Genomic DNA, 55,356 nt, shown 5'->3' with positions numbered 1-55,356 from the left:
GCGCGGTCCTCACCGTCCCGTGGATCCGATCCCGAATGGGCGTAGTCCTCACGGCGCTCGCCTTGATGTCCATTGCCGGGTCGATGCTCATCGAAGGGCCGGTCCACGTCTCGACAAGCTTCTACCACTACGCCGGCCGCCTCGGCAGCTACTTCCTCGTTGGCGCCGCGATGTACGCTGCGGCCCGCCGAATCCCGGTGCGGATGAGCCTCATCGCGGCGGCCGCCGCAAGCTATGTCGCGCTCTGGTACCTCGGCGCGGACGGAAGCCTTGGTCAGGTCCCGCTCGCGTACCTATTGCTGGCCGTCGGCTCTCGCGCGACGACTGATGTCACAACGCGCAATGACCTCTCCTACGGGCTCTACATCTACGCGTTCCCTGTGCAGCAGTTGCTTGTCGACATGGGGACCGCGCCCTGGGGAGTCCTGCCAAACGCCGTGGCCACACTGGCCATCGCGCTCGGGCTCGCCTGGCTGTCCTGGCGGTTGATCGAGAAACCCGCCTTATCGCTCAAGAACCTCCGACCCGGCGCCGGGATAGGCCTGGCTTGGACGCGCTCGGCGAGGACGGACAGGGGGCGTCTTACATGAGGATCGTCGTCACCGGGGGCGCGGGCTACCTCGGCACCCATACGTCCCTCTCGCTCATCGCGGCGGGCCACGAGGTGACCGTGGTCGACAACTTCTCGAACGCCTCGCGTGATGCTGTACGCCGCACTTCAGATCTTGCGGGCTCCGACATCCCCGTCGTCGAAGGCGACCTGCTGGACCGCCACCTGCTCGAGGAGATTTTCGCCGAGACCCGGCCCGACGCCGTCGTCCATTTTGCCGGACTCAAGTCTGTGGGCGAGTCGAACGCCAAACCGCTGCGGTACATGACCAACAACGTCAGCGGGACGCTCCAACTGCTTGATGCCATGGACGCGGCGGGCGTTCGCCGGATCATCTTCTCCTCGTCTGCCACCGTGTACGGGGTTACCGAGACGGTTCCCACAGCGGAGGACCACCCCCTGTCCGTGACGAACCCCTATGGCCGAACCAAGCTCATGACCGAAGACATCCTTCGGGATCTCGCGGCGTCGGATCCGCGCTGGAGCATCGGGATCCTGCGCTACTTCAACCCGGTCGGCGCACATCCGTCGGCGCAGATCGGGGAGGACCCGCGCGGCGTGCCAAACAACCTTGTGCCGTTCGTCGGCCAGGTCGCCGTGGGACGGTACGAGGCCGTCAGCGTGTTCGGAGGCGATTACCCGACCCCTGACGGCACAGGCGTGCGCGACTACCTGCACGTCATGGACCTAGCTGAGGGCCACGTGGCCGCACTCGACCGGATCGCGTCACGGACCGGGGTAGACGTCTGGAACCTGGGCACGGGTCGCGGATACTCGGTGTTGGAGGTAATCCGAATGTATGCAGAAGTTTCCGGTCGCCCTATTCCGTACCGGATCGTAGAGCGACGGCCCGGCGACGTCGCCGTGAGCTATGCGGACGCGTCCAAGGCTGCGCGGGATCTGGGGTGGAGGGCCGTACGGAGCCTGCGCGAGATGATCGAGGACCACTGGCACTGGCAGGACGCCAATCCGAACGGCTACGACGCGTGACGCCCTTCCCGCCTGCCAAGGGCACTCCTATGCTGATCGTCTCTCCCCACCTCGACGACGCCGCACTCTCCTGCGGGTCCATCCTCGACAGACCCGGTGTGGAGGTTCTGACGGTCTTCGCCGGCAGACCCGCCCCGGCAGTCGCCGTGACGCACGATGTGCTCGCCGGTTTCCCCAATTCGGATGCCGCGATGGACGCCCGACTCGCCGAGGACTACGAGGCCCTCGATCGTTTTGGAGTCGAGACCCACCGCCTGGACCTCCTCGACCTCGCCTACGCGTCGCTCCCCCGCCCTGCGGACGACGCCGATCGGCTGGCCGCCGCCGTGCGCGAGTGGATCGCCGGACACGGGGATCAGGAGCAGTACGTCCTGATCCCTGCGGGGACGGGCCACATGGCCGGACTTCCGGTGGCAGGCGAAGGTGAACCCGGTGCGGCCTCCTCTGCCCAAAGGACCCGCTCATTCGCCGGCGCACTCAAGAGCGCGCTCGGAGCGCTCGGTGGCCGGTGGGTGGCGCATCAGGTCTTCCTATGGAAGAAGAGCCGTGGACTCGTCCACCGCTCGTTTGCCCACCCGGACCACCTCTTCGTCCGAGACGCCCTGCTCGCCCCCCTCCTCAGCGGCCCAGCGACTCACGGCTCCGCCCGCGTGGTGCTGTACGAAGAGCTCCCGTACCTGTGGTCGCGGGCCGGGGACCATGGGGTCGCCGAAGCGCAGGCACGCTTCGGATTCTCAGCGTCCGAAGTCGCGCTCGCCGTCGACCGCCCCGCCAAAGCAGGCCGGATCGGCCTCTATGTGAGTCAGCTGCCACAGCTGGACCCGCGGAAGCGGCGTCTGGAGAAGGCCAGCACCCTGCCCAGCCACGAGCGATTCTGGTCCCTCACACCCCGAGCGGCGAAGCCATGACGACCACCACAGCCGCGTCCATGAGAGAACCCCGCATTCTCGGGCTCTTCGATCACCACGGCATCGTTGACCGCGCTGCCCGGGAGGCGGGGCGTCCCCACGTTCCGGGCCCGTACCGGGTGGACCTCCTCGACGAGCTCGGCTTCGAATTGAAGACCCTCACCCCTGCGCGGGGTCGCTTGCACCGGAAGGTGCGTGACGTCGTCGAGCACCGTTCGGGCGTCGACGTGGACATGCCGCTGCGTGCCGTGACCGAGGCGTGGCGCGCCGACGCGGTCTTCGCAATGTTCGAGCGGCGAGCCCAGTTCGTCTCGCGCCTGCGCCGGCGGGGTCTCCGGCCTTATGCCGACCGCCCCTTCTGGGCCGTCACATGCTGGTGGGCCGAAGAGCTGCTCCATGCAAGCGAGCGCACGCGCGAGAGCATCCGGAGGGACATCGAGGGTATCGACGGCTTGATCGTCTTCAGCGAGAACCAGCGTTCGGTCTTCGCGTCGATCGGCGTGCCCGAGTCCAAGGTATTCCCCGTCGACTTCGGGGTCGATCCCGACTTCTACTACCCCGTTCCGGAGACGAAGCGCCGCTTCCAGGTCTTCTCCGCCGGGGTGGACAGGGGGAGGGACTTCGAGTCGCTCGTTGCGGCAGCCAGGCTGGTCCCCGAAGCGCGTTTCGATATCTTCACTCAGCCAGGGCGCATCGCCGAACCGCTTCCCGGCAACGTCACCCTCCACGCGCCAGTGGACATCATGGCCCACCGCGAGAATCTGCGTTCCGCGGACCTCGTGGTCGTTCCGACACATGATCTGGCATACCCGACCGGCCAATCGGTGCTCCTCGAAGCTTCGGCCTGTGGCGCCTGCGTAGCCGTCACCTCAACCGAGGCGATGGACCAATACATTGACGACGGCGTGACTGCCCTGGCAATGCCATTGCACGACCCATCGGGCATGGCCGAGGTCATCCGTCAGGCTCACCACGATCCGGGACTCCGGGCGCGCATCGGTGCGGCCGCCCGTCAGACGGTGGTCGATAGGTACTCGTTCCGGCGCATGTGGGCCGAGATCGGGGCGCTGATCACCGGCTCAGGGGCCTCGCGGGACTCGTAGCCGTCAGCGCCCGGTGCGGCAGTCGAAGAGCACGATCCTGCCATACCCTCGCGGATACTCCTGGGCCACACACGACTTCACCAATTCGCGATAGGCAACGCCGTCCAGTCCCTGGTGGTCCCCCACGAAGATGACGCGCTCCCTGCCCACCCTGCCGAGGATGGCGACCTCGGCCGAACGGCCGAAGAGGGTGTTCGAATCCGCCGGGCCCTCGACGAGCAGTACGTCGCTGCTCCCGACGAATGGCTCAGGATATGCGGCACCGATAGCGCGTGCCTGATCGTTCTTGAAGACAATCCGGTCTGACCAGAACGCCCGGGCCTCACCGACGGCGGCCGCGACCTTCTTGAAGTCAGCCCCGCGAGGTGTGAAGTCCTTCATGTAGAGCTGCGGCACGAGGAGTGTCGCACCGACGAGCACCAGGGCTGAGGCGTGGACCACGGCTCTCGAGTACAGCTGCCGCGCGCCCAAAGCCGCCAAGAGTCCAATCGAAGGCGCTGTGAAGGTGAGGTACCGAGGGACGTAGAGCGGAGTCGCGACGATCGAGATGCCAACGAGCAAGACGGTGGGAACGCAGGCCCACAGAACGGCGACGACCACGAGCCGCATCTCGTTGACGTACCGCCGGGCGCCGAAGAAGGCCACCGCGCCGAGCGCGGCGACGAAGGCGAGCAGCACGATTGCAGCAGGCTCGGCCCAGGGGGGCGGATACCATCCCAAGGGTTTGTCCTGGCCCTCGAACCATTGGGTGACCAACACGTCCTTGAGCAGTTGCGCCTTGGATGGCTCACGGATCCACGAGACCTGGCCGGTCTGCGGCGCGGCAACGAGGACGAGAGCGATGACCGGTGCGGCTCCGAGTCCCAACGACAGGGTGGTGGTCCAAGGGGAGCGGCGGAGCACGAACGACGCGATGATGAGCGCGGGCAGAAGAAGCACCGAGAAGAGGAAGACGTAGCCGGAGACGGCGACCACAATGCCGACCGCTGCCCACGAACGCCAGTCCCGGCGATCCCACGCGCTCCATACCGCCCACACGAGAAGCACGGCGAGCAGGGCGCTCAAGCCGAACTGCCGGGCCTCGCTTCCGGCCCAAACCACCCGTGGGAGAAGAACGGTCATAAGGCCAGCGGTGGCCCCGAACCGCTGATCGACAACGGTGGTCCCGAAGCGAACGACGGCAAAGCCGACCAGGCCCACTGCAAGCGCCGACGGCATCCGAACGCTCAGGGGTCCCGCCCCGAACACGTCGATCCAGAAGTGCATGAAGATGTAATAGGCCGCGTGTACGGCATCCACCGAGCGGGTGAGCTCGAAGATCTTGCCCAGGGGCCGTGCCGATGCGGCGATCGTGGCGGATTCGTCGAACCACAGCGCGACGCCTGCGGTTCCCACGATGGAGGCGACGACGCCGACGACGAAGACACCCACCCCGGTCGCGAGCCCTTGGATGCCACGAATCTTCTGGAGCTTCGAGCGGGTCGTGCCGCCCTCACCCGCGGGGCGGTGACCGCCCCGATCTGTCACTGTCACCATGAGCTCCCCCTTTAGCAAATGCTATTACCACGGCGCGGATGGCACCCCGGACATCAGCCTCGCGGTCCACGGCGATCCGGTGCATGATCAGCCCCTCGCACACGGCCACGAGTGCGGTCGCGGCCAGCAGCCCGAGGAACCCCTCCACAGTCGTGGGCAGCGCATCCGGCGCGTCTGCACCGCCCCTCTCCTGCTCCACGATGTGCTCGACAACGCCCCCAAGCAGTGCAGCGCGCGTGCGGAAGTAGTTCGACGCCGACCCCCGCGGCACCCCGCCGCCGCATCCACCCGTCCATGTGTGAGTGTCCGCTACGGGGCAAGCAGGGAAACCCTTCGTTTCTTCGCGGAGTACCCCTGACGGGGCGATGATGGGCTCATGACCGAGCCCGACCTGCCCAAGGTCTTCCAGATCGACCTGCCCGAGGAGAACGTCGAGGGGCGCTTCGCCGACTTCGCAAACCTGTGGCACACGCCGAATGTGTTCGTCCTCGACTTCGTCGCGCTCACCCAGCCCGCCCAGCCCGGTGAGGGTCCCGACGGCGAGGCGGCGGAGCTCATCCCCGGACGGGTCGTGAGCCGCATCCGCATTCCCCCGGAACAGGTGTTCGAGCTCGCCGCCGCCCTCACCCGCCAGCTCGGCATCTGGGAGCAGGAGACGGGGCGCAAGCCGCCGGCCAGGCCGCTCTTCGACTCCGAGGGCCGGCAGGTCCGGATCGACGACGAGGGCGTCGACGGGCCCGAATGAAGCCCCTCCTCGCCCTCGCGGTGCTCGCGGCCCTCGCCTCGTGCTCGACGTCCGGGACGCACGACGCCGAGCCGTCCCCTTCCGCGGCCGGCTCTCCGTCGCAGTCGGCATCACTGCACGCCTCAGCACACTCATCGGGGCTGACTCTCGTGAGCGTTCTGGGCGACTCGCATTCGAGCTGGCCGGGTTCCTGGTTCGAGCGGTCGGTCGCGGATGGATCTGTGCCGGGAGCGGCCCTCGGGGTGTTCTCCTCCCACCCGGGCCGGACGTCGATCGCCCTGCAGGCGTGGGTCCCGGAGGCCACGTCACAGGGCGGGGTGGTGCTCGTACAGGCCGGGACCAACGACCTCCTGCTCGACGGTGCGCCGCCCGCCAGGGCCGCACAGGGGGTCGAGCAACTCGTAGGGGCCGTCTCCGCACGTGGGGCGGAGTCGGTGCTAGTCTCGGTGCCTCCATCCGCGACGCTGGGCACTGCCACCAACGAGCTGAATGCGCTCCTCAAGGCCTGGGCCGCTGCTCACGGGGTCCCGTGGCTCGATGTGACGAGCGCCGTCACCGCGGCGGACGGAACCTGGCGTCCCGGGCTCAGCGACGACGGGATCCACGCCAATGCTTCCGGGGGTGCACTCATGGCCGAGGCCGCGCGAGGACAGCTGCCCCGACTGCTAGCCGCAATGTGACGCACGACACGCGCGCTACATGACGTAGAACATTTGCCCCCTTTCAGAACAGCCGATAGGTTAACCTCAGCGCTTGACTTCAACGTCGACTGCGTGCGGGCACCCTGCCCGCGACAGCCGCCGCTAGGGGCGAGGTGTGGGGGATTATCTCGTTTTGTCCTTTCCAGACCCCGGAGCGGTTCCTTCTGGAGAGGACAGACTCGTGACCGAGACTCGCACCAACAATATGCCGTCACGCCGCGCGGTTACTAAGGCCGCCGCGTGGTCCGCCCCCGTCATCGCCGCCGCTGTTGCCGCGCCGATGGCCGCCGCTTCGGGCCAGAACGGCCAGCAGGGCCACATTCGCTGGAACCCCACCAACCCGTACGACACCAGCGATCAGCCGTTCAAGCCGAATGCGGACAATATCCTGCAGGTCATGGCTGACAACCAGTCGAAGGGCTGGGATCCGGGCAACCAGATCATCCTCTCCTGCACGATGGATGTCACATTCGTTGGCCCTTTCCCTCGGACCATCACAGGTGGCGGACCGTCGGGCACCTACTCGCTGACGTTTAGCTCCCCGACGTCGGCGACGATCACCGTCACCGGCGGTTTCTCATACAAGTCGTACATGAACGTCATCTTCCCCAACGGTTCCATCCAGTGGGTTTCGCCTTTCGGCGGCGGGATCACGGCTACGCCGAACCCGACGTTCCTCTCGAACACGGCCACACTCGGCCACTGAGTGTCTCAGCGCGAAGCCGGCCCCCGATTTTGGGGGCCGGCTTCGTCACTTAATCCTTTGGTAGCCCGCCAGACAACTTGCGCCAGCGCCTCACGGACCGCATCAGCCAGCTGACCCGCACCGTACGGGCCGCGTTCGGCGGCGATTCTTCCGGCGGTCTGATGGATGTACGCAGCCAAGGCCGCTAGCTCGACCGGCCGCGCGGCGTCGTGAGCGCCCGAGCCCGAAGCGGTGGCGAGAAGTGCCCCCAGGATGCCCGTGAGGGTGTCGCCACTGCCCGCCGTCGCGAGATACGGGTCTCCTTCGGCCTGGATGAACGCGGTCCCGTCCGGCGCCGCGCATACCGTCGCCGGTCCCTTGAGTAGCACGGTGACGCCGAGTCGCTCAGCCGCCTCGCGGGCCCAGCGCAGCGGCTCCGACTCGATCGCCGCTCGGTCAGGCGAATCTGACACGAAGTTGGCCAATATCCTCGAGAGCTCCCCCGCATGAGGCGTGAGCACAAGACGCTCCCCCGCAACACTCCCGTCCTCAGCGAGCCGGTCGAGGATCTCCGCGAGGCGCGGTTCGGTGGCCCGCCTACCCGATCCATGATCCGCAGCTAGGAGCTCCCCCAGCGCCTCGAGGCCGGAGGCATCCACCACGGTGGGGAGCCCCGACCCGAGTGCGGTCGCGAGCGCGCGGCGCTGCGCGTCGTCGTCCGCGATACCGGGGCCAACGGCCCACGCCTGAACCCGCCCGCGCGGCTCCGCCGACCCAACGATCTCCGGGTGCGCCGCCAGGACGAGGGCCCGCACCGCATCAGGGGCTACGAGTCGCACCATCCCGACGCCCGTCGCGAGCGCGCCGGCTGTGGCGAGCACGGCTGCGCCGGGGTAGTCCTCGGAGCCGGCCACGAGGCCGAGCACCCCGCGCGAGTACTTGTGCCAGTCGTCGCGGGGCACGGGCAGAAGCGCAGCGGCATCGGCGGCGTCGAGGCTCCGCACGTCCGGCTCCCGTAGGTATGGTCGCAGGCCGATGTCCACGATCTCCACGCGCCCGGCAAGCGCACGGCCGCGACCCACGAGCAGCCCTGTCTTGAGGGCGCCGAACGTCACCGTGACGTCTGCCCGCCACACACCGGGGCTGGCCAGACCCGTATCCCCGTCCACTCCAGACGGCAGGTCACACGCGATCACCGTGGCATGGGGACGCGGGAGAGGCGACACGAATTCGCCAGTGAAGCCGGTGCCAAGCACCGCGTCGATCACCACATCAGCGGGCTCGAGCCCGTCGGTGATCCGGCCACCTGCCGCCGTGAAGGCCGCGAGCCCCTCGGCGTGGGCCGTGGTTCCGGTGAGCACCGCCGTCGCACGCACCCCGCGGCGGGCGAGCTCTGCGAGCGCGAAAAGAGCATCGCCCCCGTTGTTGCCCTTGCCCACGACGGCGGCGACGCGCCCGCCGTAGACGCCTCCCCTGCGCTTGAGCTCGCCAACAACCGCGAGTGCGAGCCCGTGGGCTGCCCTCGCCATGAGTGCGGGGCCCCCGCCACCCTGGAGCAGTGGCCTCTCGGCTGCGCGGATCTGGGTGCCGGTGTACGCGGAAACCATGGTGCGAGTCTACTGAGGAGTCATTGCCCGTACAGAAGTTGTGAATTGCGTTGATGGCCTTCCGCGCCGGAGTGGGGCCGATAAACTGACGGGGCTGCTCTCGGCTGTTTCTGATGACGCACCGCGGCGGCATTGGGGACCTGGCCAGTTCGGGCAGGACATGAGCGCTTTGGGGGCGTAGTGAAGTCTCGTTGGATGCCGGCCGCTTTGGCCACAGCAGCATTCGTGGTCGTGGCGCTGATCGCGTCCGAGGCCCGGATTGACATCTCGGTGCTGATTTGGTGCGCGCTGGGGATCTTCGGGCTGGTGTTCGGGCTCACGACTGTTGGGGGCGCCCGGCACATCGATGCCCACCCGCAGGTGCAGGCCGTCACTGCGCCAGTCGCACTGGTCGAGCGGGGGCCAGAGTCCTCGTCTGAGTCCTTGTCAGTGGGTGGGGACGAGCTCATCGTCGAGGCCGTCCGGACGCGCACACCCAAGCACGCCGCGGAACTCGCCCTCTAGCTCAGGCTCTCGCCGGACCGGCCCTCCGCAGGGTCAGCCTCCACGGAGCCAGCTTCCTCCGGGTCAGCCCTCCGCGACGACCATCGCGGTGGCGATGCCGCCATCGTGGCTCATGCTCAGATGCCACCGCTTGACGCCGCACTCCTGAGCGACAGCCAGCACGGTTCCCGTGACCTGGACCTCGGGGCCCTTAGGGCCAAGGCCGATCCAGCAGTCCTGCCAGTTCATCCCGGCCGGCGCGCCGAGAACCTTGGCGACGGCCTCTTTGGCGGCGAAGCGTGCGGCGAGCGAGCGCGGATGCAGGTCACGTTCGGCAGGGACGAACAGGCGATCCCTGAGCCCGGGGGTCCGCTCGAGCTGACGCTCGAAACGGGCAATGTCCACAACGTCCACGCCGATGCCAATGATAGCCATGCCGATACTCTATCGGGGCGCGTGAGGCACGTCCGCTCATGCTCGGGGTAGAGCAGCGTCCGCACTGTGGGTCGGCGAGTCGCATCCGACACGCGATATCGCGAGGCCCTTTTGCGAGCAGTGCGGGTTCCATTGGCGCGTCTCTAGGGAAACCCCGTGTTCCACAGTGATTTCTGGCCCACAATGAGCATGAGCCGCCCCAGCCGAAGGCACCCCTCCCCCCTCGCGGGCGCCCCGGAATAGGGTGGGGCCATGGGTACAGACCGGAAATGGGCTACGGAGATCCTGGCAGACGGCTTCGAGCGCGTCCGGGAGGGCGTCGAGCACGTCCTCCTGGGACTCTCCCCAGAACACCTCCTGCAGCGGCCAGGCCCGCACGCGAACCACATCGCGTGGCTGGTGTGGCACCTCACCCGAGTCGAGGACGACCACATCGCTGCGCTGGCCCACGTCCTTGAGGGCAACGACCCGCCAGCCTCCCGCACCCGCGAGGTCCCGCCCGGGCAGGTGTGGGCCGAGTGGCGGGACCAGTTCGCGCTGCCCTTCGGCGAATGGGCCACGGGCTACGGGCAGTCGGACGCCGAGCTGGACGCCTTCCCTCCCACTGCGGCGGAGACCCTGCGGGGCTACCATGAGGCCACGCACGCCCGCACGCTGGCGGTGCTCGACAGCCTTGGAGACGACGATCTCGGACGCGTCGTTGACCTCCGGTGGAACCCGCCGGTCACCGCAGCGGTCCGCCTCATGAGCATCCTCAACGACACGACTCAGCATCTCGGCCAGGCGTCCTACGTGCGGGGCCTCATCCTCGGCTGAGCGGACCAAAGGCCCTCGCGCGCCCCAGCCTCCCGCGCCTACGCTCGTGAGCAGGAGGGCTCATCGTGGCGGCATTGGCGCGGCGGCAGATCGCAATCATCGTCGGGGCAGTGCTCGCTCTCGCCCTCGTGGCCGGCGCGTTCGCGCTCGCCGTGATGCGCTTCGCTCCGAGCCCGACGGCGGGTCCCTCAGCAAGCGCCTCTGTGTCACCGTCGGTGTCACAATCCGCAACGCCAACCTCAACGGCAACACCCTCAGCGCCCGGTAGCCCACCCACCGGAACCGTGCCGGGTCCCCAGCCCAGCGAACCCGCTGCTCCCGCCCCGCCGCAGCCCGAGCCGGAGCAGCCGGCCCCACCCGCCCCCGAACCCCAGCCCCAGGCACCAGTGCTGCCAGAGGCGCTGCGCGGCCTCGACGTGGAGCGGATCGCCACTTCACAGAAGCTCGTGGCCCTCACCTTCGATGCGGGCGCCAACGACGCCGGCCTCGCCTCGATCCTCTCCACGCTCGCCGCCAACCAGGTCCCCGCGACGTTCTTCCTGACCGGCAGGTGGGCGCAGGCCAACCCGGCCAAGGTCGCGCAGATCGCCGCCGCGGGGCATCGGATCGGCAACCACTCGATGACGCACACCGACATGACCACCCAGACCGATGCGCAGATTGCCGCCGAACTCGCCAACGCCCAGGCCGCGATCCAGGCCGGAGGCTCCGACCCGAGACCGCTCTTTAGGTTCCCCTCCGGCGCGCGCAATGCACGCACCATCGCGGCCGTGAACGCCAACGGCTACGCGGCGATCCGCTGGACCGTCGACTCCCTCGGCTGGCAGGGAACCCTTGGCGGGGCCCGCGGACCGGGGTTCGTCACGCAGCGGGTCCTCGCGGCCCTCCAGCCCGGCGAGATCGTGCTCATGCACGTCGGCTCCAACCCCGACGACGGGTCGACCCTGGACGCAGCGGCCCTGCCCGACATCATCGCGCAGATGCGCGCGGCAGGCTACGGCTTCACCACCCTGGACATCCTCCTCTGACCCATCGCCCGCCCCACGGTCTCCGGTACGGATCTCGCGCCCCTCTTCGGGCCTCGGGAACAACGGCGGTCGGCGAGATCTGGCGCATTCCGGCCATTCCGCGGGACAATGGACAGTACAGAACCTCAGAGGTGATCGCGATGCGATGGCTCAAAGTCTTCACGTCCTCCCGAACAACACACCTGCGCCAGCAAGGCGGCCCTGCATCCCACGGCGTGGGCCGGAACCCGGGAATGCCGCATCTCGCCGCGGCCCAGATCCCCGGGCCCGACGCGGGCCGGCTGCTCGCAGGTGAGAACGGCACGATCCCAGACGACGCCGCAGATCCAGTCGAGAAGCAGGGCCACCTCGAGAAGCAGGGCTGGCCGCGCCGGCGCAGCGCGAGCCAGCGCAAGTCCTGACCTGACCACAGTTTCGGGTACAGATCTCGCGTCGATTTCGTCAATCCGGGTACGCCAGCGGCCGGCCACGTTCCTTGTGGAACGGGACCGGCCGCCGTCGTGCGCGTACCCGAAACGGGGGAAACAACCCGAGATCCGTACCCGAAACGAGGAAAAAGGCGCGAGATCCGTTCCCGAAACGGGAGGGGAGGGGAGGGGAAGGCGGGGCCTACTCGACCGTGACCGACTTGGCGAGGTTCCGCGGCTGGTCGACGTCGTAGCCCTTCGCGGAGGCGAGCTCGGCGGCGAAGATCTGCAGCGGCACGGTGGTGAGCAGCGGCATGAGCAGCGTGGGCGTCTCCGGCACGTAGAAGACGTGCTCGGCGTACGCGCGCACGGCCTCGTCGCCCTCCTCCGCGATCACGAGCGTGCGGGCGCCGCGGGCGCGGACCTCCTGGATGTTGGAGACCACCTTGGCGTGCAGCGAGTCGCGCCCGCGCGGGGACGGGACTACCACGAAGACGGGCTGGCCCTCGTCGATCAGCGCGATCGGGCCGTGCTTGAGCTCGCCGGCGGCGAAGCCCTCGGCGTGGATGTACGCAATCTCCTTGAGCTTGAGTGCCCCCTCGAGCGCCACCGGGTAGCCCACGTGGCGGCCCAGGAACAGCACGGACCGCTCGTCCTTCATGCTTCGCGCAAGCTCGCGCAGCGGCCCGGCATTGTCGAGGACCGTCTGGATCTTCTCGGGGATCTTGTTCAGGTCGGCGAGGACGTCCTTGATCTGGCCCGAGAAGATGTTCCCGTGCAGCTGCGCGAGGTACAGGCCCAGGAGGTACGCGGCGGTGATCTGCGCCAAGAACGCCTTCGTGGACGCAACGGCGATCTCGGGGCCAGCGTGGGTGTAGAGCACGGCGTCGGACTCGCGCGGGATCGTGGAGCCGTTCGTGTTGCAGATCGAGACGGTCTTGGCGCCCTGCTCGCGGGCGTAGCGGACGGCCATGAGCGTGTCCATGGTCTCGCCGGACTGGCTGATCGACACCACGAGCGTGTTGGAGTCCACGATCGGGTCGCGGTACCGGAACTCGTGCGCGAGCTCGACCTCGGTCGGGATGCGGCACCAGTTCTCGATGGCGTACTTCGCGACCATGCCCGCGTACGCCGCGGTCCCGCACGCGAGCACGATGATCTTGTTGACCTTCTTCAGCTCGGCCGCGTCGATGCGCAGCTCGTCGAGGATGAGGCGGCCGGACGGGTCGGAGCGGCCCAGCAGCGTATCCGCCACGGCGGCGGGCTGATCGTGGATTTCCTTCTCCATGAAGGAGTTGAACCCGTCCTTCTCGGCGGACGCGGCGTCCCACGAGACCTCGAACTCCTTGCCCTGGGCGGGCGCACCGAAGAAGTCGGTCACCTCGAAGGTGTCCGGCGTGATCGTCACGATCTGGTCCTGGCCCAGCTCCACGGCACGGCGCGTGTAGTCGATGAAGCCGGAGACGTCGGAACCGAGGAAGTTCTCCCCCTCGCCGAGTCCGACGACGAGCGGCGAGTTCCGCCGCGCCGCCACCACCACGCCGGGCTGCTCCGCGTGCACGGCGAGCAGCGTGAACGCTCCCTCGAGCCGCTGGGCGGCGAGCTGCATCGCGCGGGTAATGTCGCCGTCGGCCGCGCCGCGGTACAGGTCGCCGATGAGCGCGGCCGCGACCTCGGTGTCCGTCTCCGAGAGGAACGTCACGCCCTTGGCCACGAGCTCCGACTTGAGCGTCGCGTAGTTCTCGATGATGCCGTTGTGGATGACGGCGAGCTTGCCGCCGTCGGCCAGGTGCGGGTGCGCGTTGGCGTCCGTCGGGCCGCCGTGAGTGGCCCAGCGCGTGTGGCCGATACCGGTGAAGCTCTCAGGCAGCGGGCGCTCGGCGAGCTCGCTCTCGAGGTTCTTGAGCTTGCCAGCCTTCTTGCGGGACTCGATGGCCCCGTCCGCCACGACGGCGACGCCTGCCGAGTCGTAGCCACGGTACTCGAGCCGGCGAAGGCCCTCAATCACCACATCAAGCGCACTGTAGTTGTTGCTGCCGTCCGCGGCGAGGGCACCGAGCCCTTCGCTGCGCTTGCTGCTGCCGACATAGCCCACGATTCCACACATGGCCTCCATCCTACCGGCGTGGCGATGTCGTCCACATTTCGTGATGCCCGCCTCACTTGACAGAATGCACGGGTGAGTCTGGAGAGAACCGAGTTCAGCGGCGACGGCGCCACGCCCTTCGTGGAACTCGACCGTGCCACGTGGGCGCGCCTCGCGGACCGCATGGAGCAGCCCCTCAACCAGAGCGACATCGACCGCGTACGAGGCCTCGGAGATCCGCTCGACCTCCTCGAGATCCGCGACGTCTACCTCCCGCTCTCCCGGCTCCTCTCCCTCTATGTGGAGGCCTCGGGCGAGCTGCACAACGCGACCCAGACGTTCCTCGGCGAGAAGACCCAGCGCACCCCGTTCGTCGTCGGCGTGGCCGGCTCGGTGGCGGTGGGCAAGTCCACGATCGCCCGCGTGCTGCGGGAGATGCTCCAGCGCTGGCCGTCCACTCCGAACGTCCAGCTCATCACGACGGACGGCTTCCTCTACCCGCTCACGGAACTGACCCGCCGGGGCATCCTGGACCGCAAGGGCTTCCCCGAGTCCTACGACCGGCGCGCGCTCCTGCGCTTCGTCGCCGAGATCAAGTCGGGGGCCGAGGAGGTCCGGGCACCCTGGTACTCCCACCTCACGTACGACATCGTGCCCGGACGCGAGGTGGTGGTCCGCAGGCCGGACGTGCTCATCGTCGAGGGCCTCAACGTCCTCCAGCCCGCCCGCGCCCGCGCCGACGGCACCGCCGGTCTGGCCCTGAGCGACTTCTTCGACTTCTCCGTCTATGTGGACGCGAAGACGAGCTACATCGAGCATTGGTACGTGGAGCGGTTCCTCAAGCTCCGCTCGGGGGCGTTCGCCCAGCCGGAGAGCTACTTCCACCGGTACGCATCCCTCTCCGACGAGGAGGCGGCGACGACGGCGCGCAGCATCTGGAAGCGGATCAACGAGCCCAACCTGGTCCAGAACGTGCTGCCCACGCGCGGCCGTGCCCAGCTCGTGCTCACCAAGGACAAGGACCACTCGATCCGCCGCATGCTCCTGCGGAAGGTGTAGCCCAATGGTCGAGCGAAGCGAAGCGGAGTCGAAACCCCACACCCTCACGCGCCGCAGCCTCACCCTCGCCGCCCTCGCCGCCGGCCTCACCGCCTGCGCCCCGGAGTCCCGCGCGGTTCCGCCCGTGATCGATTCCTTCACGAGCCCCCCGCCAATCGTCTCGGTGGGGCCGTCTGCGACCCCCACCGAGGCGAGCACCACGGCGGCACCCGCCCCCGCGCCGTCGTCCGCTTCTCCCGCCTCGCCCACCAGCGAGCGGTTCGGCGCGTCCACGGATCCGGGCAACCCGCTCGTCGTCGTGAACAAGAGGCTTCCGCTCAACCCGATCGACTTCGTGCCGCAGCTGACCACGCCGCGGGTGCAGCTCGCGACCAGCGGCGAGAGCACGCAGGTGAATCCGACGACGGCGCGGGCGGCCGAGGCGATGTTCGCCGCCGCCGCGGTGGCCGGGTCGCCGATGACGCTTCTGAGCGGCTACCGGTCGTACGCGACGCAGGCGTCCACCTACAACGGCTGGGTGGCGAGGGAGGGGAAGGCGATGGCCGACGTCGCGTCGGCGCGCCCCGGATTCTCGGAGCACCAGACCGGCTGGGCGTTCGACATCGGCGCGCCGGGCGGGACATGCTCCGTGCAGCCGTGCTTCAAGGACACGCCCGCGGCGCAATGGGCGGCGGCGCACGGCCACGAGTTCGGGTTCATCGTGCGCTACCCGTGGTGGTTCCATGAGACCACCGGCTACTACTACGAGCCCTGGCACCTGCGCTACATCGGCGTTGAGGCGGCCACGGCCATGCACGTCCGCGGAGCCAACACGCTCGAGGAGTTCCTGGGCCTCCCGGCCGCGCCCGCCTATTGACCTGCTGGTTGAGCGAAGCGACTCCACCGCCCCGCCACGCGGGGGGAAGATATAACCTCGCGTTCACGTAGACGCCGGTTTCCTGGCAGTAGCATTAGCCCCATGCTGAGTGGATTCAGAGATTTCATCATGAAGGGCAACGTCGTTGACCTTGCCGTGGCCGTCGTCATGGGTGCCGCCTTCGGCGCCGTCGTTACCTCGTTCGTCGGTAACATCCTCATGCCTATCGTTTCCCTGCTGGTGGGCCAGCCGAACTTCGACGAGTTCCTGGTCTTCGGGCCGGTGAAGATCGGGTTCTTCCTCACCGCCCTCATCAACTTCCTCCTCATTGCGGCTGCGATCTACTTCGCTGTCGTCATGCCGATGAACCACATGATCGAGCGCCGCAACCGCAAGCTCGCCATCAAGGACGAGGAGCAGGGCGAGGCCATCGACCCGCAGATCGCGCTCCTCACCGAGATCCGCGACTCGCTCCAGGCCCCGCGCCCGTAACTCCAGCCCCCGATTTCCCCAGCGACAACGAAGCGCGACGCCGGCCCCTCACCTCGCGAAGGTGGGGGCCGGCGTCGTGCTCGGCACGGTCAGCGTTGGGCGACGGCCGCGTCGGCGAGCTTCTCGGCGCCGTCCCGCAGTGCCGCCTGCAGGCGGCCTTCGCCGAGCCGCGACGCGGTGGAGGCGAGGATGATGGCGCTCGCGGCGCGGGCCTCCTGGAGGCGCCACGGGTCGGGCTGGGCACCGTGTTCCGGGCCTGAGCCGGGCCACGGGACCGGCCACTTGTGGGGCCAGCTGCCGCAGTAGTCGTCGACGAACTCCGTAAGCCAGCCAGCGGAATCCTCACCCCGGATGTCCGCCTCGATGGCGAGGTGGATGAGGCGCTGGGTCATACGGGCGGCGGCGGTGGCGAGGTCGTCCGGAGGCCCCGGAGGGAGCGGCTGCGGATTGAGCGCCACAGCGGCGAGCCGGTTCGACCGGAAGGCCGAGCGGGGGATGATCGCGTCCCATGCCTCGGGACGCAGCCGGGCGATCACGGACAGGAGCTCGTAGTTGGCCATTCGGTCCTCCATGGTGGAACAGGCAGGTTGACCCCAGCTCGGGCGTGGCCCGTGCAGCCAGTATCGCGGGTCGCGGGCGCGGTAGGAAGAGTCGGTGCAACGCGCTGATGCCCCTACTGGGCGATCAGCTCCACGATTCCGTAGACGCCCGAATCGATGACCCTGCCGGCCCGGAAGCCGGCCGCCGCGCCGAGGGCCTGGAGCTCGGCGGCCGAGCGCTGCCGCCCCTCGGTCTGGGCCAGCATCATGACGTCCGAGATCGAGACCGGGAACGAGGCAACGTTGGGCTCCTGCAGCCACTCGAGGACCAGCACCCGGGCGCCAGTTGCGGCCGCAGCCCGGACCGTGCGGAGCACCTGACTGCATTGCTCGTCATCCCAGTCGTGCAGAACGTCCTTGAGCAGGTACACGTCGGCGCGGGCCTCGAAGCCGGTGAAGATGTCGCCCTCGACCGCGCGAACGCGCTCTGCAACTCCCCGACCTGCCAGGTACTCACCCGAGGCGGCGAGCGGACCGGCCTGGTCAACCAGCACGCCGTCGAGGGCGGGGCACGCCTGGAGCACCGCGGCGAGCATCGCGCCGACTCCCCCGCCCACATCGCACACGGTTCCGTGCTCGGGCCACGGGTAGGCGGCGACGATGAGAGGCGCCGCGAGGAGGGTGAGCTCGTGCATGGTGCGGGCGAAGCCGGCCTCTTCGTCCGGGTGTGCCGCGAGGTGTGCCCACAGCGTGGTTCCCGTGGCCGCGTTGAAGGCAGGCTCGCCGTCCGCGAGGGACTCAGGAAGGCGCAGCCAGCCTGCGAGCACCGCGTCCGACGTCGCGTACCGCACCCACCCTGCCATCGAATGCGGTGAGTCCTCGAGCAGCAGCCGGCCCGTGCGGGTGAGGGTGAAGCCACCGCGGCGGTCGAGCCTGACGAGGCCGAACACTGCGAGGCCGCGCAGCACGCGGTGCACGGTGTCGGCGTGCAGGCCCAGCTCCGCGGCAACCTCCGGCGCCGTCCGCCGGCCGCCTGCGAGCGGCTCGGCGAGGCGAGTGTTCACGGCCGCGCGCATGAGCGCGATGGCCGCGACTCCCCCGCTGACCTCGAGGAAGCGCGCCTGCGGCGGCTTGAGCGCCGCGGCAGTCCGTTCAAGGGCCCCGCTGAGGCTTTGGACGGCTCGGACGACGGCGGGCGGCGGCGTGCGCATGAGCCGAGCGTACCGTCCCGCCCAAGGTGCTTGGACTCAGGCCGTCTCGAGCGCGAGTTGGCTTTGCACCACGCGCGCGAGTCGCTCGGCGATGGCCTGGGCGGTGCCCTCGTCGGCGGCCTCCACCATCACGCGGACCACGGGCTCGGTGCCGGAGGGGCGCAGGAGCACCCGCCCGGTCTCCCCCAGCTCTGCCTCGGCGGAAGCTACAGCCGCCGCCACGCCGTCGTCCGCGGAGACGCGCGCCTTGTCCACGCCCTTGACGTTGATGAGCACCTGCGGGAGACGGGTCATGACTGAGGCGAGGTCCCTGAGCGGCTTGCCCGTGCGGGCCACCTGGGCGGCGAGCTGGAGGCCGGTGAGGACTCCGTCGCCGGTAGTCGCGTAGTCGGAGAAGATGACGTGGCCGGACTGCTCACCGCCGAGGGAGTAGTCCCCGGCGCGCATCTCCTCGAGCACGTAGCGGTCGCCCACGGCGGTCTCGCGGACGGCGATGCCAGCGTCGCGGAGCATGAGCTTGAGGCCCAGATTGCTCATCACGGTGGCCACGAGCACGTTGTCGCGCAGCTTGCCGGCCTCCTTGAGGGCCAGGCCCAGGACGGCCATGATCTGGTCGCCGTCCACGATGGTGCCCTCGTGGTCCACGGCGAGGCAGCGGTCGGCGTCGCCGTCGTGCGCGATGCCCAGGTCCGCGCCGTGCTCCAGCACTGCCGCCTGCAGCGGGCCGAGGTGGGTGGAGCCCACGCCGTCGTTGATATTGAGCCCGTCCGGCTCGGCGCCGATCACGATCACGTTCGCGCCAGCATCCTTGAACACCTGCGGCGAGCAGCCCGAGGCGGCGCCGTTGGCGCAGTCGAGGACCACGGTGAGCCCGTCGAGTCGGTGCGGAAGGGTGGTGAGGAGGTGGACGATGTAGCGGTCCTCGGCATCGGCGAACCGCTGGATGCGGCCCACGCCGGCGCCCGTGGGGCGGTGCGGCTCCTCGATCAGGAGCGCCTCGATCTGGTCCTCGACCTCGTCGGGGAGCTTGTGCCCCCCGCGCGCGAAGAACTTGATCCCGTTGTCCGGCGCCGGGTTGTGCGAGGCAGAGATCATGACGCCAAAATCAGCGCCGAGGTCCGCCACGAGGTAGGCGGCGGCAGGGGTCGGAAGGACGCCGGCGTCGTACACGTCCACGCCCGCGCTCGCGAGGCCGGCCTCAACGGCGGCGCTGATGAACTCGCCCGAGGCCCGGGGGTCGCGGGCCACGACGGCGCGCGGCCGCGCGCCGTCTGCAACCTGCCGGTGGCCGAGGACGACAGCCGCCGCCTGGGAGATCTTGAGGGCGAGCTGGGCGTCGAGGAGGCCATTGGCCAGCCCACGCACGCCGTCGGTACCGAAGAGCCTAGTCACCGGGTCAGTCTACTGGCCCGATGGAGGGGCCTCCTTGTCGCAGGAAGGCTATGCCCCCGCCCGCAGCACGGGGAACTGTGCGGTGTACGTCTCGCCTTCCTCGAGGACCTCGGCGGCGGTGCCGACGATCAGCGAATCCGGGGCGTGCGCCACCTTGGTGTCCTTGCGGTCGTACGGGGTGACGTTGAGGATGTACCGCATGGCCTCGAGGCGGGCGCGCTTCTTGTCGTTGCTCTTGATGACGGTCCACGGGGAGTCCCCGGTGTCCGTGTAGAAGAACATGGCCTCTTTGGCGGCGGTGTAGGCGTCCCACTTGTCCAGGCTCGCCATGTCCGTGGGTGAGAGCTTCCACTGTTTCACAGGGTCCGTCTCGCGGGAGGCGAAGCGGTTGAGCTGCTCCTCGCGGCCCACCGAGAACCACAGCTTGTGCAGGTGGATCCCGGAGTTGACGAGCATGCGCTCGAACTCCGGCGCCTCGCGCATGAACTCGTGGTACTCGGCTGCGGTGCAGTACCCCATCACCCGCTCGACGCCGGCCCGGTTGTACCAGGAGCGGTCCATCATCACGATCTCCCCGCCGCTGGGCAGATGGGACACGTAGCGCTGGAAGTACCACTGGGTGCGTTCGGCGTCGGTGGGCTTCTCGAGGGCCACAATCCGAGCGCCGCGGGGGTTCAGGTGCTCGTTGAACCGCTTGATGGCGCCGCCCTTTCCAGCAGCGTCGCGACCCTCGAAGAGGATGAGGACCTTCTGGCCGGTGTCCTTGACCCACAGCTGGAGCTTGAGGAGTTCGATCTGGAGGGCACGCTTCTGGCGCTCGTAGGCGGGCCGGGTGAGCTTCTGCTCGTAGGGATAGCCGTGCCGCCACGCGTCGGGGTCGGCGCTGGGCCTGACCCTGTGGTCGACCTTGCCGATCTCGCGCAGCTCGTCGAGTTCGGCCGCGTAGTCTTCGGTCACGGAAAGGCGTGGATCCTCGGGAACCATGGATTCAGGGTAACGCCGCGGACGCACGACGGCGCCCGCCCGCCCGGGTGCCGTGGGGCACCCCGGGCGACGGGTCGCCGTCGTGAGCCTGAGGACGGAGCTACGCTCCCGACACGAGGCAGCCGCCGTTGGCGATTGTCCCGTCGATCGCACTGATCTGGGCCTGGACGGAGGCGAGCTGGGCCTGGAGGCCCGCCACCACGTCCTTCTGCGTGGCAATCTCCCTCTGCTTATTGCCCTTCTGAGCCTGGATGTCCCGCAGGGTTGCCGCGGCTGCGGTGACCTGCGTATCCAGACTGATGGACTGCTGCTGAAGGGTGGCGAGCTGCTTCTCGGTGTTGGAGATCTGCTGGTTTAGCCCGTCCAGCTTCGAGATGAGCGGGGCGACCTGATTCTGCAGGCCGAGGATACTCTGCTCCGCGGCGGCGATCTGCCCGTTCAGGTCCTTGAGGTGCGTCACGAGGGCATCACTGGCCACGTTCAACGCGGCCAGGTCGTTCTGCATCGAGGTCACTGCAGCCGTGGCCTGGTCCACTGCGGACTGGAGGCCCGGCAGCTGGTCCTGGAGGCCCTTGATCTCAGCCTGCTTGTCAGTGACGGCCTGCTGGGCGGTGCTCAGCGCGTCCTTGGCTGAGGTCAGCGCGTCCTGAAGCTGGGCCAGCTTCTCCTGCTGTGCTTGCAGGTCTGCGATCGCCTGGTCGCGGTTTGCGGATAGGGCCGGTAGGGCGTCGTTCAGGTTCGCGACAATCGCTGCTTGTGCGTCCACAGCGGCCTGGGCATTCGCGGCCGCGGTCTGGAGCGTGCCCAGATCGGTCTGGAGGCCCGCGAGCTCGGCCTGCTTCGAACCCACGGCGGTGTTGGCCGCGTCCACTGTGGCCTGGAGCCCGGGCAGTTGCCCCTGAAGAGCAGAGAGGTCGGCCTGCTTGGTCGTCACGGCGTCATTGGCGCTCGCGAGGGCCGCTTGGAGGGGTGCAGCCTGCTGCTGCAGCGCGCTGCTACTCTGCTGCGCGGCGAGCAGCTGGGCGTTGAGCGAGGTCACGTTGGCCTGGAGGGCCGTGAGGTCGCCCTGGAGCGCGGCGATCTGGCCGTTCGTGGTGGTGATCTGGTTGTTCACCTGAGTCAGCTGCGTCTGGTCAGTAGCGAGCTGGGTCTGCGCAGCCAGCTTCTTCTTGGCCTGTGAGCTCGTCGGGTAGGAGTCAATAATCGCCTGCTGGGCGGCGATGTCGTTCTGCAGCTGGGTCTTCTGCTGATGCAGGGAGGCTAGCGTGTTCTGCGTGGTCACGAGATCGGCCTGCTTAGCGGTGACCGCTTGCTGGGCGGCGGTGAGCTGCGCCTGCAGAGCGTCGACCTGCGCCTGCGCCGCGGCGATGGCCTTGGTGTTGGCGGCGACGGCATCGGCGGCCTTCTGCGCGGCGCTCTGCAGCGCAGCCAAATCGGTCTGGGTCTGGGCGATCTGGGTCTTCTTGGCAGCGAGCGCGTCCGCAGTCTGCTGGGCGGCGGCCTGGAGCGCGGCGAGGTCAGTCTGGGCGTGGGCGATCTGGGCCTTCTTGGCATCGACTGCCGCGGAAGTGTCGGCTGCAGCCTTCTGCTTCGCGGCCAGGTCCGCCTTGGCGTCTGCCACCGCCTGGACCTGCGCGTCGAGCGTGGCCTGGGCCGTTGTGGCGACGCCTTGGAGGCGGTCCAGCTCGGCCTGTGCGGCGTCCGCAGCCGTCTGTGCGGCCGTGACGTTGCCAGCCGCGGTCTGCTCGGCCGCCTGCAGGGTCGTGAGCTCACCTGCGGCCGTGGCGATCTCCGCCTGCTTGGTGGCGAGGGTCGATTGGGCGTCGTCGGCCGTCTTCTGAAGAGTGGCAAGCTCGGCGTTCGCGGTGGCGATCTCGGCGTTCTTGGCGTCAAGCGCGGACTCGGTGCTACTTGCCTGGCCACGAAGGTCGGCGCTGGCCGCCTGCGCCGCGGCGAGCTGCTCCTGCAGGGGTGCGAGCTTGGCGGTCAGGTCGGCCTGCTGGGCCTGCAATGCGGCGAGGGCCGAGTTGGCGGCGTCGATCTGCCCCTGGGTGGCGGTCTGCTGCGAGGTCAGCGAGTCGAGGTTGGCGTACGCGGTCGCGAGCTGGCTGCCGAGCGTTGCGAGCTCGTCGTCGGCCTGCTTGATCGCTGCATTCAGCCCGGCGATCTCCGAGTTCAGCGCATCCGCTTGGGTTTGGAGCGTCACCTTCTGCGCGGCGAGGGCAGCGATGGCGTCAGCATTGCGCTTCGTGGCCGCCCTAAGAAGGTTCTCCTGGATGGTGCCGCGATGGGCCAGCTGGTTCGCGACACCGTTGCAGATGCCTTGCGTGCTGGCGGGAGGCGCTGCCTGGGCGGTCGTGATGCCTCCAGCCATGAGGGTCGAGGCGATGCCCGGCACGAGCACGGCAGCGGCAAGGGCCCGGAACCGGAAGGTGGGCGCGGGTGAAGCAGGAGTGGCGAGATGACGCACGATGTCCCCCATCGTTAGTGAAGTGCGCGAGTGATGTCTCCTGAGACCAGGCGATCCCGTGACGCTAACGCACAATTGGGAGCGTCGCACCACTTATTCGGCGTCCCGAGTACTCGTTTCTTGCAGCAACGAACATTCAGCACACGAGCACTCGCCGCACCGGGTCCATATCCAACGAGAGTCGCCGAGGCACTACTTGGCCGCGCCATCGTGTACTCGATTCTCCGCACCAACTGGTCCGCACCCGTACCCGCCCAGTAGCTTTGAACGCATGACTGAGGTCCATGGGGGGCCGGCCATCGACATTGTCGTGCCGGTGCACAACGAAGAGGATGCGCTGGCTGGCTCTGTCACGTCGCTCGTCGCCTACCTCGAAGAGGCGTTCCAGATTCCGTGGGTCGTCACCATCGCGGACAACGCGAGCACTGACGGCACCCGCGCCATCGGCGAATCGCTCGCCGCCCAGCTCGAAGGGGTCCGTTACCTGCGCCTCGAGACGAAGGGCCGTGGCTTCGCGCTCAGGCAGGCGTGGATGGAGTCCACGGCGAAGGTCGTCGCCTATCTGGACGTCGATCTCTCCACCGACCTCGCAGCGCTCCCGCCGCTCATCGCCCCACTGCTGTCCGGGCATTCGGATATGTCAATCGGCACCCGGCTGGGCCGCACCGCACGTGTGGTGCGCGGGCCCAAGCGGGAGATCATCTCGCGGACGTACAACGTCATGCTCAAGGGCACCCTCGGTGTGAGGTTCTCGGACGCCCAGTGCGGGTTCAAGGCACTTCGAGCGGACGTGGCGCGCACCCTGCTCCCGCACGTCGAGGACAACGCGTGGTTCTTCGACACCGAGCTGCTGGTCCTGGCCGAGCGGGCAGGTCTTCGCATCCACGAGATCCCGGTCGACTGGACCGACGACCCCACGAGCACGGTGGACATTGCCCAGACAGCCATGGACGACATGCGCGGGATCGTCCGTGTTGCGAAATCCCTCGCCCTGGGCCGGATCCCCCTCGCCGCCATCTACGCCGAGCTGGGCCGTCGCCCCTTGCTCCCCGTACGGCCGCCGTCATTCTTCGGCCAAGTCCTGCGCTTCGGCGCGGTGGGGGTCGCCTCTACGATCGCCTACGCCGTCCTCTACCTCATGCTTCAGCCGCTCATGGGAGCCCAGCCGGCCAACTTCTCGGCGCTGCTTATTACCGCCGTGCTGAACACTGCCGCGAACCGGCGCTTTACCTTCGGCATCAGCGGCCCTGCGCACTATGGCGTCCAGCAGTTCCAGGGCCTCATCGTCTTCGGGCTCGCGTGGGGCCTTACGTCCTCGTCTCTCGTGGTGCTTCACGCCCTGAATACGGATCCCGGCGCGACTGCCGAACTGGTGACCCTCACGGCCGCCAACGTCGTGGCCACCGTCATGCGCTTCGCGCTGCTCAAGGCGTGGGTCTTCCGAAGGCGCACGACGGCGGGTGGCCGGGTCCGCGCCGACACCGCCTCCGCGCGGGCGATGGATGCAGCCTGAATGGCGGCTCTCGCTGAATCCGCGGTGCATTCGGACCGCCGGTTCGGATCGCTCGAGCGGGCCGGGCTCGCGATCATCCTGGCCGCAAGCGCGTTCCTGAACATCTGGAATCTCCCGGCGAATGGCTGGGCAAACGCCTACTACTCGGCCGCAGTGCAGGCCGGGCTGCATGACCCCGTTTCGTTCTTCTTCGGTTCCAGTGACTGGGGCAATGCCATCTCGGTCGACAAACCGCCGTTGAGCCTGTGGCTCATCGGGCTCTCGGTCCGCGTGTTCGGGCTGAACAGCTGGGGCCTCCTGCTCCCGCAGGCTCTCTTGGGAGTGGCCACGACGGCGCTCGTCTTCGTCATGGGTCGCCGATACCTCTCCCCCGTAGCCGGGCTGGTCGGGGCAGCAGTCTTCGCGACCACGCCGATCGTCGTCCTCATGTCCAGGTACAACAACCCTGACCCGCTCATGATGTTCCTGCTGCTTCTCGCGCTGGCTGGCGCCCTGAGGGCGGTCGATACGGGGCGGGCGAGGTGGGCGGTGGCCGTAGGCGTAGCCCTCGGCCTGGCCATCCTGACCAAGCAGCTCCAGGCCCTGCTGGTGGCTCCAGCTCTTGCAACCGTTCTGATTGCGGGCGCGTGGGGTCGGGCGCGCGAGATGCTGCTGCTGGCCACATCTGCCGCGCTGCCATTCGTGGTGACGGCGGCGAGCTGGTTCGCAATCGTTGAGCTGACTCCCAAAGATCAGCGCCCGTACATGGGCGGGTCGACGACGAACAGCGCCATTGAGCTCACCTTCGGCTACAACGGGATGCAGCGGATCGTGAGCCAAGACGACCCGGTCACCTCTCTGATTCCAGCCCAGTACCGCAGTGCCGGTCCAGACACCGGGCTCTTCCGACTACTCAGTGCCAACTACGCCCAGGAGGCTAGCTGGCTCCTGCCTGCGGCCTGTGCAGCCGTCGTGCTCGTCGCGCTGGGCCTGACCCGAATTCGTCGCCGAATCTCTAGGCTCCTTGCGATGGCGGGTGCTGTCTGGTTCATTACGGCCTACATCACGTTGAGCTTCATGGGCGACCAGATCCATACCTACTACACCGCAAGCATCGGCGTACCCATGGCACTCGTCCTCGGTTCTGGTGTCCACATACTCGCGGCCCAGGATGCACGGCGGCCTATTCGAATCGCGGCTGCGCTGGGCGTTATCGCCGCCACTCTGACGTGCTCGGCAATCCTGCTGTCTGTGGCCATGTGGCCCCAGTGGATTGCTTGGCTTGTCTTGGGAATCGGGCTCGTCGGGGGTCTCCTCACGTTCGTGAGGCCCCCTTGGAACACTGTGAACTGGGTGGCGTCGCTTCTCAGCGGATTCGCCCTCCTCGCAGGGCCCATGGCTACCTCAGTGGTCAACGCGGCCACTCCCCAACAGGGCTCAAACCCCCTCTCCGGCGGGGTGACAGTCAGCGACAAGACCATCAGCCACTTCTTGGCCGCCGTGGGCCGGGGCGACCCACGGTGGGCGCGCGACATATCCATGGGGTCGGACCCAACTGCAGGCGTAAACCTAATGCTCCGCGAAACTCCTCAGACCTGTACTTGGGCCGCGGCTACCGTACCTTCTCAGAGCGCCGCCAAACTACAGCTCGCTAGCAATCACCCGGTCTTGGCCCTCGGCGGATTCGCCGCAAGTGATCCGTGGCCAACCTTGTCCCAGTTTCAGAGCTGGGCCTCCTCGGGAAGAGTCTGCTATTTCGTTGACTCTGCTTACGACGATCCGTTTCTCCACCCCGCATCCGAAGCCTTGAAGACGGTCGAGTGGATCAGGACGACGTTCCCGTCGACCGAGATCGATGGCGTCCGGCTCTTCCGACTTCAGTAACGGACACACCCGACCACGGCCGAAGGCCCGCCCCGCAGGTGCGGAACGGGCCTTCGGCGTGAACAGCTGGGAATCAGCGCTTCGAGTACTGCGGTGCGCGGCGGGCCTTCTTGAGACCGGCCTTCTTGCGCTCCACGACGCGGGCGTCGCGAGTGAGGAAGCCGGCCTTCTTGAGTGCCGGACGGTTGTTCTCGAGGTCGATCTCGTTGAGCGAGCGCGAGACGCCGAGGCGCACGGCACCGGCCTGGCCCGAGGGGCCACCGCCGTGGATGCGAACGATCACGTCGTATGCGCCCTCAAGGTCGAGGAGCTTGAACGGGTCGTTCACTTCCTGCTGGTGCAGCTTGTTCGGGAAGTAGTTCTCAAGCGTGCGGCCGTTGATGGTCCACTGGCCGGTGCCGGGGACAACGCGGACACGGGCCACGGCCTCCTTGCGGCGACCAACGGCGGCACCGGCAACGGTGAGGGCGGGGCGCTCGCGCTTGGCTTCCTCGGCGGCAGCCGGGGCGCTCTCGGACGTGTAAGTGGTGGGGGTCTCCTCAGCCTCGGCGGCCGGGGCAAGCTCTTCGTTCTGAGCCACAGTGTTCTCCTTGATGAATTCTTTGGAAGTGGCCAGTACTACTGGGCGACCTGGGTGATCTCGAAGGTCTTGGGCTGCTGGGCAGCGTGCGGGTGGTTCGGGCCCGCGTAGACCTTGAGCTTGGAAATCTGCTGGTCAGCCAGCTTGTTGTGCGGGAGCATGCCCTTGATGGCCTTCTCCACGGCGCGGACCGGGTTCTTCTCGAGCAGCTCCGCGTAGGTGACGCTGGTCAGGCCGCCCGGGAAGCCCGAGTGGCGGTAGGCGCGCTTCTGCTGGAGCTTGGCGCCGGTGAGGGCCACCTTGTCCGCGTTGATGATGATGACGAAATCGCCCATGTCCATGTGGGACGCAAAGGTCGGCTTGTGCTTCCCGCGCAGCAGTGTTGCGGTCTGGCTGGCAAGGCGACCCAGAACGACGTCGGTGGCGTCAATGACGTGCCACTGACGGTCGGCGTCGCCGGGCTTCGGTGTGTACGTACGCACAGTTATTGCCTTCGTTTCTTGGTCTGGTAGGGGCGGTGAGATACACCCCTATGTCTTCGGTGCGCTACCGGACCAGAGGTGAGGGCTCCCAGACCAGTCATCCCGTGCTACTCGATAGCACCCCGGGAGCCGGCGTCCTGCAACTGGACACTCCCGCGGCGCGCATCATCGAGTCAGGACACGCACAACGACTACCTAGGATATCCCGCCGCGGCACGGCGGGTCAAAGCGACCCCACCGACCGTTGCTGGCCCGCCTTCGAAGGCACGCCTGCCCAACGCCCCGACTACTTGAACACAGCCTTCACGAACTGAGTACATGCGGGCCTTCACTAGGTAGTTCTTGGGGTACTCGAAACGAGAAATTCGAGTACAGAGGAGTAGTGCGCTGGCGCGGATGGTAATGACAGTCTGACGGCTGTAGACCCGACGGCGCTCATAAGGGGGCAACGTTGCCATTGGTCTCGCACGCTTGAAAAGGACCCATCATGGACAAGCTCATGGTCTCCCTCATGACGTTCTGGAACGACATCACCTCCACCGAGAAGGAGAAGGGCGCCACCGCGACCGAGTACGCACTCCTCGTCGGCCTCATCGCTCTCATCATCGCCGTCGGCGTCCTCGCCTTCGGCGGGGCGCTCAACACGTGGTTCAACAACCTCGCCACCAAGGTCGCAGCCTGGTAGTAGCCATCTGGTAGCAGACGCACCGAAAGAGACCAACAGCTAGGGGGGATAGATGGAAGAGCAACAGCCTGTCCAAGAAGAAACCATCACCACGACAGGTGAGGAGGGTGCCACCGCGACCGAGTATGCACTCCTCGTCGGCCTCATCGCGCTCATCATTGCCGTCGGCGTGCTGGCCTTCGGCGGGGCGCTGAACACGTGGTTCAACAGCCTCGCGACAACAGTTGCAACCTGGTGAATCGGCGGGCAGCTGGGCGGACAGCCGTCCAGCTGCCCACAACCTAGTTGGGGGGGAAATGAAGTCGAGACATGCAGCGAGAGACCGCGGAGCGGTCGCGGTCGAGTTCGTACTAGTCGCCCCGCTCTTCTTCTCAGTGATGCTCGGCATCGTCGAGTTCGCCAACTTCTTCCGCGTGCAGATCAGCGTTACCCAAGCCGCCAGAGAGGCCGCCCGGTCCATGGCGATCAGCAACAACCAGGCCACGGCGACAGCGGCCGCCACGGCGGCAGCGCCGACCATCGGGCCGCTGAGCTATGCCTTCTCCCCCGCGACCTGCGCGCCAAACCAGACCGTGACCGTGAGTATCCAGTATTCGATGCCGAGCCTCACGGGCATTGCCGGGCCGTGGACCGTCTCGGGCGTCAGTGCAATGAGGTGCGGGGGATGATCCGGGGCGCCTGCGCCGACGGGGAACGCGGCGCAATCGCCATCCTGTCCGTCGTGCTCATGCTCGCCCTCATCGGTGTCGGCGCGGTGGCCGTCGATCTCGGTCAGGTGTATGCCGAGCGGGCGCAGCTCCAGAACGGAGCCGACTCCGCCGCCATCGCCATCGGGCAGCAGTGCTATAAGAACCAAACCTGCACTTCGTCTTACGCGGGCGCTTGGACAACAGCGGCGCAGCCACTGGTCAACGGCAACGCGAACGACAATGCCTCGACGATCCAATCGGTGACGTTCCCGGTAGTCAACGGACTCCAGGAGGTCGTCGTGACGACCTCGACGAGGGACGGCGCGAGCGGAGCAGGATTCCTCACGCCCCTCTTCGCCAAGGCCCTCAACGTGGCCCCCGCAACCGTCGGGGCGCAGGCCACCGTCAGCTTGAAGCCACCCGGAAACGGCGGAGGCTTCCCGCTCGCTTTCTCCAACAGTTGCTTTGACCTCCAGAGCGGCCAGAAGGCCGGGAACATCATGCAATTGGAGTGGAAGCCCGGGATGACCTGTACGGGTCCATCCGGAACGGCGATCCCCGGGGGCTGGGGTTGGCTGTTGCAGTCGGGGCCATGCCAGGCGACGACAACGAGTGGGGGCAACTACATCCCGACTGACCCGGGCAATGGCGTGAACAGGCTCACACCGTGCCAGTCGATCCTGCAGGGCTGGATCGACACCATCAACGCCGGCGGTCAAGTCAATGTGATCTTTCCGGTCTTCGATCAAGCGATCGCACAGGGTGCCGGGGGTCAGTTCCACATCCTCGGTTACGCCACCTTGCGGATCTACGGCTGGCATTTCGCCAACGCAGGCTCCCCCTATGAGTTCCACGACACGGTCGCGGATCTGACGGCTCTTGGAATCAATCCCCTGTACGCGTGCAGCGCTGGCGTCGATCGCTGCGTCATCGCGCAGTTCGTCCGCTTCGACACCGTGGACCCCTCCACTGGGACCGGTTCAGGGAACGACCTCGGCACCACCGTGGTCACCCTCATCAAGTAGCAATCATCTAAGGAGATACCCGTGAGGACCCGCCTACTGGGAGGCGTGGCCGCTCTGATTGTCGCAATCATTGGCGCCGCACTTCTCATCATTTATGTCAACGGAGCCGACGCCCGCGCGTTCGCCAACACGGAGACGCAGGACGTCTACGTCGTGCAGAAGCCAGTCATTGCCGGCACTGCGGTCGGAAGCCTCGGGGATTCCGTCGCCAAGAAGCCCGTTCCCAAGGGCGTCCTCGCAGCTGACGCAGTCGCGGACCTCGGGGCCATCCAGGGGAAGGTCGCGTCGGTGGCCCTCCAGCCGGGAGAACAACTCCTTGCGTCCCGATTCGTGGAAGCTGGCGCACTCAATGGTCCCGGCCGCGCGGCCGTCCCGGCCGGTATGCAGGAAGTCACGGTCCGGCTCCCCATCGAGCGAGTCGTCGGAGGAGCCCTCTCTGCCGGCGACACAGTGGGCGTCTTCCTCTCGTTCTCCAAAGAGGAAAATGCGCCCTCGCAGACTCAACTCTCGTTCCACAAAGTGCTCGTGACCGGCATCCAAACCACATCGGGGGTTGCGGCGCAGAACAATGCGACAGCCTCCCCACAGCCGAGCAGTGGAGGCGGCATCAACAGCGGCGGTGGTGGTGGCACCTCCGAATACCTCGTGACCATAGCCCGTACAGCCGCTGACGCCGAGAAGATCATCTTTGCGGCCGAGTTCGGCAAGCTGTACCTCTCAAAGGAGCCCTCGTCTGCGGTCGAGAACAGCGGAGGCATTGATCGGGCGAAGGTCCTGCGATGAGCCGCTTCGCTCTCATCACAGCAGACGCTGACTTCGAACACCGCATCCGGCTGGCTGCGGCGAGCCTTCCTGGCGCCCTCCAGACCTTCCAGGCGAACTTCCTGCCCGCCAGCATCGACGACGTGTTCAACCAACTCGTGGGTGAGCCGATCGAGGTATTGATCCTCGGGCCGGACCTGCGATCCGACGACGCTTTCAAATTCGCCACGGCGGTTGATGCGCGTCATCCGCACGTGAGCCTCATCTACGCGGCCCAGCCGACGCCTGATCTGGCCCTGGCGGCCATGCGATCCGGCGTCAGGGATCTCGTGATCCCCACGGCCGACTCAGAGTCCCTCCGCAGCCACCTTGAACAGGCGGCTGCCTCGGCTACCTCTCGGCTCGCAGCGGCACCGCCGATCGGCACCATCGGCGATGAGTCGGAGCACGCGCACGGGCGGATCATCGCGGTGATGTCGCCCAAGGGAGGTGTGGGCAAGACCACGATTGCCACAAACATCGCCGTCGGGCTGGGCAAGATCGCGCCGATGTCGGTGGTCATCGTGGATCTCGATCTGCAGTTCGGCGACGTCGCGAGCGCCCTCATGCTCAACCCCGAACGGACCATTCTCGATGCAGCGAGCGGGCCGATGGACTCCCTTTCGCTCAAGACCTATCTCGCGCCGCATCCGACGAATATCTATGCGCTGTGCGCCCCGAGGAATCCGGCCGACGCCGACAAGATCTCCCCGGACGGGATTGCGGAACTCATCAAGCACCTTGCGGCGGACTTCCAGTACATCATCATCGACACATCGCCCGGCCTGGGGGAGCATGTTCTGGCGACTCTGGACCAAGCGAGCGACGTGGTGTGGGTTTGTGGAATGGACATTCCGAGTGTGCGCGGCCTCAAGTCGGGCCTCGAGATCCTCAACGAGCTTCATATGCTCCCTGAACATCGGCATGTGGTGCTGAATATGGCGGACCGCAGGACTGGCATCACGCTTCAGGACGTTGAGGCCACCCTCGGGGTGCCAGTCGACGTCGTCCTCCCCCGCTCGCGCTCGCTCCCGCTTTCGACGAATCGCGGCGTCCCGGCGCTCCAGGACGGCCTGCGGGATCCCGTAGTCAAGGGTCTGCGCAAGCTCATCGATCGGTTCAGGCCCCAATGGGACAACCGTGACCACAAGCAATTGCACCGAAGGGCGGACTTCCAGTGAACCTATCAGACCGCCTTCTGGATGCCCGCGGTGAGCGACGCCCGCCCGCTGTGTTCGCGGCGCCGCCGGAAGAACACGGGAATCTTGAGACGACGGCGCTGCCCGTCACCGAGCTAGAACTTGCCGCGCCCGAACACACCGCGACGAACCTCAGCACCCGCGTTCAGGCCAAAGCCGCAGCCGACGCCGAAGCCCGCCTCGCCGTCCACGACGTCGCCACGCCCGGGAGCGTGCGGACGAGCCTCGCGCTGAGAGAGCTCAAGCAGAGGGTAAGCGTCGAGCTGTATGAGCGCGTCGGGAGTCGCATCACCGACTCGGCACTCAGCGAGGCCGACCTCCACGACTTTGTCCGCACCGAGCTTCGTTCCATCGTCTCGGACCAGTCGGTGCCACTGTCCGCAAGTGAGCGCGAGCGGCTCATCGACGAGACGATGGACGATGTACTCGGACTCGGGCCGCTTCAACGATACATTGACGATCCGAGTGTCACTGAGGTGATGGTCAACCGCGCCGACCAGGTCTACATCGAGCGCCACGGCCAGCTCTTCGCTACTGAGACGACGTTCTCTTCCGAGGAGCAGCTGCGCCGCGTCATCGAGCGAATCGTCTCGCGCGTGGGCCGGCGCATCGACGAATCGTCGCCCCTTGTCGACGCGCGCCTCTCAGACGGTTCTCGTGTCAACGCAATCATTCCGCCGCTCGCCGTGAACGGAGCGGCACTCACGATCCGCAAATTCTCGCGCGAAGCCCTCAGTGTCAATAAGCTCATCGAACTGGGCACACTGAACCCCGAGATGGCTGAATTGCTTGATGCTTGCGTGCGGGCACGCATGAACATCATCGTTTCGGGCGGTACGGGCACAGGCAAGACCACGCTCCTCAATGTGCTCTCCTCGTTCATCCCGCACGACGAGCGGATCGTGACGATCGAGGACGCCGTAGAACTCCAGCTCCAGCAGGAGCACGTGATTCGCCTCGAGAGCCGCCCGCCCAACATCGAGGGCCAGGGCGCTATTACGATCCGTGACCTTGTGCGTAACACGCTCCGCATGAGGCCGGACAGGATCATCGTCGGAGAGGTCCGTGGAGGCGAGACTCTCGACATGCTCCAAGCCATGAACACGGGGCACGACGGCTCGCTCTCGACGGTCCATGCCAACTCCCCTCGTGATTCGATCGCACGCCTCGAGACTCTCGTGCTCATGGCCGGAATGGACCTGCCCCTACGGGCGATCCGCGAGCAAGTTGCTTCGGCCGTCAACCTCATCGTGCACCTCACGCGCCTCCGCGACGGAACGCGGCGTGTCACCCACGTGACCGAAGTCCAGGGCATGGAAGGAGACGTGGTCACTCTGCAGGATGCATTCCTGTTCGACTACGCTGCCGGACTCGATGCCGACGGGCGATTCCTGGGCAAGCCGATCCCCACTGGAGTGCGCCCACGGTTTACGGAACGATTCCGCGATCTGGGAATCCAGATCAGCCCATCCATCTTCGGCCAACATTACGGGAAGATGTGACGCTGTGGATTCCCCCTTCATGCTTGTAGCCGGCATTCTGGCCATCTACGCGGGGCTCCTGCTCTTCGTGATCGTTGTTCTGCGTTCCCGGAAGACCGTCGCCATTGGGCGACGCCGGCCTCAACAGCAGGAAATCTCTACGTCAGCCCTGACCAAACTGACCAACACCGCCGTCAGTGCCATCACCAAGTCGTTGCAGGGACGGCAGCTCCGATTCGCGAACGCAGACAAGTTCGAGCAGGCGGGCCTCAAGATCCGCGTTGGCGACTTCGTCCTCATGGCCGGGGCAGGCACCCTCGTGGGTGCCATTCTGGGCTTCGTCCTCGGTGGCTTGGCCCTCGGCCTCCTTTTCGCCGTGGTGGTTCCCATCCTCTTCGTTGTGGGCCTCAACACCCTCGCCTCACGTCGGCAGGCCAAGTTCGCGGAGCAGCTGCCGGACACGCTGCAGATGCTCTCCGGAAGCATGCGAGCTGGCCACAGCCTGCTGCGGGCCGTCGATGGAGCGGCGAGCGAGGCAGAATCTCCCATGGGTGAGGAGTTGCGGCGCGTGGTCAACGAATCGCGTATCGGCCGTGACCTCACGGAATCACTGCTCGAGACTGCGTCGCGCATGAAGAGCGAGGATTTCCTCTGGGTGGCCCAAGCCATAGAGACCCATCGGGAAGTCGGCGGCAATCTCGCCGAACTCCTCGACAACGTAAACGAGACGATCCGCGAACGAGCCCAGATCGCCCGCCAAGTGCGGGCCCTGAGCGCTGAGGGCCGTACGTCTGGTGTAGTGCTCGTGTCGCTGCCGATCATCATGTTCTTCCTCATGATGCTGGTGAATCCGTACTACGCGACCACCTTCCTCACGACCGTGCCGGGTTGGATCATGCTCACCGTCGTCGTCATCATGCTGCTCGTGGGCACCTTCTGGCTCAGCCGACTCATCAAGCCGAAGTACTGAGGAGCTAGACATGAACGTCTTAGCAATTGGAGCAATCCTTGCGATCGTGCTTCCAGTCGCCTTCCTGACCTGGAGCATCGTCACACCAGACCGGAGCGCGCGAGCCGCGATCGAGAAGAACCTCGGACTCCTCAAAGCCGGGCCGAAGCATTCCACGACGTCGATCTCGGAGGCCCTCACGGCTCTGTCTCGCAGGATCACTCCCGTCGGCTACACCGCATGGCTCGACGGAAAGCTTGCAGGCGCCGGACGGCCTCGGTCATGGCCCCTGGACCGCGTGCTCGTCGCCAAGCCCCTTCTGGCCCTCCTCGGGCTCTTCCTCGGCATACTTGTTCTGCTCCCCCACCCGGACGGCCCTCGCTTCCTCCTGCTGATCGCCCTCGGGGTGCTGTTCTACTTCGTGCCCGACATCCTCCTGAACAACTCCGCCCAGAAGAGGCGGCACGCGATGCAACTGGCGCTGCCCAACATGCTCGACCAAATGCTCATCTCGGTCGAGGCAGGCATCGGATTCGAAGGCGCCATGGCTCGGGCTTCTGAAAGCACGACGGGTCCATTGTCCGATGAATTCGTCAGGACACTGCAGGATATCCAGGTGGGCCGCTCACGCCGCGAGGCCTATACTGATCTGGCCGCCCGGGCCAGCTTCCCGGATATCAGGTCGTTTGTTCGATCCATCGTCCAAGCCGACCAGTACGGCATCGCCATCGCCAAGGTCCTCAAAACGCAGGCCCAGGAGATGCGGCTCAAGCGACGGCAGCGGGCCGAGGAGCATGCCATGAAGATTCCCGTGAAGATCCTCTTCCCCCTGATTTTCGCAATCCTTCCGGCCATGTTCATCATCATCCTCGGCCCAGCAATCATGGGCATCATCAAGACCTTCTCGTAGAGGCCCGCCGTGGAACTTCACAGATCTGAGCGCATATTTCGGCGAGGCGCGGAACACCCTGAACGAGGAGCGACTGCGACCGAGTATGCCGCACTGTTAGGCCTTATCGCTGTGGTCATTTCGGTGGGTATTGGTCTATTCGGTGCGGCTCTGGGAACTTACTTCACAACAGCTGCGACATCGATCAGGACCATTCTCGGTATCCCGTGACGCCCTCACACGCCCGTTCTGGGCCCTACAGACGGAGCCCCCTCCCGGAACCCAGACCCGGGAGGGGGCTCCTCAGCCCTAGTACAAGACGCGACACCCTTGCCGAATTCGGAGGCAATTCCCTCAACGCTCTCCGACTCGTGTTCGCAGTAGCCGTCATTGTGTCCCATGCATGGTCCCTCGGCGGCTACGGACCGGAACCGTCGCTGTATGGGCTCACGCTCGGAGGCGCGGCCGTCACCGGCTTCTTTGCCATTTCCGGATACCTCATCACCCTGAGTGCCCAGCGAACTCATTCAGCCGTGGACTTCTTCGCCAGCAGGTTCGCGCGAATCTACCCGCCCCTCATCGTTGCCGCACCGTTGGTCGGATTCGCCGCCGCGGCGATTGGGGCGTTGATGAATCCTGGTTCCTTTGATCTCGAAGGGGCGGCGGCGTTCATTGTCACAGCTCTCACGCTCCTCCTCGGCATACTGCCGAGTCCCCGCGTCGGGACAGCCTTGCAGGGAAACAGCGACCCGCTCCAATGGGACGGTCCTCTTTGGACACTTACGTGGGAGGCGCTGTGCTACGTCGTCATCGGATTCGTGGTCTTCGTCATCGGGCAGAAAGTTCGTGCCAGATTCCTCCCGCTGGTCATCCTCAGCCTGCTAGCGATCGTGACTTTGGTGACGCTGGCCCGAGCTGCCGCAGGTCTCACGGCGTCACCCCACCCGATCCTGATGGCGCCGCCTCTCATCGGAATCTTCCTCGCCGGATCCTTGCTTGCTCTCGTACGCCACCACGTACCGACTGGCCCTTGGACGCTCACATTGGCGATCGGCGCATCGTGGGCAGCATTCGCCTCCGGGCTAGGTCCTGCTCTAGCGTCCCTCCCCCTCGCCTACATTGTCTTGAGGGCTGGCTCAAGCAGCAGACTGTCCAGGATCGGGGCCCGATACGACATCTCCTATGGCCTGTACATCTATGGTTGGCCCGTACAGCAAGTCCTAGCGCTTACGCACGTGCCTGCCAACGCACCCCCTCTTGCGTATGCTGCGTTGGCCCTAGTGGGAACGTGGCCGCTGGCGATGCTAAGTTGCGTGCTGGTGGAGCGCCCAGCACTCGGAGCCCGAAAAGCGTGGAGTGCCTTACGCGCAGCGCGGCGTACTCCGGCTTCGTCCCTCGATCAGAACTGAGCACGCCGTCTCAGCTGATCTGCTCCCGTCGTGCCCGCGTGAGCTCCGCCCGCTCGGCCATCTCCGCCGCGGATTCCGGGTACCCGACCTCCTCGAGCACGAGCGGGTGCGCCGGCGCGAGGCGCGTCTTCGCGTCCCGCACACGGGCGAGCATGCGCTCGTGCAGCCACTCAACGCTCTCGAGCCCCTCCCCCACCCGCAGCGCCGAGCCGACGAGGGCGCGCACCATGGTGTGGCAGAAGGCGTCCGCGCGCACCCGGGCAACCACCACGCCGCCGTCCAGCCGCTCGAACGAGAGCTCCTCGAGCGTCCGGACCGTCGTGGACCCCTCCCGCGGCTTGCAGAACGCGAGGAAGTCCTGGAGCCCCAGAAGCTGCTCGGCGGCGGCGTTCATGCGCGCCACGTCCACCTCCGCGCGGTGCCACAGCGTCGTACCGCGCAGCACCGGGTCCCAGTCCTCGGGCCGGTCCGCGATCCGGTACGAATAGCGCCTCCACAGCGCCGAGAACCGCGCGTCGAACCCCGGCGGAGGAACGACCGCGCGATGCACCACGAGCGCGCCCGTCGCCTCCCCGAGCACGCGGCTCAGAGCGCCGCCCAGCCTCCGCACGAGGGCGTGCTCCGGCGACTCCGATGACCGCCGCGAGAGACCGGCCCACTCGTCCCCCGTGAGGTCCAGATGCACCACCTGCCCGCGCGCGTGCACCCCAGCATCGGTGCGCCCGGCGACCACCACACGGACCGGCCGACGCAACAGGAGCGCGAGCGCCTCCTCGAGCGTCCCCTGAGCCGTGCGAAGCCCGGGCTGCATGGCCCAGCCGCTGAACGGCGCGCCGTCGTACGCGAGATCGAGCCGCACCCGCACCGAACGGCTCTGAAGAGCGGCGCCCGAGCCCGCGCCGTCGTGCGCCCCAGAGACCACCAGAGGCGTCCCAGGACCCCCCGAAGACGCCAGAAGGCCCCCGTTCCCAGAATCGGGAACGGGGGCCTTCTCTGCACTCATGAGCCCAGTCTATCGAGGCGTCATGGCGCGTTTCAGCGGGAGCGCTTCTCGGCGTTCTCGTTGGCAGCAGCCTCGGCCTCGGCGGACTCGGCCTCGGCTGCGGTCTCGCGGGAAGCCTCAGCAGCGGACTCGGCCTCGGCGGCCTCCTCCTTGACAACCTCGGTCTCCGACTCGGCGACCTCAGCCTCGACAGCCTCGGTCTCCTCGACCTCAACGGCCGGAGCCTCGACGGTGGCGTCAGCCTTGGGGGCAGCCTTGGCGGTGGCCGAGGAGGCCTCCTTCACCACAGCCTGCTTGCCCGAGATCGGCTCGAGCACGAGCTCGATGACAGCCATGGGCGCGTTGTCGCCCTTGCGGTTGCCGATCTTGGTGATGCGGGTGTAGCCACCGTTGCGCTCCGCCATCTGCGGGGCGATCTCGGTGAAGAGCTCGTGGATGATGCCCTTGTTCGTGTTGGTGCGCGCCGAGATGGCGGCCTGGACACGGCGGCGCGAGGCGAGGTCGCCGCGCTTCGCGAACGTGATGAGGCGCTCGGCGACCGGGCGGAGGCGCTTGGCCTTCGTCACGGTGGTGGTAATCCGCTTGTGCTCGAAAAGAGCCGTAGCAAGGTTCGCGAGCATGAGGCGCTCGTGAGCAGCGCCACCGCCCAGACGCGGGCCCTTGGCGGGTGCTGGCATAGTAGTTTCTCCTCGTGTGGGACGCTGCCGGCACGGGACCGGCAGCGGGCAGAATTGTCTTAGAGCTCGTCGTCGCTGAAGGCAGCGTCGTCCTCGTCGCCCGCGGCAGCGCGCGCGGCGAGGGGGTCGAATCCGACGGGCGAATCCTTCAGCGAGAGGCCGAGCTCGAGGAGCTTGGCCTTGACCTCGTCGATCGACTTCGCGCCGAAGTTCCGGATGTCCATCAGGTCCGCCTCGGAACGGGCCACGAGCTCACCCACGGAGTGGATGCCCTCGCGCTTGAGGCAGTTGTACGAACGGACGGTGAGGTCCAGATCCTCGATCGGAAGCGCCATGTCCGCGGCGAGTGCGGCATCCGTCGGGGACGGGCCGATCTCGATGCCCTCGGCGGCGGTGTTCAGCTCGCGGGCGAGACCGAACAGCTCCACGAGGGTGGTGCCGGCGGAAGCAACGGCGTCGCGCGGCACGATGGCCGGCTTCGTCTCGACGTCGACAATGAGCTTGTCGAAGTCGGTGCGCTGCTCAACACGGGTCGCCTCCACGCGGAAGGTCACCTTCAGCACGGGCGAGTAGATCGAGTCCACCGGAATCCGGCCGATCTCCGCATCCCCGGACTTGTTCTGCGCCGCAGACACGTAGCCGCGGCCGCGCTCGATGGTCAGCTCGAGCTCGAACTTGCCCTTGGAGTTCAGGGTGGCGATGTGCAGATCCGGGTTGTGGATCTCCACGCCGGCCGGCGGCGCGATGTCCGCGGCGGTCACGACGCCGGGGCCCTGCTTGCGCAGGTACGCGACGACGGGCTCGTCCTGATCCGAGGAAATCGAGAGGCTCTTGAGGTTGAGGATGATCTCGGTGACATCCTCCTTGACCCCCTCGACCGTGGTGAATTCGTGCAGCACGCCGTCGATGCGGATGCTGGTCACTGCCGCCCCCGGGATCGAGGAGAGCAGCGTACGGCGCAGCGAGTTGCCCAGGGTGTACCCGAAGCCCGGCTCCAGCGGCTCGATGACGAAGCGGGAGCGGTTTTCGGATACTACTTCTTCAGACAGGGTGGGGCGCTGTGCAATGAGCACTTGGTTTTCCTTTCAGGAAGCATCCGCTATATGACGCAACACAGATGGATGGGGTCTGAACTAAGTAATGAAGCCAGGCGGGGCATCCGTTCGAGGCGGGCACTCGGCGTCGTGCGCCATTTCTGACGCACGACGCCGGGCGGTCACCTCTCGCGGACGGGTCCCACCGGCCCCGGCAACTTGTTAGACGCGGCGGCGCTTGGGCGGGCGGCAGCCGTTGTGCGCGCTCGGGGTCACGTCCGAGATGGAACCGACCTCGAGGCCAGCGGCCTGCAGCGCGCGGATCGCGGTCTCGCGGCCCGAACCCGGACCCTTCACGAACACGTCGACCTTGCGGAGGCCATGCTCCTGGGCGCGCTTCGCAGCCGACTCCGCAGCCTGCTGGGCGGCGTACGGGGTGGACTTGCGGGAGCCCTTGAAGCCGACCTCACCGGCCGAGGCCCACGAGATCACAGCACCGGACGGGTCCGTGATGGACACGATGGTGTTGTTGAAGGTGCTCTTGATGTGCGCCTGACCGAGCGCGATATTCTTCTTGTCCTTGCGGCGCGGCTTGCGGACCGCAGCACGAGTCTTCGGGGGCATTTAGCTCTCTCCTACCTGAGGTTTCTGGGTGACCGAAGCCGCTATCAGCGGCCGGCCTTCTTCTTGCCGGCGACGGTGCGCTTCGGACCCTTGCGGGTGCGAGCGTTGGTCTTGGTGCGCTGGCCGCGGACCGGGAGACCCCGGCGGTGGCGCAGACCCTCGTAGCTGCCGATCTCGACCTTGCGGCGGATGTCGGCGGCCACCTCGCGGCGGAGGTCACCCTCAACCTTGTAGTTGCCCTCGATGTAGTCACGCAGCTGGACCAGCTCGGCGTCCGTCAGGTCCTTGACCCGGACGTCCGCGCTGATGCCCGTGGCAGCGAGCGTTTCCTTTGCACGGGTGCGACCCACGCCATAGATGTAAGTAAGCGCGATTTCCAGCCGCTTTTCGCGGGGAATGTCAACGCCAGCGAGACGAGCCATAGTGGCGGTTCTCCTTGTGTTCACCGGAGGTCGTAGGCAGTACACCCGCTCGTTCTCGAGCGGCCCCAGCCTCCGGACCGGGGGTCAGCTGTCCGGGCCCATTCGTCCCAGCGCAGCTTGTGCTGCCTTCTCTAGTTATTGCGTGGGCGTTGCCCGGGTTAGTCCCTCTCCCTGACGGGGAAGGATCAGCCCTGGCGCTGCTTGTGGCGCGGGTTCTCGCAGATCACCATGACCCGCCCGTTACGGCGGATCACCTTGCACTTGTCGCAGATCTGCTTGACGCTCGGCTTGACCTTCATGGTGTTCCCTTTGCGTGTTCTGCAGGTGGTCAGCATGAACGCCCGGGTGCCCCCGGGCGTGCTGCTTACTTGTAGCGGTAGACGATCCGGCCGCGGGTCAGGTCGTACGGGCTGAGCTCCACCACTACGCGGTCCTCAGGGAGGATGCGAATGTAGTGCTGGCGCATCTTCCCCGAGATGTGAGCAAGTACGACGTGCTTGTTCGTCAGCTCAACGCGGAACATCGCGTTGGGCAGCGCTTCAGTCACGACGCCCTCGATCTCGATGACACCGTCCTTCTTGGCCATAGCCTCCGCTTACTGTCTGCCGCCGGGCGCACTGTGCCCCCGACGGACGTGTATGGTTTGACGACTGGCGTCCCCGCACCCCCAAAAGGGCATGGGAGGACCGACAGCCAACACACAACTGTACGCCTCATGGGACCGGAAGTTAAATCGGCCCATGGTACACGGGCCCCTGCCCGACCGGTCCGCCCGCGGCCGCCCGAGACCGAGTCCTGCACGCGGCATGGGAGAATTCCTCAATCTGAGGGACCGCTTGGGGGGACGAATGGCCGAGGCTGCTCAGCGTCAGGGAAACGCTGCCGTATTCATTGATCTGGAGAATCTGTTCGGAGGGTATTCCAAGGACGTGGGCTCGGTGCCACTGGCGCCGATCGCCAGGCAGCTCCTGAGCCTCCTCCACAACGGGAACCGGGCCCGGGCCACGGCTATCCGCGCCTACGCGAACTGGGCCCAGCCGGCCATGCGCTCCTATCAGGACGATCTCCTCGCCCACGGGATCGAGGCCGTCCAGGTCTTCTCCTTCACCCGGAACGTCAAGAACGCGGCGGACATCCAAATGTGCGTCGACGTCCTTGCTGAGGCTCAGGACCGGCCGTGGACGGATACCTTCGTCATCGTGAGCGGCGACGGCGGATTCGTCCCGCTCGTCCGCCGGCTCCGACAGCTCAACAAGCGCGTGATCGTGGCCTCGACCAACCACGCAGCCGCTGGCGCCGTCAACCGCCTCCTGGCATCGGCCGCCGACGAGTACCACGTGCTCGAGGTCGCCTCGCCTGAGCCAGCACCAGCGAAACCGGCCGCCGCGCCCGGCCGGGCTACCGGTCCGACCCTCAAGGAATACCGCGCCGAGATCCTCGCGGCGATCGAACGCAACCCCGGGATGCGGGTCAAAGGCAGAGTCGACGGCTCTCCCCTCGGCCAGCATCTGCGGCAGAAGTGGCCCTCCGTGACGTTCAAGGACTTCGGCTCGGCCACGCTCGGCGCCTTCGTCGAAGAGCACTGCGGGCTCGCGGTCCACCGGCCCGGTGCCCCCACGGCACCTGCGGCCCCGCCGGAGCCCCAGCGCCGGGTGAGCCCATCCACGCAAGCCAGCGCGCCGCCGTCGTCCGCGGAGCCCTCCGACGACGAGAACCGAGCGGCCTACCTCCGTGCCGTTCGGGCCCTCTTCCTGAGCGGACCGCTTGGCGCGGTGGTGGACGCAAGGAAGCGGCTGCCCGCCGCCGAGGCCGGGTTGCTCGTGCGCCGGCATGTTGCCGGAACCGACTTCAGCGACGTCGGGTATAGCAAGTTCGCCGGGATGCTTCAGGATGCGCTCGTGGCAACGCCGTTTGCGCTCGACCGCGACGAGAGGCATGGCTACGTGGTGCACCGGCGTTCGGCGTCTGCCGCGGGCTAGGACTGGCTGGCCCCTGCCTCAGCAGTGGCCTTGATCTTCTCGAGCAGTTCCGTCTGGCTGCGCTCCGACATCTTCATCACGAGGGAGTCCACGGCCGCATCAGCCCAGTTGGACGGGAGTACCTCGTATGCGTACGTGAGCTTGGTCCCGCTGCCCTCCGGAGCCACGGAGATTCTGAACTCGGGGCCAAAGGAGGACTTCGAGGTGAAGTGCTCGTCCGGGACGTACTCGGTGTACTCGTGGGTCGTCTTCAGCGGGATGCCCAAAACCTTCCAAGACGCCGTGAACGTTGTCCCAACACCCGCGGGTGTGACCGTGTGGTTTGAGATCTCGACGTCTTCCCCCAGCCACACCGAGGGGTCCTTGACGAGCTCGAACACCCTCTCGACCGGCGCCGCGATGCTGATCTCGTCCGACGCGGCCAGGAGGTGAGTGCCCCGGGGCTTCTCGTCGGCAGCGGTGACCGCCTTCTGCCCCGTCTCGACGAGGCTCTTGACGTTCGCCACCATTGCCTCAATGTCGCCTTCGGTCCATTTGACCAGCAGCGCGTGGAGCGGGACGCGAACGAGCGGCGTCTGAACGTCGATGTCTTCGTCAACCGTGAGGGCGGTCCCGCCTTCGACCGGCTCGAGGGCAAACGTCACAACGGGTCCGGCCGAGGCCTTGGAAACGATGCGCTGGTTGGGGATCACTTCCCGATACTCGTGAGTCACAGACATGTTGACGCCGAAGATCTTGGCGGTCCACTTGGCCGACGTACCCACTCCGCCGGGCTTGATGTCGAGGTCGGTGACCTCGGATTCACTGGGGAACGCGAGCATCCAATCGGTCGGATCGCTCAAGAAGGCGAACACCTTTTCCACGGGGGCATTGATCGTGACGCTCCGGACGAGGCTCTGTGCCATCGTTCTCATCTCCTCTGGGAGGGCGGCCAGGCCGCCTTCGGATCGGCTGCGCCTTCAGTCAAGCGAATCGCGGACGGCCGGCCCAGAGGAGAAGGTCCCCGGGGTCGCGATGCCGACGGCCGCAGAAGCCATCGGCCGGAGGCCGACAAGCCGGGGCCAAGGCGCCGAAGCCGCAACCCGCAAGAGGGAGGCCCGTAGGCGCCGCTGGAAGCTGGGGCCCCGGAGCCGGCGGCCGCAGGATCCCGCGCGTCCCTCCCCACCTTTCGGTACCGTGCTCCCCAGCTTTAGCCTTCAACCCGCAGGATCCCGCGGAACCCGCGAGCGCCGAGCGCCGGCACGCGCCAAGAGCTGGGGAGCACGGTACCGATCAGCCATCCGTGCAGCACCCAGAGAGACCCGACCGGGTGCCGTCTCATCCGAGACCTAGGGAGCACGGTACCGATCAGCCATCCGTGCAGCACCCACCGGACTCGGCCCGCCCTAGAGGTCCTCTCGCGAAGAGTGCTTCCTGCGCGGAAGGCCCTCGAAGGCCTTCTCGGCTGCCAGCCGGCCGCAACGCGTCCCTTCGCGTCGATGCGGCACCTTGCCCACGCCGGACCACCGTGTCGCACCTTGTCCACATATGAGTTGTTGTCCACATAGGAGTTGAAGCCGCCGCAGTACCGGATTGGAGCCAGCGACGATGAGGGCATGCCCAACGTCAAGGAGCTCGTCGCTCTGAGGAATGGCGCCGCCCGCACGGGGGAACTCCTGTCCCTGGGCGTGAGCCGCCGTCAACTGCAGGCAGCGCTGGCGAAGGGCTCGATCGAGCAGCCGGCGCGGGGCGTCGTCGCACTTCCCGACGCCGACCCCCTGCTCGTGCGGTGCCTGACGACCAACTCCCTCCTGACCTGCGTGTCCGCAGCCGAAAACCACGGACTCTGGGTGCTGCACGAGCCCGAGAAGGTGCATCTGCTCCGGTCCGACGGGCGCCTGGTGTCGGACCGAGCCGTAGTGCACCGGCAGTCGTGGGCCGCTGCCGACCCGGGGAGCCGGTTCGCATCCCTCGCCGACGTGGTGCTGCATGCCCTCTCCTGCCTGCCCGAGCTTGAGGCCCTCGTGATTGCCGAGTCCGCTGTCCAGAAGGGATTGTCGAAGGACTACCTGCTCGCGCAGTTGCCAGGGCGCCGCAACGGCCGTGTACGCGCGGTGCTCGATCTGATCGAGCCGGGGGCCGACTCGCTCGTGGAGACTCTTGCCCGGACCCATCTGCGCCGGGCAGGCCTGCGCGTACGGTCGCAGGTAGAGATTGGAGGCGTCGGTTGGGTGGATCACCTCGTCGAGGAATGCGTGATCCTCGAGACCGACGGCAAGGAGCACCAGAAGCCCGCGAGCCGGTACAAGGACTACGCGCGTGATGCCCACGCGCAGACGCTGCGTCTGGCGGTAGTTCGGGTCGGCTACGGCGATGTGGTGCATCATCCGGATCAGATGGTTGAGCGGGTCAAGGCCGTCGTGGCGGCTCGGCTTTCCATGGGCAGGCTGCCAGTCCTGTGAGGCGTGCGTTCCTCCCCACCTTTCGGTGCCTTCGTCCCCAGCTTCTGCCTTCAACCCGCATGATCAAGGGGCTCGCGGACACGCTGCAACGCGGGTGGCCCCAAGAGCTGGGGACCACGGTACACGCTCGCGTGGCCGCCTCCGAGGCCGACCACAGCACGCGCAAACCTCTATCCGCGCGCCAGCCACGAGCCGACAGGCCCCCGCCGCCAACCCACCAGTCAGCCCGCACGCCGCTCACGCCGCCGGGTAGGGCTCCCAGGAACCAGCGGGCGTTGTGACAGCGGTGGCCGAACGGACTCCGTCGAGGATCGCCTCGCGCACAGCTTGGGCGGCGGCGATCTGGACCATCATGAGCCCCACGACGCGGCCCGCGTCCGTCGAGCGGTCGAACTCGATGGCCCTCGTCGAGACACCGAAGATCGTGTCGCCGTCGACCTGCGTATGGCTGGGGTCCAGGGCCCGGGCCAGGCCCGAGTGCGCGGCGGTCGCGAGCCGCCTGCTCTCCGCCGGTGTCAGTGCCGCGTTGGTGGCGACCACCGCGAGCGTCGTGTTCAGCGACTCGGGCGAGCGGGCGGCGTCGTGCACGGTGCCGTTGACCACGGGCGCGCCGGACCAGCCCTCCCCCATATGCGCGCCAGCCTCGGCGAAGACCGGGAACCCCGCAGCGTTCACCACGGCGATCGCTCCCACGACGATCCCCTCAGGCAGCGAGACCTCGGGCGCCCCGGGCGGCCCCGGCACGGCCCCGCCGGGAAGTCGCACGGAAGCCATCCCGACGCCGCCCTTGTACTGCCCCCTGCCGAGCACCGCACCGGTGCCGGCCCCGACGCAGCCGCGGAGGCCGCCGTCGGACGCGTCCTCGAGACCCACGGCAGCGGCAGCGGCCGAGTACCCCATCGCGGCATCGGGTCGCGCGCGGAAGTCGCCCCCGCGGCCGAGGTCGAAGATCACAGCCCCGGGCACGATCGGCACCACGCCGCCCATCACAGGATGCCCCTGACCCTGCTCCTCGAGCCACAGCTGGACACCGCTGGCGGAGGCGAGCCCGTACGCGCTCCCGCCGGTCAACGCGATCCCGTCCACGGTCTGCACGAGGGTCGAGGGGTCGAGGGCGTCAGTCTCGATCGTTCCAGGCCCACCCCCTCGCACGTCCACCCCTCCGGCGCTGCCGGGAGGAAGCACGACGGCGGTCACTCCCGTGAGCCACCCACCGTCCGTGCGCTGTGCGTGTCCAACCCGGAGCCCGGGCACATCGAGAAGGGATCCCATGGGCCCATTCAACGCGGGGGCCCGTGATGTTGGCCACTCCCGATACCAACACAGGGTTAACTCTCGGATACACGAGGGGAAATTCATCCCACGTTCACCAGATTTCGGTGACCCGTAACATCGCGCCATGATCCACTATCCCGGGGGGTTTTGGAGTATGCCCAAGACCGAAGGAAGGTCTTCTCAATGTCCTATGCCATCCGCCGGGTTCGTCCATGAGCGATCTAACACTGGAACGCAGTTCGCAGTCCCCATCAGCTCAGCCGAAGCCAGAGCACCGGCGCCCACGATTCGCAGGCCGCACGCGGCGCGATTTCTGGGTCTTCCTCGCGTTCGCCCTCCCGAACCTGGTGCTGATCGGGGTGTTCACGTACCGACCGCTCTTCACGAACCTCCAGTACTCGTTCCTCGACTGGACGCTCGGCTCGAAGACCGCCCGGAACATCGGGCTCGACAACTACGTCACGTTCTTCACGAGCGACGACGCCCCCCGAGTCCTCGGCACCACGGGCCTCTTCACGGTACTCACCGTGGGGCTCTCCATGGTCTTGGGGATCCTCGTGGCCCTCGCCCTGAACGCGAAGGTCCGCGGCACCACATTCGCTCGGTCAGCGGTGTTCGCCCCCTACGTCCTCTCGGGCGTGGGCGTGGGCCTCGTCTGGATGTTCATCTTCGACCCCGGCTACGGCGCCCTCTCGTGGGTCCTGCGGAGCTTCGGCGCGAAGAGCCCGGAGTGGTTCAACAACCCGCAGCTCGCGCTGACGATGGTCATCATCGTGTATGTCTGGAAGAACCTGGGCTACTGCGCGGTGGTGTACCTCGCGGGGCTGCAGTCCCTCCCGAACGACGTCATGGAAGCCGCGTCGCTCGACGGCGCCGGGCCTGTGCGCCGCTTCCTGAGCATCAGCCTCCCGCTGCTCTCCCCCACCACGTTCTTCCTGCTCATCACCACGATCATCTCGAGCCTCCAGGCCTTCGACCTGATCAGGATCATGACCCCGCTCGGCAACGGCACGAGCACCCTGATCTACGAGGCCTACCTCCAGGCCTTCGGCGCGTACAACCGCGCCGGCTACTCGGCCTCGATCTCCGTGGTCCTCTTCGTGATCCTGCTCGTCATCACCGTGGTGCAGATCCGTTTCGTCGAGAAGAAGGTGCACTACGCATGAGCGCCCCCGCACCCGTCGAAGTCTCCGCCCACGCCGGTGAACCCGTCCGACCGCGTCCGTTCTCGTCGCAGAACCTCGTCCGCACCATCGCCGGCGGCTACCTGCCGCTCATCATCGCGACGCTCATCATTGCCCTGCCCCTGCTGTGGATGGTGCTGAGCTCGTTCAAGACGCCACACGAAATCCTCACGACGGACCTCAAGATCCTCCCCGACTCGGTCACCCTGGACAACTACGCCACGGCCATGACCACCGTGCCGTTCGGGCGGTTCTTCCTCAACTCGGCGATCGTCACCGCCGTCGGAGCCACCGTCAAGGTCACCCTCGCGATCATGACCGCGTACGCCCTAGTGTTTGTGCGCTTCCCGTTCAAGAACGTGATCTTCGTGCTCATCCTCGTGGCGCTCATGGTTCCCTCGCAGGTCTCGATCCTGCCGAACTACGTGCTCATCGCGGGCATCGGCGGGAAGAACACCCTCTGGGGCATCATCCTCCCGGGCCTCGGCACGGCATTCGGTACGTTCCTCCTTCGACAGCACTTCATGACGCTGCCCGGCTCGATCCTCGAGGCGGCGGAGATCGACGGCGCCGGTCACTGGAAGCGCCTGTGGCAGGTCGTGGTGCCGATCTCGGTCCCCTCGATCGCCACCGTGGCGCTCGTGACGATCGTGTCCGAGTGGAACGACTACATCTGGCCCCTCATCATCACGGACAAGCCCGAGGTCATGACGCTGCCCGTAGGCCTGACCCTGCTGCAGAACTCCGAAGGCGGTGGCGGCACCTGGGGCATCCTCATGGCGGGCGCTGTCCTCGTGATCCTTCCGGTGCTCATCGTCTTCGCGATGCTCCAGCGCTACATCGTCGCTGGCCTCACCCAGGGCTCCGTCACCGGCTAGGCGCTGCGGGCGGAGTCGGCGCACGACGCCGCCCGCTCGCCTCGAGCGCGACGCTGGCCACCCGCCGTCGTGCGCCCCCAGACCCGTTCCCCAAAGCACCCATAACGAAAGGCACACCATGTCATTCCGACTCGACCGCCGCCATTTCCTGGGCCTGGCCGGAGCCGGCACAGCCGCTGCGGCCCTCGCCGCGTGCGGTGGCCCGGACACCTCGGGCACCGCGGCAACCACCGCCGCAGCGGACATCGACTTTTCGGGCGTCAAGCCCGCCGCGACGTTCGACTTCTGGTCGAGCCACCCCGGCAAGTCCGAGGATGTCGAGAAGCAGCTCATCGAGAAGTTCCAGACCGCCAACCCGAGCATCAAGGTCAACCTCGTCACGGCGGGCGCCAACTACGAGGAGACCGCACAGAAGCTCCAGGCCGCCCTGGCCGCGAACACGGGCCTGCCGGCCGTCTCGGTGCTCTCGGACGTGTGGTGGTTCCGCTTCTTCATCAACGACAGCATCATCTCGCTGGACTCGCTCAACAAGCAGCTGGGCGTCAACGTGGGCGACTACCGCGACTCGCTCGTGCAGGACTACCAGTACAACAGCAAGCAGTGGGCCATGCCGTATGCCCGGTCCACGCCGCTGTTCTACTACAACAAGGACCACTTCAAGGCCGCTGGTCTGCCTGACCGTGCGCCGACCACGTGGACCGAGTTCGCTGAATGGGCCCCCAAGCTCAAGGCATTGGGCGCTGCGCAGAACGCGTTCCAGTACGGCCCGCTGGCGGGCTACGCCGGCTGGACCATGCAGAACAACCTGTGGGGCTGGGGCTCGGGCTGGTCCAAGGGCTGGGACATCACGTGTGACTCGGACGACGCCGTCGCCGCGATGCAGTGGATCCAGGACTCGGTCTACAAGGACAAGTGGGCCGGCGTGTCCTCGAAGGATCAGGGCGCCGACTTCGCGGCAGGCATCGCCTCTACCACGATCAACTCGACCGGCGGACTCGTGGGCATCCTCAAGGATTCGAAGTTCAACGTGGGCGTCGGCTTCCTCCCGGGCGGCCCCAAGGCCTCCAAGCCCGTGGTCCCGACCGGCGGCGCCGGGCTCGCGATCTCCGCGGGCGTGACCAAGGAGCAGCAGCTCGCCGCGGCCATGTTCATCAAGTTCGTGGGCGAGCCCGAGAACGCCGCGCTCTTCTCCTCGGCAACCGGCTACATGCCGGTGCGCAAGTCCGCGGACATGACCGCAGTGCTGGCCAAGACACCGCAGATCCAGACCGCGATCGACCAGCTCGCCGTGACCAAGGTCCAGGACAACGCCCGCGTCTTCCTCCCGGGTGCGGACCAGGAGATGGGCAAGGCCGTCGCCAAGATCGTCACTCAGCAGGGCGACGTCAAGGCCACGCTCGCGGACCTCAAGAAGACGCTGACCGGCATCTACGAGAAGGACGTCAAGCCGAAGCTGAAGGCCTAGCCTCCGCCTGCGGCAACCGCACACAACGGCGCCGCTCACCTCCCGGGGTGAGCGGCGTCGTCGCGCTTCACGGGCGTCGGAGGACGGATCAGACCCGGACGACGAGCTTGCCGCGCACGTGGCCGGTCTCGAGCCTGCGGTAGGCCTCGGCGGCATGGTCGAGCTCGAAGACATCGGCAATCTCGACCTTGAGCGTTCCCTCGGCCGCGAGCTGTGCCAGCTCGGCGAGCTGCTCCGAGTGGGGGCGGACCCACACGTACTGGCCGCCGTAGGTGTCGCGGGCGCGAGGGTCGGTGATCGAGGCAACCATGCCGCCCTCGCGGAGCAATTGCGGGACCGTGTCCATCGCGTCGCCGCCCACGAAGTCGAGGATCACGTCGAAGCCCTCGGGGGCCAGGGCCCTCGCGGCGTCCACGAGGCCGTCTCCGTAGGCGACAGGCTCCGCCCCGAGCGAGCGGAGGTAGCCGTGGTTGGGCTCCGACGCCGTGCCGATCACACGCGCGCCCGCGAGGACCGCGAGCTGGACTGCGAAGGAGCCCACGCCGCCCGCGGCGGCATGGATGAGCACGGTCTGCCCGGCCGAGACGCCCGCCCGCCGCACGGTCTGGAGCGCCGTGAGGCCGGTGAGCGGCAGCGCGGCGGCGGGCTCGAAGCTCAGGCCCTCAGGCTTCCGAGCCGCCGTCCGCACGGGAACCTCCACGTACTCGGCAAGCGTCCCGCCGGAGATCACGTCCTTGCGGGCATAGGCGAGGACCTCGTCGCCCGCGGCGAACTCGGGAGTGTCCAGGCCCGGCCTGACCACGACGCCGGCGACGTCCCAGCCCGGCACCGCGGGGAACACGGTATCGAGCACACTGCGGAGGTAGCCTTCGCGGGCCTTGTAGTCCACAGGGTTGATGCTCGCGGCCTTCACCTTCACGAGCACGGAATCGGAGCCCGGATGCGGCGTGGGGAGGTCAGTGAGCTCGAGGACGTCCGCGGAGCCGTAGGTGCTATAAGTCAATGCCTTCATGCCTGTGGCCAACCCGGCGCTGCCGAGAGGTATTCCGTCAGGACGGGATCGGGACCGGGGCGACCCCGAGGGGCTCCAGTTCGGAGGCGCCGCCGTCCTCCGCCGTGAGCACCCAGATGCCGCCCGTGTGCCGCGCCACGGAATGCTCCCACTGGGAGGCGCGCGCGCCGTCCGTCGTCACGACGGTCCACTCGTCGTCGAGGGTCTTGGTCTCGATGGATCCGCGCACAAGCATCGGTTCGATCGCGAGGGCCATGCCCGGCTTGATCTTGGCGCCGCGGTGGCCGGTGCGGTAGTTCAGCACGTCGGGCGCCATGTGCATCTCGGAGCCGATGCCGTGCCCCACATAGTCCTCGAGGATGCCGAGCGGAGCGCCGTCCTGGGCGGACACGAAGTCGTCGATCGCGTCACCGACGTCGCCCACGTGGGACCCGGTGGCAAACGCCGCGATGCCCCGCCACATGGCCTGGCGCGTCATCTCGGACAGGCGCACGTCCTCCGGATCGCCCTCCCCCACGATCACTGTCCGGGCCGAGTCGGCATTCCAGCCGCGCACGATGCACCCGCCGTCAATCGAGAGGATGTCGCCGTCGACGAGCTTCCGCGGGCCGGGGATGCCGTGGACCACCTCGTCGTTGACGGACACGCAGATGTGCTTCGGGTAGCCGTAGTAACCGAGGAAGTTGTACTGGGCGCCGGCGGCGTCAACCACTTCGGCGAACGCCGCGTCGATCTCGTCGGTCGTGGCTCCCGGCTTCACGGCGGCCACGGCCGCGTCCAGCGCCCGGCTCAGCAGGACGCCCGCCTCCGCCATGATCCGCAGCTGCCCGTTGTTCTTGTACTCGATCTTCCGCTGGCTGCCCACAGCCATCCTCTCCTCGTCACTCACCCTCAGGACTGACGAAGCGCCGCCCGGAGGTTGCCCGCCGGACGGCGCCACGCGTCGTCGTGCTCAAAAAGCCTCTACGAGGCCGACTTGACGGACTCGATGGCCGCCAGCACGCGCTCGGTGACCTCGTCGACGGCGCCGATGCCGTCCACGCGGGTCAGCGTGCCGCGGTCCGCGTACTGCGACACCACGGCCTCAGTCTGCGTGTGGTACAGGTGGAGGCGGTGACGGATCACGGCCTCGGTATCGTCGCTGCGGCCAGTCTCCTTGGCGCGGTTCAGGAGGCGGGCAACCAGCTCGTCGTCGTCCGCGGTGAGCTGGAGCACGACGTCGAGCTGCTGGCCCTTCTCCGCGAGGATCCCGTCGAGGTACTCGACCTGGGCCACCGTGCGGGGGTAGCCGTCGAGGAGGAAGCCGTTGGCGGCGTCGTCCTCGAGGAGGCGGTCACGCACCATGTTGTTCGTCACGGAGTCCGGGACGAAGTCGCCTGCGTCCATGAACTTCTTGGCCTCGATGCCAAGCGGAGTCTGCTCCTTGACGTTGTAGCGGAAGATGTCTCCCGTGGAGATCGCTACGATCTCGAGGCGCTCGGACACACGTTCTGCCTGGGTGCCCTTGCCGGAGCCGGGAGGGCCAATAAGGAGCATTCTCGTCATCGCAATAGTCCTTCGTAGTGCCGCTGTTGGAGCTGCGCATCGATCTGCTTGACCGTCTCCAGGCCAACGCCCACCACAATCAGGATCGACGTGCCACCGAACGGGAAGTTCTGGTTCGCGTTGACGAGCACGAGCGCGATGAGCGGGATAAGAGCCACGATTCCCAGGTACAGGGCACCCGGCATCGTGATGCGCGAAAGTACGTACTGCAAGTAGTCCGCAGTAGGCTTCCCGGCACGGATGCCGGGGATGAAGCCCCCGTACTTCTTCATGTTGTCGGAGACCTCTTCAGGGTTGAAGGTGATCGCGACGTAGAAGTATGTGAAGAAGATGATCAGCAGGAAGTAGATGACCATGTACATCGGGTGATCGCCGCGGGTCAGGTTGTTGTTGATCCACTCGACCCAGCCCGCGGGCGCGGAGCCGTCATGCGGGGTGTTGAACTGCGCGAGGAGCGCGGGCAGGTAGAGCATGGACGAAGCGAAGATCACGGGGATCACGCCGGCCATGTTGACCTTGATCGGGATGTACGTGCTCGTCCCGCCCACGGTGCGGCGGCCGATCATGCGCTTCGCGTACTGAACCGGCACGCGGCGCTGGGACTGCTCGACGAAGATGACGAGCGTCATGGTGACGAGGCCGATCACGAGCACAATGAAGAAGGTGCCCGGGCCCTTCGAGGTCCAGATCGCGCCCAGCGAGGACGGGAACTGCGCGGCGATGGACGTGAAGATCAGCAGGGACATGCCGTTGCCGATGCCCTTCTCCGTCACGAGCTCGCCCATCCACATGATGAGGCCGGTTCCGGCCGTGAGCGTGATGACCACGAGGATCGTGGCGACGATGCTCGTGTCCGGGATGATCGGCAGCTGGCAGTTCGGGAACAGCTGGCCCGAACGGACGAGCGAGACCAGCGTCGTCGCGTTCAGCAGGCCCAGCGCGATCGTGAGGTAGCGCGTGTACTGGGTCAGCTTCGTCTGGCCGGACTGGCCCTCGTCGTACAGCTCCTGGAACCGCGGAATGACCACGCGGAGCAGCTGCACGATGATCGACGCCGTGATGTACGGCATGATGCCGAGCGCGAAGATCGACACCTGGAGGAGCGCGCCGCCGCTGAACAGGTTCAGCATCTGGTAGATGCCGGTCTGCTCGCCCTGGACGCCCGGGGAGATGCACACCTGGACGTTGTGGTAGTTCACTCCCGGCGAGGGGATGAAGGCCCCGAGCCGGAAAATGGAAATGATCGCGAGCGTGAACAGCAGCTTGCGCCGCAGGTCGGGCGTCCGGAATGCCCGGCCAATCGCAGAAAGCACGCTTCTCCTCCCCCGAGTCGAGGAATGTAGAGTCGTCACTCCGAGACGCGGGTGAGCGCTTCGGAGCATGGGTCCAGCTCACGAGTCTAGCGGCACGGGCCCCTGAGCGGATAATTGGGCGCCCCGTCCCGGGCCGAGCGGCACCTACGGTGCGGCGAACGGGGAAGGGCCCGGTCGCCGTCGTGCGCCCCGCGCCGCCGCACGCTGGGGCCGACTTAAAGCGTGAGGCCCCGGTCGGCGTCGTGAATAATCACGACGCCGACCGGGGCCTTTGTGCTCACGGCGTCAGCCGGGTGCCACTAGCCTCTCAGAGGACGTTCGCGGAACCGCCGGCCGCGACGATCTTCTCCGAGGCGGACGCCGAGAAGGCGTGCGCCGTGACGTCGACCTTGACGGTGATGTCGCCGGAGCCGAGAACCTTGACCGGCTCGTTCTTGCGAACGGCGCCCTTGGCCACGAGATCCTCGACCGAAACAGCGCCACCCTCCGGGAAGAGCTCGGAGAGACGGTCCAGGTTCACCACCTGGAACTCGACGCGGAACGGGTTCTTGAAGCCACGGAGCTTCGGCAGGCGCATGTGCAGCGGAAGCTGCCCGCCAGCGAAGCCAGCCTTGACCTGGTAGCGGGCCTTCGTGCCCTTGGTGCCACGACCGGCGGTCTTGCCCTTGGAGCCCTCACCGCGACCCACACGGGTCTTCGCGGTCTTGGCGCCAACGGCGGGACGCAGGTGGTGGACCTTGAGCGCGGAAGACTTCTCAGCCTTCTCAGTCTCTGCCTTGGCAGCGTTTTCGTTCTCAGCCATTTACTTCGCCTCCTCAACCTTCACGAGGTGCGGAACCGTGTTGACCATGCCAACGGTGACCGCGTCTGCCTTACGGGTGACCGTGTGGCCGATCCGCTTGAGGCCGAGCGACCGCAGGGTATCGCGCTGGTTCTGCTTGGCGCCGACGACGCCCTTGATCTGCGTGATCTCCAACGTGGCGTCGGAGGGAGCCAGGTTCTTCGCCATGACTCATGCACCTGCCTTCGTGTTCTGGAGGTTCCGCACGAGTGCAGCCGGAGCGACATCTTCCAGCGGAAGGCCACGGCGTGCAGCCACGGCCTGCGGCTCCTCGAGGTTCTTGAGCGCCTTGACCGTCGCGTGGACGATGTTGATGGCGTTCGAGGACCCGAGGGACTTGGACAGCACGTCGTGGATACCGACGCACTCGAGCACGGCGCGCACCGGACCGCCGGCGATAACACCGGTACCCGGGGCAGCCGGACGGAGCAGGACGACGCCTGCAGCGGCCTCACCCTGCACGAGGTGCGGGACGGTCGTGCCGACGCGCGGCACGCGGAAGAAGGACTTCTTGGCCTCCTCCACGCCCTTGGCGATGGCCGCGGGGACCTCCTTGGCCTTGCCGTAGCCGACGCCGACCATGCCGTTGCCGTCGCCAACCACCACGAGGGCGGTGAAGCTGAAGCGACGGCCGCCCTTGACGACCTTGGCGACGCGGTTGATGGTCACCACGCGCTCGATGAACTGGCTCTTCTCGGCATCGCGACCACCGTCGCGGCCACCACGGCCACCACGGTCGCCGCGGCCCTGGCCACGACCCTCGCCACGACGGCCGCCGCGGCGGTCATCGGTGGCGGGAGCGGACTCAGCAGCCTCGGGTGCATTCTGCTCAGACACGTTGTCCTTCTCTGCGTTCACTGCGTTCTCTGCGCTCACAGGGCCAGCCCACCTTCACGTGCGCCGTCCGCGATCGCAGCAACGCGGCCGTGGTACTTGTTGCCACCGCGGTCGAACA

59 protein-coding genes (2 of these 59 only partly in view) are annotated in these 55,356 nt (G+C 67.1%); 31 read left to right on the top strand and 28 right to left on the bottom strand.

Features of this window, described 5'->3' with window-relative positions:
* The 4 genes in view from RBS60_RS01310 to RBS60_RS01295 are tightly spaced (at most 29 nt apart) and all read left to right on the top strand, a layout consistent with a single transcriptional unit that may run on beyond the window.
* Positions 1–590 carry the 3' portion of an acyltransferase gene (locus RBS60_RS01310; protein ID WP_307955700.1) on the top strand. The gene continues 514 nt to the left of window position 1, outside the view, so the window shows 590 of its 1,104 coding nt (coding positions 515–1,104); its start codon lies off the left edge, out of view; it ends in the stop codon at positions 588–590.
* Positions 587–1,600, top strand: coding sequence for a UDP-glucose 4-epimerase GalE (gene galE / locus RBS60_RS01305; RefSeq protein WP_307955699.1), 1,014 nt, complete (start codon positions 587–589; stop codon positions 1,598–1,600). Before RBS60_RS01310 ends, galE begins: the two co-directional genes overlap by 4 nt.
* Positions 1,601–1,629: 29 nt before the next feature.
* The gene (locus tag RBS60_RS01300; protein ID WP_307955698.1) at positions 1,630–2,508 is read left to right on the top strand and encodes a hypothetical protein; all 879 of its coding nucleotides are present in this window, start codon (positions 1,630–1,632) and stop codon (positions 2,506–2,508) included.
* Positions 2,505–3,611: a glycosyltransferase family 4 protein gene (locus RBS60_RS01295; protein ID WP_307955697.1), complete on the top strand. Its 1,107-nt coding sequence runs from the start codon at positions 2,505–2,507 to the stop codon at positions 3,609–3,611. Before RBS60_RS01300 ends, RBS60_RS01295 begins: the two co-directional genes overlap by 4 nt.
* Positions 3,612–3,614: 3 nt before the next feature.
* Here the strand turns inward: RBS60_RS01295 and RBS60_RS01290 are convergent, their stop codons facing one another.
* A complete protein-coding gene (locus RBS60_RS01290) occupies positions 3,615–5,147 on the bottom strand; it encodes a glycosyltransferase family 39 protein (RefSeq protein ID WP_307955696.1) in 1,533 nt (510 codons plus the stop codon).
* A gap of 376 nt (positions 5,148–5,523) precedes the next feature.
* On the opposite strand from RBS60_RS01290, the gene RBS60_RS01285 reads away from it, so the two are divergent.
* From RBS60_RS01285 to RBS60_RS01275, 3 genes are all read left to right on the top strand, one after another.
* Complete coding sequence (locus tag RBS60_RS01285; protein WP_307955695.1) at positions 5,524–5,892, top strand: DUF3467 domain-containing protein; 369 nt, start codon at positions 5,524–5,526, stop codon at positions 5,890–5,892.
* On the top strand, positions 5,889–6,572 hold the full coding sequence (locus RBS60_RS01280) for an SGNH/GDSL hydrolase family protein (protein WP_307955694.1): 684 nt from the start codon (positions 5,889–5,891) through the stop codon (positions 6,570–6,572). Before RBS60_RS01285 ends, RBS60_RS01280 begins: the two co-directional genes overlap by 4 nt.
* Positions 6,573–6,774: 202 nt before the next feature.
* Positions 6,775–7,299, top strand: a complete 525-nt coding sequence (locus RBS60_RS01275) for a hypothetical protein (RefSeq protein WP_307955693.1) — start codon at positions 6,775–6,777, stop codon at positions 7,297–7,299.
* A 5-nt stretch (positions 7,300–7,304) separates the two neighbouring features.
* Here the strand turns inward: RBS60_RS01275 and RBS60_RS01270 are convergent, their stop codons facing one another.
* A complete protein-coding gene (locus RBS60_RS01270) occupies positions 7,305–8,885 on the bottom strand; it encodes an NAD(P)H-hydrate dehydratase (protein WP_307955692.1) in 1,581 nt (526 codons plus the stop codon).
* Positions 8,886–9,092: 207 nt separating this feature from the next.
* Between RBS60_RS01270 and RBS60_RS01265 the strand changes: the two genes are divergently transcribed.
* Complete coding sequence (locus tag RBS60_RS01265; protein ID WP_307955691.1) at positions 9,093–9,389, top strand: hypothetical protein; 297 nt, start codon at positions 9,093–9,095, stop codon at positions 9,387–9,389.
* A gap of 63 nt (positions 9,390–9,452) precedes the next feature.
* Here the strand turns inward: RBS60_RS01265 and RBS60_RS01260 are convergent, their stop codons facing one another.
* Positions 9,453–9,803: a holo-ACP synthase gene (locus RBS60_RS01260; RefSeq protein ID WP_307955690.1), complete on the bottom strand. Its 351-nt coding sequence runs from the start codon at positions 9,801–9,803 to the stop codon at positions 9,453–9,455.
* A 252-nt stretch (positions 9,804–10,055) separates the two neighbouring features.
* Between RBS60_RS01260 and RBS60_RS01255 the strand changes: the two genes are divergently transcribed.
* The 3 genes from RBS60_RS01255 to RBS60_RS01245 all read left to right on the top strand — a co-directional run bounded on the left by RBS60_RS01255 (position 10,056) and on the right by RBS60_RS01245 (position 12,048).
* The gene (locus tag RBS60_RS01255) at positions 10,056–10,619 is read left to right on the top strand and encodes a mycothiol transferase (protein ID WP_307955689.1); all 564 of its coding nucleotides are present in this window, start codon (positions 10,056–10,058) and stop codon (positions 10,617–10,619) included.
* 65 nt (positions 10,620–10,684) lie between these two features.
* Positions 10,685–11,647 (top strand): polysaccharide deacetylase family protein, encoded by a 963-nt coding sequence (locus RBS60_RS01250; protein ID WP_307955688.1) that lies wholly within the window; start codon positions 10,685–10,687, stop codon positions 11,645–11,647.
* Between the two features lie 140 nt (positions 11,648–11,787).
* Complete coding sequence (locus tag RBS60_RS01245) at positions 11,788–12,048, top strand: hypothetical protein (protein WP_307955687.1); 261 nt, start codon at positions 11,788–11,790, stop codon at positions 12,046–12,048.
* A gap of 208 nt (positions 12,049–12,256) precedes the next feature.
* On the opposite strand, the gene glmS is transcribed toward RBS60_RS01245, so the two are convergent.
* Positions 12,257–14,161, bottom strand: coding sequence for a glutamine--fructose-6-phosphate transaminase (isomerizing) (gene glmS / locus RBS60_RS01240; RefSeq protein ID WP_307955686.1), 1,905 nt, complete (start codon positions 14,159–14,161; stop codon positions 12,257–12,259).
* 120 nt (positions 14,162–14,281) lie between these two features.
* Between glmS and coaA the strand changes: the two genes are divergently transcribed.
* The 3 genes from coaA (at position 14,282) to mscL (ending at position 16,547) form a co-directional block, all read left to right on the top strand.
* The gene (gene coaA / locus RBS60_RS01235) at positions 14,282–15,199 is read left to right on the top strand and encodes a type I pantothenate kinase (RefSeq protein WP_374049198.1); all 918 of its coding nucleotides are present in this window, start codon (positions 14,282–14,284) and stop codon (positions 15,197–15,199) included.
* 4 nt (positions 15,200–15,203) lie between these two features.
* A complete protein-coding gene (locus tag RBS60_RS01230) occupies positions 15,204–16,055 on the top strand; it encodes a M15 family metallopeptidase (protein WP_307955684.1) in 852 nt (283 codons plus the stop codon).
* A 102-nt stretch (positions 16,056–16,157) separates the two neighbouring features.
* The gene (gene mscL, locus RBS60_RS01225) at positions 16,158–16,547 is read left to right on the top strand and encodes a large conductance mechanosensitive channel protein MscL (protein WP_307955683.1); all 390 of its coding nucleotides are present in this window, start codon (positions 16,158–16,160) and stop codon (positions 16,545–16,547) included.
* Positions 16,548–16,636: 89 nt separating this feature from the next.
* Here the strand turns inward: mscL and RBS60_RS01220 are convergent, their stop codons facing one another.
* The 5 genes from RBS60_RS01220 to RBS60_RS01200 form a co-directional block, all read right to left on the bottom strand.
* A complete protein-coding gene (locus RBS60_RS01220) occupies positions 16,637–17,107 on the bottom strand; it encodes a hypothetical protein (protein WP_307955682.1) in 471 nt (156 codons plus the stop codon).
* Between the two features lie 113 nt (positions 17,108–17,220).
* The gene (locus RBS60_RS01215) at positions 17,221–18,297 is read right to left on the bottom strand and encodes a methyltransferase (protein ID WP_307955681.1); all 1,077 of its coding nucleotides are present in this window, start codon (positions 18,295–18,297) and stop codon (positions 17,221–17,223) included.
* 36 nt (positions 18,298–18,333) lie between these two features.
* The gene (gene glmM / locus RBS60_RS01210; protein ID WP_307955680.1) at positions 18,334–19,689 is read right to left on the bottom strand and encodes a phosphoglucosamine mutase; all 1,356 of its coding nucleotides are present in this window, start codon (positions 19,687–19,689) and stop codon (positions 18,334–18,336) included.
* Positions 19,690–19,737: 48 nt separating this feature from the next.
* On the bottom strand, positions 19,738–20,673 hold the full coding sequence (gene ppk2 / locus RBS60_RS01205) for a polyphosphate kinase 2 (RefSeq protein ID WP_307955679.1): 936 nt from the start codon (positions 20,671–20,673) through the stop codon (positions 19,738–19,740).
* Positions 20,674–20,773: 100 nt separating this feature from the next.
* Complete coding sequence (locus RBS60_RS01200) at positions 20,774–23,143, bottom strand: chromosome segregation ATPase (protein ID WP_307955678.1); 2,370 nt, start codon at positions 23,141–23,143, stop codon at positions 20,774–20,776.
* 271 nt (positions 23,144–23,414) lie between these two features.
* On the opposite strand from RBS60_RS01200, the gene RBS60_RS01195 reads away from it, so the two are divergent.
* Both RBS60_RS01195 and RBS60_RS01190 read left to right on the top strand, forming a co-directional pair.
* Entirely contained in the window at positions 23,415–24,656 is a 1,242-nt protein-coding gene (locus RBS60_RS01195) for a bifunctional glycosyltransferase family 2/GtrA family protein (protein ID WP_307955677.1), read from the top strand.
* Entirely contained in the window at positions 24,657–26,519 is a 1,863-nt protein-coding gene (locus RBS60_RS01190) for a glycosyltransferase family 39 protein (protein WP_307955676.1), read from the top strand.
* Between the two features lie 73 nt (positions 26,520–26,592).
* On the opposite strand, the gene rpsI is transcribed toward RBS60_RS01190, so the two are convergent.
* Positions 26,593–27,099, bottom strand: a complete 507-nt coding sequence (gene rpsI / locus RBS60_RS01185) for a 30S ribosomal protein S9 (RefSeq protein WP_307955675.1) — start codon at positions 27,097–27,099, stop codon at positions 26,593–26,595.
* Between the two features lie 38 nt (positions 27,100–27,137).
* Positions 27,138–27,581 carry a 50S ribosomal protein L13 gene (gene rplM / locus RBS60_RS01180; RefSeq protein ID WP_307955674.1) on the bottom strand — a complete coding sequence of 148 codons (444 nt, stop codon included), beginning with the start codon at positions 27,579–27,581 and terminating at the stop codon, positions 27,138–27,140.
* Between the two features lie 487 nt (positions 27,582–28,068).
* Here rplM and RBS60_RS01175 point away from each other — a divergent pair, with 487 nt between their 5' ends.
* The 10 genes from RBS60_RS01175 to RBS60_RS01130 all read left to right on the top strand — a co-directional run bounded on the left by RBS60_RS01175 (position 28,069) and on the right by RBS60_RS01130 (position 36,708).
* Positions 28,069–28,266 (top strand): Flp family type IVb pilin, encoded by a 198-nt coding sequence (locus tag RBS60_RS01175; protein WP_307955673.1) that lies wholly within the window; start codon positions 28,069–28,071, stop codon positions 28,264–28,266.
* A gap of 52 nt (positions 28,267–28,318) precedes the next feature.
* On the top strand, positions 28,319–28,504 hold the full coding sequence (locus RBS60_RS01170) for a Flp family type IVb pilin (protein WP_307955672.1): 186 nt from the start codon (positions 28,319–28,321) through the stop codon (positions 28,502–28,504).
* Between the two features lie 58 nt (positions 28,505–28,562).
* On the top strand, positions 28,563–28,934 hold the full coding sequence (locus tag RBS60_RS01165; RefSeq protein ID WP_307955671.1) for a pilus assembly protein: 372 nt from the start codon (positions 28,563–28,565) through the stop codon (positions 28,932–28,934).
* Positions 28,931–29,980 (top strand): pilus assembly protein, encoded by a 1,050-nt coding sequence (locus RBS60_RS01160; protein ID WP_307955670.1) that lies wholly within the window; start codon positions 28,931–28,933, stop codon positions 29,978–29,980. Before RBS60_RS01165 ends, RBS60_RS01160 begins: the two co-directional genes overlap by 4 nt.
* Positions 29,981–30,001: 21 nt before the next feature.
* Complete coding sequence (locus RBS60_RS01155) at positions 30,002–30,763, top strand: RcpC/CpaB family pilus assembly protein (RefSeq protein WP_307955669.1); 762 nt, start codon at positions 30,002–30,004, stop codon at positions 30,761–30,763.
* Positions 30,760–31,962: an AAA family ATPase gene (locus RBS60_RS01150; protein WP_307955668.1), complete on the top strand. Its 1,203-nt coding sequence runs from the start codon at positions 30,760–30,762 to the stop codon at positions 31,960–31,962. Before RBS60_RS01155 ends, RBS60_RS01150 begins: the two co-directional genes overlap by 4 nt.
* Positions 31,959–33,482, top strand: coding sequence for a CpaF family protein (locus RBS60_RS01145; RefSeq protein WP_307955667.1), 1,524 nt, complete (start codon positions 31,959–31,961; stop codon positions 33,480–33,482). The genes RBS60_RS01150 and RBS60_RS01145 overlap by 4 nt, the downstream gene beginning before the upstream one ends.
* Before the next feature lie 4 nt (positions 33,483–33,486).
* Positions 33,487–34,431 (top strand): type II secretion system F family protein, encoded by a 945-nt coding sequence (locus tag RBS60_RS01140; protein ID WP_307955666.1) that lies wholly within the window; start codon positions 33,487–33,489, stop codon positions 34,429–34,431.
* 10 nt (positions 34,432–34,441) lie between these two features.
* Entirely contained in the window at positions 34,442–35,320 is an 879-nt protein-coding gene (locus RBS60_RS01135) for a type II secretion system F family protein (RefSeq protein ID WP_307955665.1), read from the top strand.
* 206 nt (positions 35,321–35,526) lie between these two features.
* Positions 35,527–36,708: an acyltransferase gene (locus RBS60_RS01130; RefSeq protein ID WP_307955664.1), complete on the top strand. Its 1,182-nt coding sequence runs from the start codon at positions 35,527–35,529 to the stop codon at positions 36,706–36,708.
* A gap of 10 nt (positions 36,709–36,718) precedes the next feature.
* Here the strand turns inward: RBS60_RS01130 and RBS60_RS01125 are convergent, their stop codons facing one another.
* From RBS60_RS01125 to infA, 7 genes are all read right to left on the bottom strand, one after another.
* Positions 36,719–37,519, bottom strand: coding sequence for a tRNA pseudouridine synthase A (locus RBS60_RS01125; RefSeq protein ID WP_307955984.1), 801 nt, complete (start codon positions 37,517–37,519; stop codon positions 36,719–36,721).
* 224 nt (positions 37,520–37,743) lie between these two features.
* Complete coding sequence (gene rplQ / locus RBS60_RS01120) at positions 37,744–38,388, bottom strand: 50S ribosomal protein L17 (RefSeq protein WP_307955663.1); 645 nt, start codon at positions 38,386–38,388, stop codon at positions 37,744–37,746.
* 59 nt (positions 38,389–38,447) lie between these two features.
* A complete protein-coding gene (locus tag RBS60_RS01115) occupies positions 38,448–39,461 on the bottom strand; it encodes a DNA-directed RNA polymerase subunit alpha (RefSeq protein ID WP_307955662.1) in 1,014 nt (337 codons plus the stop codon).
* 183 nt (positions 39,462–39,644) lie between these two features.
* Entirely contained in the window at positions 39,645–40,046 is a 402-nt protein-coding gene (gene rpsK / locus RBS60_RS01110) for a 30S ribosomal protein S11 (RefSeq protein ID WP_307955661.1), read from the bottom strand.
* A 44-nt stretch (positions 40,047–40,090) separates the two neighbouring features.
* Positions 40,091–40,468 carry a 30S ribosomal protein S13 gene (gene rpsM, locus RBS60_RS01105; RefSeq protein ID WP_066499470.1) on the bottom strand — a complete coding sequence of 126 codons (378 nt, stop codon included), beginning with the start codon at positions 40,466–40,468 and terminating at the stop codon, positions 40,091–40,093.
* A gap of 185 nt (positions 40,469–40,653) precedes the next feature.
* On the bottom strand, positions 40,654–40,767 hold the full coding sequence (gene rpmJ, locus RBS60_RS01100; RefSeq protein WP_011775570.1) for a 50S ribosomal protein L36: 114 nt from the start codon (positions 40,765–40,767) through the stop codon (positions 40,654–40,656).
* Positions 40,768–40,832: 65 nt separating this feature from the next.
* Positions 40,833–41,054: a translation initiation factor IF-1 gene (gene infA, locus RBS60_RS01095; protein WP_011775571.1), complete on the bottom strand. Its 222-nt coding sequence runs from the start codon at positions 41,052–41,054 to the stop codon at positions 40,833–40,835.
* Between the two features lie 262 nt (positions 41,055–41,316).
* Here infA and RBS60_RS01090 point away from each other — a divergent pair, with 262 nt between their 5' ends.
* Entirely contained in the window at positions 41,317–42,447 is a 1,131-nt protein-coding gene (locus RBS60_RS01090) for an NYN domain-containing protein (protein WP_307955660.1), read from the top strand.
* Here RBS60_RS01090 and RBS60_RS01085 read toward each other — a convergent pair.
* Positions 42,444–43,352: an SRPBCC family protein gene (locus RBS60_RS01085; RefSeq protein WP_307955659.1), complete on the bottom strand. Its 909-nt coding sequence runs from the start codon at positions 43,350–43,352 to the stop codon at positions 42,444–42,446. The two genes, RBS60_RS01090 and RBS60_RS01085, sit on opposite strands and share 4 nt — an antisense overlap.
* Before the next feature lie 690 nt (positions 43,353–44,042).
* On the opposite strand from RBS60_RS01085, the gene RBS60_RS01080 reads away from it, so the two are divergent.
* Positions 44,043–44,888: a type IV toxin-antitoxin system AbiEi family antitoxin domain-containing protein gene (locus tag RBS60_RS01080; RefSeq protein WP_307955658.1), complete on the top strand. Its 846-nt coding sequence runs from the start codon at positions 44,043–44,045 to the stop codon at positions 44,886–44,888.
* A 237-nt stretch (positions 44,889–45,125) separates the two neighbouring features.
* Here RBS60_RS01080 and RBS60_RS01075 read toward each other — a convergent pair whose 3' ends face one another.
* Positions 45,126–46,160: a P1 family peptidase gene (locus RBS60_RS01075; protein ID WP_307955657.1), complete on the bottom strand. Its 1,035-nt coding sequence runs from the start codon at positions 46,158–46,160 to the stop codon at positions 45,126–45,128.
* 215 nt (positions 46,161–46,375) lie between these two features.
* Between RBS60_RS01075 and RBS60_RS01070 the strand changes: the two genes are divergently transcribed.
* The 3 genes from RBS60_RS01070 to RBS60_RS01060 all read left to right on the top strand — a co-directional run bounded on the left by RBS60_RS01070 (position 46,376) and on the right by RBS60_RS01060 (position 49,690).
* Positions 46,376–47,329, top strand: coding sequence for a sugar ABC transporter permease (locus RBS60_RS01070; protein WP_307955656.1), 954 nt, complete (start codon positions 46,376–46,378; stop codon positions 47,327–47,329).
* Entirely contained in the window at positions 47,326–48,225 is a 900-nt protein-coding gene (locus RBS60_RS01065) for a carbohydrate ABC transporter permease (protein ID WP_307955655.1), read from the top strand. Before RBS60_RS01070 ends, RBS60_RS01065 begins: the two co-directional genes overlap by 4 nt.
* 118 nt (positions 48,226–48,343) lie before the next feature.
* Positions 48,344–49,690 (top strand): ABC transporter substrate-binding protein, encoded by a 1,347-nt coding sequence (locus RBS60_RS01060; protein ID WP_307955654.1) that lies wholly within the window; start codon positions 48,344–48,346, stop codon positions 49,688–49,690.
* An 88-nt stretch (positions 49,691–49,778) separates the two neighbouring features.
* Here the strand turns inward: RBS60_RS01060 and RBS60_RS01055 are convergent, their stop codons facing one another.
* From RBS60_RS01055 to rplR, 8 genes are all read right to left on the bottom strand, one after another.
* Complete coding sequence (locus tag RBS60_RS01055) at positions 49,779–50,702, bottom strand: NADP-dependent oxidoreductase (RefSeq protein WP_307955653.1); 924 nt, start codon at positions 50,700–50,702, stop codon at positions 49,779–49,781.
* A gap of 37 nt (positions 50,703–50,739) precedes the next feature.
* Complete coding sequence (gene map, locus RBS60_RS01050) at positions 50,740–51,573, bottom strand: type I methionyl aminopeptidase (RefSeq protein ID WP_307955652.1); 834 nt, start codon at positions 51,571–51,573, stop codon at positions 50,740–50,742.
* Positions 51,574–51,665: 92 nt separating this feature from the next.
* Positions 51,666–52,238, bottom strand: coding sequence for an adenylate kinase (locus RBS60_RS01045; RefSeq protein ID WP_307955983.1), 573 nt, complete (start codon positions 52,236–52,238; stop codon positions 51,666–51,668).
* Between the two features lie 5 nt (positions 52,239–52,243).
* A complete protein-coding gene (gene secY / locus RBS60_RS01040) occupies positions 52,244–53,560 on the bottom strand; it encodes a preprotein translocase subunit SecY (RefSeq protein WP_307955651.1) in 1,317 nt (438 codons plus the stop codon).
* Between the two features lie 307 nt (positions 53,561–53,867).
* Positions 53,868–54,362: a 50S ribosomal protein L15 gene (rplO, locus tag RBS60_RS01035; RefSeq protein WP_307955650.1), complete on the bottom strand. Its 495-nt coding sequence runs from the start codon at positions 54,360–54,362 to the stop codon at positions 53,868–53,870.
* The gene (gene rpmD / locus RBS60_RS01030) at positions 54,363–54,569 is read right to left on the bottom strand and encodes a 50S ribosomal protein L30 (RefSeq protein ID WP_307955649.1); all 207 of its coding nucleotides are present in this window, start codon (positions 54,567–54,569) and stop codon (positions 54,363–54,365) included.
* A 3-nt stretch (positions 54,570–54,572) separates the two neighbouring features.
* Positions 54,573–55,238, bottom strand: coding sequence for a 30S ribosomal protein S5 (gene rpsE, locus RBS60_RS01025; protein WP_307955648.1), 666 nt, complete (start codon positions 55,236–55,238; stop codon positions 54,573–54,575).
* A 35-nt stretch (positions 55,239–55,273) separates the two neighbouring features.
* A protein-coding gene (gene rplR / locus RBS60_RS01020) for a 50S ribosomal protein L18 (protein ID WP_307955647.1) crosses the window boundary here: on the bottom strand, positions 55,274–55,356 show its 3' end. 301 nt of this gene lie beyond the right edge of the window; 83 of the gene's 384 nt are visible here — the last part of the coding sequence; its start codon lies beyond the right edge, outside the window — the gene reads right to left on this strand; its stop codon occupies positions 55,274–55,276.

The organism is Sinomonas sp. ASV486 (genome assembly GCF_030908215.1).
Classification (GTDB): domain Bacteria; phylum Actinomycetota; class Actinomycetes; order Actinomycetales; family Micrococcaceae; genus Sinomonas; species Sinomonas puerhi.
Note: the sequence above shows the minus strand (reverse complement) of the source record. Positions and strands in the feature narration are given on the sequence as shown.

Coding starts and splice junctions, on each gene's coding strand:
- galE (WP_307955699.1), top strand. CDS start 587: ATGAGGATCGTCGTCACCGGGGGCGCGGGCTACCTCGGCACCCATACG.
- RBS60_RS01300 (WP_307955698.1), top strand. CDS start 1,630: ATGCTGATCGTCTCTCCCCACCTCGACGACGCCGCACTCTCCTGCGGG.
- RBS60_RS01295 (WP_307955697.1), top strand. CDS start 2,505: ATGACGACCACCACAGCCGCGTCCATGAGAGAACCCCGCATTCTCGGG.
- RBS60_RS01290 (WP_307955696.1), bottom strand. CDS start 5,147: ATGGTGACAGTGACAGATCGGGGCGGTCACCGCCCCGCGGGTGAGGGC.
- RBS60_RS01285 (WP_307955695.1), top strand. CDS start 5,524: ATGACCGAGCCCGACCTGCCCAAGGTCTTCCAGATCGACCTGCCCGAG.
- RBS60_RS01280 (WP_307955694.1), top strand. CDS start 5,889: ATGAAGCCCCTCCTCGCCCTCGCGGTGCTCGCGGCCCTCGCCTCGTGC.
- RBS60_RS01270 (WP_307955692.1), bottom strand. CDS start 8,885: ATGGTTTCCGCGTACACCGGCACCCAGATCCGCGCAGCCGAGAGGCCA.
- RBS60_RS01260 (WP_307955690.1), bottom strand. CDS start 9,803: ATGGCTATCATTGGCATCGGCGTGGACGTTGTGGACATTGCCCGTTTC.
- RBS60_RS01255 (WP_307955689.1), top strand. CDS start 10,056: ATGGGTACAGACCGGAAATGGGCTACGGAGATCCTGGCAGACGGCTTC.
- RBS60_RS01245 (WP_307955687.1), top strand. CDS start 11,788: ATGCGATGGCTCAAAGTCTTCACGTCCTCCCGAACAACACACCTGCGC.
- glmS (WP_307955686.1), bottom strand. CDS start 14,161: ATGTGTGGAATCGTGGGCTATGTCGGCAGCAGCAAGCGCAGCGAAGGG.
- RBS60_RS01230 (WP_307955684.1), top strand. CDS start 15,204: ATGGTCGAGCGAAGCGAAGCGGAGTCGAAACCCCACACCCTCACGCGC.
- mscL (WP_307955683.1), top strand. CDS start 16,158: ATGCTGAGTGGATTCAGAGATTTCATCATGAAGGGCAACGTCGTTGAC.
- RBS60_RS01220 (WP_307955682.1), bottom strand. CDS start 17,107: ATGGCCAACTACGAGCTCCTGTCCGTGATCGCCCGGCTGCGTCCCGAG.
- RBS60_RS01215 (WP_307955681.1), bottom strand. CDS start 18,297: ATGCGCACGCCGCCGCCCGCCGTCGTCCGAGCCGTCCAAAGCCTCAGC.
- ppk2 (WP_307955679.1), bottom strand. CDS start 20,673: ATGGTTCCCGAGGATCCACGCCTTTCCGTGACCGAAGACTACGCGGCC.
- RBS60_RS01195 (WP_307955677.1), top strand. CDS start 23,415: ATGACTGAGGTCCATGGGGGGCCGGCCATCGACATTGTCGTGCCGGTG.
- RBS60_RS01190 (WP_307955676.1), top strand. CDS start 24,657: ATGGCGGCTCTCGCTGAATCCGCGGTGCATTCGGACCGCCGGTTCGGA.
- RBS60_RS01175 (WP_307955673.1), top strand. CDS start 28,069: ATGGACAAGCTCATGGTCTCCCTCATGACGTTCTGGAACGACATCACC.
- RBS60_RS01170 (WP_307955672.1), top strand. CDS start 28,319: ATGGAAGAGCAACAGCCTGTCCAAGAAGAAACCATCACCACGACAGGT.
- RBS60_RS01165 (WP_307955671.1), top strand. CDS start 28,563: ATGAAGTCGAGACATGCAGCGAGAGACCGCGGAGCGGTCGCGGTCGAG.
- RBS60_RS01160 (WP_307955670.1), top strand. CDS start 28,931: ATGATCCGGGGCGCCTGCGCCGACGGGGAACGCGGCGCAATCGCCATC.
- RBS60_RS01150 (WP_307955668.1), top strand. CDS start 30,760: ATGAGCCGCTTCGCTCTCATCACAGCAGACGCTGACTTCGAACACCGC.
- RBS60_RS01135 (WP_307955665.1), top strand. CDS start 34,442: ATGAACGTCTTAGCAATTGGAGCAATCCTTGCGATCGTGCTTCCAGTC.
- RBS60_RS01125 (WP_307955984.1), bottom strand. CDS start 37,519: ATGCAGCCCGGGCTTCGCACGGCTCAGGGGACGCTCGAGGAGGCGCTC.
- rplQ (WP_307955663.1), bottom strand. CDS start 38,388: ATGCCAGCACCCGCCAAGGGCCCGCGTCTGGGCGGTGGCGCTGCTCAC.
- rpsK (WP_307955661.1), bottom strand. CDS start 40,046: ATGCCCCCGAAGACTCGTGCTGCGGTCCGCAAGCCGCGCCGCAAGGAC.
- rpsM (WP_066499470.1), bottom strand. CDS start 40,468: ATGGCTCGTCTCGCTGGCGTTGACATTCCCCGCGAAAAGCGGCTGGAA.
- rpmJ (WP_011775570.1), bottom strand. CDS start 40,767: ATGAAGGTCAAGCCGAGCGTCAAGCAGATCTGCGACAAGTGCAAGGTG.
- infA (WP_011775571.1), bottom strand. CDS start 41,054: ATGGCCAAGAAGGACGGTGTCATCGAGATCGAGGGCGTCGTGACTGAA.
- RBS60_RS01090 (WP_307955660.1), top strand. CDS start 41,317: ATGGCCGAGGCTGCTCAGCGTCAGGGAAACGCTGCCGTATTCATTGAT.
- RBS60_RS01085 (WP_307955659.1), bottom strand. CDS start 43,352: ATGGCACAGAGCCTCGTCCGGAGCGTCACGATCAATGCCCCCGTGGAA.
- RBS60_RS01080 (WP_307955658.1), top strand. CDS start 44,043: ATGCCCAACGTCAAGGAGCTCGTCGCTCTGAGGAATGGCGCCGCCCGC.
- RBS60_RS01075 (WP_307955657.1), bottom strand. CDS start 46,160: ATGGGATCCCTTCTCGATGTGCCCGGGCTCCGGGTTGGACACGCACAG.
- RBS60_RS01070 (WP_307955656.1), top strand. CDS start 46,376: ATGAGCGATCTAACACTGGAACGCAGTTCGCAGTCCCCATCAGCTCAG.
- RBS60_RS01065 (WP_307955655.1), top strand. CDS start 47,326: ATGAGCGCCCCCGCACCCGTCGAAGTCTCCGCCCACGCCGGTGAACCC.
- RBS60_RS01060 (WP_307955654.1), top strand. CDS start 48,344: ATGTCATTCCGACTCGACCGCCGCCATTTCCTGGGCCTGGCCGGAGCC.
- RBS60_RS01055 (WP_307955653.1), bottom strand. CDS start 50,702: ATGAAGGCATTGACTTATAGCACCTACGGCTCCGCGGACGTCCTCGAG.
- map (WP_307955652.1), bottom strand. CDS start 51,573: ATGGCTGTGGGCAGCCAGCGGAAGATCGAGTACAAGAACAACGGGCAG.
- RBS60_RS01045 (WP_307955983.1), bottom strand. CDS start 52,238: ATGCTCCTTATTGGCCCTCCCGGCTCCGGCAAGGGCACCCAGGCAGAA.
- rplO (WP_307955650.1), bottom strand. CDS start 54,362: ATGGCTGAGAACGAAAACGCTGCCAAGGCAGAGACTGAGAAGGCTGAG.
- rpmD (WP_307955649.1), bottom strand. CDS start 54,569: ATGGCGAAGAACCTGGCTCCCTCCGACGCCACGTTGGAGATCACGCAG.